General features: G+C 58.6%; 54 protein-coding genes and 1 pseudogene (1 of these 55 running past the window's edge). 37 read left to right on the top strand and 18 right to left on the bottom strand.

Annotation, left to right across the window (positions count from 1 at the left end):
- From ppdK to EOB49_RS14830, 3 genes are all read left to right on the top strand, one after another.
- On the top strand, positions 1–1045 hold the end of the coding sequence (ppdK, locus tag EOB49_RS14840) for a pyruvate, phosphate dikinase (RefSeq protein WP_127381388.1). Its footprint begins 1634 nt before the window's first position; the window shows 1045 of its 2679 coding nt (coding positions 1635–2679); its start codon lies beyond the left edge, outside the window; its stop codon occupies positions 1043–1045.
- Positions 1046–1163: 118 nt separating this feature from the next.
- Complete coding sequence (locus EOB49_RS14835) at positions 1164–2267, top strand: glycosyltransferase family 9 protein (RefSeq protein ID WP_127381387.1); 1104 nt, start codon at positions 1164–1166, stop codon at positions 2265–2267.
- Between the two features lie 169 nt (positions 2268–2436).
- On the top strand, positions 2437–3177 hold the full coding sequence (locus tag EOB49_RS14830) for a polysaccharide deacetylase family protein (protein WP_127381386.1): 741 nt from the start codon (positions 2437–2439) through the stop codon (positions 3175–3177).
- Positions 3178–3216: 39 nt separating this feature from the next.
- On the opposite strand, the gene EOB49_RS14825 is transcribed toward EOB49_RS14830, so the two are convergent.
- Together EOB49_RS14825 and EOB49_RS14820 are read right to left on the bottom strand one after the other, a co-directional pair.
- Complete coding sequence (locus EOB49_RS14825; protein ID WP_127270456.1) at positions 3217–3606, bottom strand: DUF427 domain-containing protein; 390 nt, start codon at positions 3604–3606, stop codon at positions 3217–3219.
- Between the two features lie 140 nt (positions 3607–3746).
- Complete coding sequence (locus EOB49_RS14820) at positions 3747–4103, bottom strand: hypothetical protein (RefSeq protein ID WP_127381385.1); 357 nt, start codon at positions 4101–4103, stop codon at positions 3747–3749.
- A 183-nt stretch (positions 4104–4286) separates the two neighbouring features.
- On the opposite strand from EOB49_RS14820, the gene EOB49_RS14815 reads away from it, so the two are divergent.
- Together EOB49_RS14815 and EOB49_RS14810 are read left to right on the top strand one after the other, a co-directional pair.
- On the top strand, positions 4287–5915 hold the full coding sequence (locus EOB49_RS14815; protein WP_127381384.1) for a fatty-acid--CoA ligase: 1629 nt from the start codon (positions 4287–4289) through the stop codon (positions 5913–5915).
- Between the two features lie 80 nt (positions 5916–5995).
- Positions 5996–6781, top strand: a complete 786-nt coding sequence (locus EOB49_RS14810; RefSeq protein ID WP_127320898.1) for a DUF1499 domain-containing protein — start codon at positions 5996–5998, stop codon at positions 6779–6781.
- Positions 6782–6852: 71 nt separating this feature from the next.
- On the opposite strand, the gene EOB49_RS14805 is transcribed toward EOB49_RS14810, so the two are convergent.
- Positions 6853–7851: a LacI family DNA-binding transcriptional regulator gene (locus EOB49_RS14805; protein ID WP_127327121.1), complete on the bottom strand. Its 999-nt coding sequence runs from the start codon at positions 7849–7851 to the stop codon at positions 6853–6855.
- Between the two features lie 199 nt (positions 7852–8050).
- On the opposite strand from EOB49_RS14805, the gene EOB49_RS14800 reads away from it, so the two are divergent.
- From EOB49_RS14800 to EOB49_RS14780, 5 genes are read left to right on the top strand one after another with little or no spacing between them, the layout of a single operon-like run.
- Positions 8051–9091: an ABC transporter substrate-binding protein gene (locus tag EOB49_RS14800; protein WP_127327122.1), complete on the top strand. Its 1041-nt coding sequence runs from the start codon at positions 8051–8053 to the stop codon at positions 9089–9091.
- A 36-nt stretch (positions 9092–9127) separates the two neighbouring features.
- Positions 9128–10165, top strand: a complete 1038-nt coding sequence (locus EOB49_RS14795; RefSeq protein ID WP_127381383.1) for an ABC transporter ATP-binding protein — start codon at positions 9128–9130, stop codon at positions 10163–10165.
- Positions 10162–11043 (top strand): ABC transporter permease, encoded by an 882-nt coding sequence (locus tag EOB49_RS14790; RefSeq protein ID WP_127327124.1) that lies wholly within the window; start codon positions 10162–10164, stop codon positions 11041–11043. Before EOB49_RS14795 ends, EOB49_RS14790 begins: the two co-directional genes overlap by 4 nt.
- Complete coding sequence (locus tag EOB49_RS14785) at positions 11036–11827, top strand: ABC transporter permease (protein WP_127381382.1); 792 nt, start codon at positions 11036–11038, stop codon at positions 11825–11827. The genes EOB49_RS14790 and EOB49_RS14785 overlap by 8 nt, the downstream gene beginning before the upstream one ends.
- A gap of 14 nt (positions 11828–11841) precedes the next feature.
- On the top strand, positions 11842–12759 hold the full coding sequence (locus tag EOB49_RS14780; RefSeq protein WP_127381394.1) for a 5'-methylthioadenosine phosphorylase: 918 nt from the start codon (positions 11842–11844) through the stop codon (positions 12757–12759).
- A 33-nt stretch (positions 12760–12792) separates the two neighbouring features.
- Here EOB49_RS14780 and EOB49_RS14775 read toward each other — a convergent pair whose 3' ends face one another.
- A complete protein-coding gene (locus EOB49_RS14775; RefSeq protein ID WP_127327126.1) occupies positions 12793–13701 on the bottom strand; it encodes an MBL fold metallo-hydrolase in 909 nt (302 codons plus the stop codon).
- A gap of 117 nt (positions 13702–13818) precedes the next feature.
- Here EOB49_RS14775 and EOB49_RS14770 point away from each other — a divergent pair, with 117 nt between their 5' ends.
- The 15 genes from EOB49_RS14770 to EOB49_RS14700 all read left to right on the top strand — a co-directional run bounded on the left by EOB49_RS14770 (position 13819) and on the right by EOB49_RS14700 (position 28741).
- A complete protein-coding gene (locus tag EOB49_RS14770; protein WP_023808554.1) occupies positions 13819–14409 on the top strand; it encodes a biotin transporter BioY in 591 nt (196 codons plus the stop codon).
- 366 nt (positions 14410–14775) lie between these two features.
- The gene (locus EOB49_RS14765) at positions 14776–16053 is read left to right on the top strand and encodes a sugar transferase (protein WP_245472705.1); all 1278 of its coding nucleotides are present in this window, start codon (positions 14776–14778) and stop codon (positions 16051–16053) included.
- Between the two features lie 43 nt (positions 16054–16096).
- Positions 16097–17371 carry a nucleotide sugar dehydrogenase gene (locus EOB49_RS14760; RefSeq protein WP_127320895.1) on the top strand — a complete coding sequence of 425 codons (1275 nt, stop codon included), beginning with the start codon at positions 16097–16099 and terminating at the stop codon, positions 17369–17371.
- Positions 17371–18396, top strand: coding sequence for an NAD-dependent epimerase (locus tag EOB49_RS14755; protein WP_127381381.1), 1026 nt, complete (start codon positions 17371–17373; stop codon positions 18394–18396). The genes EOB49_RS14760 and EOB49_RS14755 overlap by 1 nt, the downstream gene beginning before the upstream one ends.
- 97 nt (positions 18397–18493) lie before the next feature.
- Complete coding sequence (locus tag EOB49_RS14750; protein WP_164781681.1) at positions 18494–19324, top strand: glycosyltransferase; 831 nt, start codon at positions 18494–18496, stop codon at positions 19322–19324.
- Complete coding sequence (locus EOB49_RS14745; protein ID WP_127381379.1) at positions 19321–20589, top strand: hypothetical protein; 1269 nt, start codon at positions 19321–19323, stop codon at positions 20587–20589. The genes EOB49_RS14750 and EOB49_RS14745 overlap by 4 nt, the downstream gene beginning before the upstream one ends.
- Positions 20582–21358: a class I SAM-dependent methyltransferase gene (locus EOB49_RS14740; RefSeq protein WP_164781680.1), complete on the top strand. Its 777-nt coding sequence runs from the start codon at positions 20582–20584 to the stop codon at positions 21356–21358. The genes EOB49_RS14745 and EOB49_RS14740 overlap by 8 nt, the downstream gene beginning before the upstream one ends.
- Positions 21359–21363: 5 nt before the next feature.
- Positions 21364–22173 carry a methyltransferase domain-containing protein gene (locus EOB49_RS14735; protein WP_127381377.1) on the top strand — a complete coding sequence of 270 codons (810 nt, stop codon included), beginning with the start codon at positions 21364–21366 and terminating at the stop codon, positions 22171–22173.
- Positions 22151–23308, top strand: coding sequence for a glycosyltransferase (locus EOB49_RS14730; protein WP_164781679.1), 1158 nt, complete (start codon positions 22151–22153; stop codon positions 23306–23308). Before EOB49_RS14735 ends, EOB49_RS14730 begins: the two co-directional genes overlap by 23 nt.
- Positions 23305–24447: a glycosyltransferase family 4 protein gene (locus EOB49_RS14725; protein WP_127381375.1), complete on the top strand. Its 1143-nt coding sequence runs from the start codon at positions 23305–23307 to the stop codon at positions 24445–24447. Before EOB49_RS14730 ends, EOB49_RS14725 begins: the two co-directional genes overlap by 4 nt.
- Before the next feature lie 57 nt (positions 24448–24504).
- Entirely contained in the window at positions 24505–24939 is a 435-nt protein-coding gene (locus tag EOB49_RS14720) for a hypothetical protein (RefSeq protein ID WP_127381374.1), read from the top strand.
- Between the two features lie 152 nt (positions 24940–25091).
- Positions 25092–26150, top strand: a complete 1059-nt coding sequence (locus EOB49_RS14715; RefSeq protein WP_127381373.1) for a DUF977 family protein — start codon at positions 25092–25094, stop codon at positions 26148–26150.
- Positions 26151–26835: 685 nt separating this feature from the next.
- Positions 26836–27162, top strand: a complete 327-nt coding sequence (locus EOB49_RS14710) for a hypothetical protein (protein ID WP_245472703.1) — start codon at positions 26836–26838, stop codon at positions 27160–27162.
- Positions 27163–27490: 328 nt separating this feature from the next.
- On the top strand, positions 27491–27811 hold the full coding sequence (locus tag EOB49_RS14705) for a hypothetical protein (protein ID WP_127381371.1): 321 nt from the start codon (positions 27491–27493) through the stop codon (positions 27809–27811).
- Positions 27812–27931: 120 nt separating this feature from the next.
- Positions 27932–28741: a CpsB/CapC family capsule biosynthesis tyrosine phosphatase gene (locus tag EOB49_RS14700; RefSeq protein ID WP_127381370.1), complete on the top strand. Its 810-nt coding sequence runs from the start codon at positions 27932–27934 to the stop codon at positions 28739–28741.
- 25 nt (positions 28742–28766) lie between these two features.
- Here the strand turns inward: EOB49_RS14700 and EOB49_RS37615 are convergent, their stop codons facing one another.
- Positions 28767–28925 carry a hypothetical protein gene (locus EOB49_RS37615; protein ID WP_164752261.1) on the bottom strand — a complete coding sequence of 53 codons (159 nt, stop codon included), beginning with the start codon at positions 28923–28925 and terminating at the stop codon, positions 28767–28769.
- Between EOB49_RS37615 and EOB49_RS14695 the strand changes: the two genes are divergently transcribed.
- The 9 genes from EOB49_RS14695 (at position 28918) to EOB49_RS14655 (ending at position 42373) form a co-directional block, all read left to right on the top strand.
- Positions 28918–29523 (top strand): polysaccharide biosynthesis/export family protein, encoded by a 606-nt coding sequence (locus EOB49_RS14695; RefSeq protein ID WP_224696614.1) that lies wholly within the window; start codon positions 28918–28920, stop codon positions 29521–29523. The genes EOB49_RS37615 and EOB49_RS14695 overlap by 8 nt on opposite strands.
- 29 nt (positions 29524–29552) lie before the next feature.
- Positions 29553–31931 carry a polysaccharide biosynthesis tyrosine autokinase gene (locus EOB49_RS14690; protein WP_127381369.1) on the top strand — a complete coding sequence of 793 codons (2379 nt, stop codon included), beginning with the start codon at positions 29553–29555 and terminating at the stop codon, positions 31929–31931.
- The gene (locus tag EOB49_RS14685; protein ID WP_127381368.1) at positions 31819–33078 is read left to right on the top strand and encodes a hypothetical protein; all 1260 of its coding nucleotides are present in this window, start codon (positions 31819–31821) and stop codon (positions 33076–33078) included. Before EOB49_RS14690 ends, EOB49_RS14685 begins: the two co-directional genes overlap by 113 nt.
- Complete coding sequence (locus EOB49_RS14680; RefSeq protein ID WP_127381367.1) at positions 33075–34406, top strand: O-antigen ligase family protein; 1332 nt, start codon at positions 33075–33077, stop codon at positions 34404–34406. The genes EOB49_RS14685 and EOB49_RS14680 overlap by 4 nt, the downstream gene beginning before the upstream one ends.
- A gap of 144 nt (positions 34407–34550) precedes the next feature.
- Positions 34551–35432: a glucose-1-phosphate thymidylyltransferase RfbA gene (gene rfbA / locus EOB49_RS14675; RefSeq protein WP_127381366.1), complete on the top strand. Its 882-nt coding sequence runs from the start codon at positions 34551–34553 to the stop codon at positions 35430–35432.
- Positions 35433–35987, top strand: coding sequence for a dTDP-4-dehydrorhamnose 3,5-epimerase (gene rfbC, locus EOB49_RS14670; RefSeq protein ID WP_127381365.1), 555 nt, complete (start codon positions 35433–35435; stop codon positions 35985–35987).
- Between the two features lie 22 nt (positions 35988–36009).
- The gene (rfbB, locus tag EOB49_RS14665) at positions 36010–37080 is read left to right on the top strand and encodes a dTDP-glucose 4,6-dehydratase (protein ID WP_127322062.1); all 1071 of its coding nucleotides are present in this window, start codon (positions 36010–36012) and stop codon (positions 37078–37080) included.
- Positions 37077–37979, top strand: coding sequence for a dTDP-4-dehydrorhamnose reductase (gene rfbD, locus EOB49_RS14660; protein ID WP_127268902.1), 903 nt, complete (start codon positions 37077–37079; stop codon positions 37977–37979). The genes rfbB and rfbD overlap by 4 nt, the downstream gene beginning before the upstream one ends.
- Complete coding sequence (locus EOB49_RS14655; protein ID WP_127381364.1) at positions 37976–42373, top strand: glycosyltransferase; 4398 nt, start codon at positions 37976–37978, stop codon at positions 42371–42373. The genes rfbD and EOB49_RS14655 overlap by 4 nt, the downstream gene beginning before the upstream one ends.
- A 100-nt stretch (positions 42374–42473) precedes the next feature.
- Here the strand turns inward: EOB49_RS14655 and EOB49_RS14650 are convergent, their stop codons facing one another.
- The 11 genes from EOB49_RS14650 to EOB49_RS14600 form a co-directional block, all read right to left on the bottom strand.
- Positions 42474–44309 carry a hypothetical protein gene (locus EOB49_RS14650; protein WP_127381363.1) on the bottom strand — a complete coding sequence of 612 codons (1836 nt, stop codon included), beginning with the start codon at positions 44307–44309 and terminating at the stop codon, positions 42474–42476.
- Between the two features lie 49 nt (positions 44310–44358).
- Positions 44359–45057, bottom strand: a complete 699-nt coding sequence (locus EOB49_RS14645) for a methyltransferase domain-containing protein (RefSeq protein WP_127381362.1) — start codon at positions 45055–45057, stop codon at positions 44359–44361.
- Between the two features lie 32 nt (positions 45058–45089).
- On the bottom strand, positions 45090–45491 hold the full coding sequence (locus tag EOB49_RS14640; RefSeq protein ID WP_164781678.1) for a GtrA family protein: 402 nt from the start codon (positions 45489–45491) through the stop codon (positions 45090–45092).
- A gap of 29 nt (positions 45492–45520) precedes the next feature.
- Positions 45521–46453: a glycosyltransferase gene (locus EOB49_RS14635; RefSeq protein ID WP_127381360.1), complete on the bottom strand. Its 933-nt coding sequence runs from the start codon at positions 46451–46453 to the stop codon at positions 45521–45523.
- A 66-nt stretch (positions 46454–46519) separates the two neighbouring features.
- Positions 46520–46816 carry a hypothetical protein gene (locus EOB49_RS14630; protein ID WP_127381359.1) on the bottom strand — a complete coding sequence of 99 codons (297 nt, stop codon included), beginning with the start codon at positions 46814–46816 and terminating at the stop codon, positions 46520–46522.
- A gap of 12 nt (positions 46817–46828) precedes the next feature.
- Positions 46829–47989 (bottom strand): hypothetical protein, encoded by a 1161-nt coding sequence (locus tag EOB49_RS14625; protein WP_127381358.1) that lies wholly within the window; start codon positions 47987–47989, stop codon positions 46829–46831.
- Positions 47990–48283: 294 nt separating this feature from the next.
- On the bottom strand, positions 48284–49156 hold the full coding sequence (locus EOB49_RS14620; protein WP_164781677.1) for a lysylphosphatidylglycerol synthase domain-containing protein: 873 nt from the start codon (positions 49154–49156) through the stop codon (positions 48284–48286).
- 64 nt (positions 49157–49220) lie between these two features.
- A complete protein-coding gene (locus EOB49_RS14615; RefSeq protein WP_127381356.1) occupies positions 49221–49844 on the bottom strand; it encodes a methyltransferase domain-containing protein in 624 nt (207 codons plus the stop codon).
- Positions 49845–50903 (bottom strand): glycosyltransferase family 2 protein, encoded by a 1059-nt coding sequence (locus EOB49_RS14610; protein WP_164781676.1) that lies wholly within the window; start codon positions 50901–50903, stop codon positions 49845–49847. It lies immediately after the preceding gene.
- A gap of 56 nt (positions 50904–50959) precedes the next feature.
- Complete coding sequence (locus EOB49_RS14605; RefSeq protein WP_245472701.1) at positions 50960–51532, bottom strand: ATP-binding cassette domain-containing protein; 573 nt, start codon at positions 51530–51532, stop codon at positions 50960–50962.
- Between the two features lie 134 nt (positions 51533–51666).
- The gene (locus EOB49_RS14600; RefSeq protein WP_245469315.1) at positions 51667–52554 is read right to left on the bottom strand and encodes an ABC transporter permease; all 888 of its coding nucleotides are present in this window, start codon (positions 52552–52554) and stop codon (positions 51667–51669) included.
- A gap of 321 nt (positions 52555–52875) precedes the next feature.
- Here EOB49_RS14600 and EOB49_RS14595 point away from each other — a divergent pair, with 321 nt between their 5' ends.
- The 3 genes from EOB49_RS14595 (at position 52876) to EOB49_RS14585 (ending at position 56498) form a co-directional block, all read left to right on the top strand.
- Positions 52876–54864, top strand: coding sequence for a nucleoside-diphosphate sugar epimerase/dehydratase (locus EOB49_RS14595; protein WP_164781675.1), 1989 nt, complete (start codon positions 52876–52878; stop codon positions 54862–54864).
- Between the two features lie 33 nt (positions 54865–54897).
- On the top strand, positions 54898–55833 hold the full coding sequence (locus EOB49_RS14590) for a glycosyltransferase family 2 protein (protein WP_127381354.1): 936 nt from the start codon (positions 54898–54900) through the stop codon (positions 55831–55833).
- Positions 55834–55955: 122 nt separating this feature from the next.
- Positions 55956–56498: a sugar transferase gene (locus EOB49_RS14585; protein ID WP_127381353.1), complete on the top strand. Its 543-nt coding sequence runs from the start codon at positions 55956–55958 to the stop codon at positions 56496–56498.
- A gap of 51 nt (positions 56499–56549) precedes the next feature.
- Here EOB49_RS14585 and EOB49_RS14580 read toward each other — a convergent pair whose 3' ends face one another.
- Positions 56550–57485 (bottom strand): NAD-dependent epimerase/dehydratase family protein, encoded by a 936-nt coding sequence (locus EOB49_RS14580; protein ID WP_127381352.1) that lies wholly within the window; start codon positions 57483–57485, stop codon positions 56550–56552.
- A pseudogene (locus tag EOB49_RS14575) lies at positions 57482–57671 on the bottom strand (O-antigen ligase family protein); the annotation flags it as partial. The gene EOB49_RS14580 and the pseudogene EOB49_RS14575, both read right to left, overlap by 4 nt.

The following is a 57671-nucleotide window of genomic DNA, read 5'->3' as shown; positions in this document are numbered from 1 at the left end:
CCGCATGAAAGTGCGCACCAATGCCGAAACGCCGCTCGACGCGCGCATGGCGCGCTCCTTCGGCGCCGAAGGCATCGGCCTTTGTCGCACCGAGCACATGTTCTTCGATGGAGACCGCATCGTCGCCATGCGCGAGATGATCCTGGCAGACACCGAAAAGGACCGGCGCGCTGCACTTGCCAAGCTTCTGCCCATGCAGCGCTCGGACTTCCTGGAACTGTTCGAGATCATGGCCGGCCTGCCGGTGACGATCCGCCTGCTCGATCCGCCGTTGCACGAATTCCTGCCGAAGACCGAGGAGGAGGTGGCCGAGGTCGCCGCCGCCATGAAGGTGTCGCCGGACAAGCTCAGGCAGCGCACCGAGGCACTGCACGAGTTCAATCCGATGCTCGGCCATCGCGGCTGCCGCCTGGCTGTCTCCTATCCCGAGATCGCCGAGATGCAGGCGCGCGCCATTTTCGAGGCGGCGGTGGAGGCCGGCAGGAAGGCCGGCGCCCTGGTGGTCCCCGAGATCATGGTGCCGTTGGTCGGCCTGGTGAAGGAGCTCGATTACGTCAAGGCGCGCATCGATGCGGTTGCCAAGAGCGTCATGGAGGAAACCGGCGTCAAGATCGATTACCTCACGGGAACCATGATCGAGCTCCCCCGCGCCGCGATCCGTGCCCATGTCATTGCAGAGTCGGCCGAATTCTTCTCCTTCGGCACCAACGACCTCACCCAGACGACCTTCGGCATCTCGCGCGACGATGCGGCCTCGTTCCTGGAAACCTACCGCCAGAAGGGCATTATCGATCAGGACCCGTTCGTCTCGCTCGACATCGACGGCGTCGGCGAACTGGTGCGCATGGCCGCGCAAAAGGGCAGGGCGACGCGGCCAGACATCAAGCTCGGCATCTGCGGCGAACATGGCGGCGATCCGGCCTCGATCCGCTTTTGCGAAGAGGTCGGCCTCGACTACGTGTCCTGTTCGCCCTATCGCGTGCCGATCGCCAGGCTGGCGGCCGCGCAGGCGGCGGTGCTGGTTGCGAAGGCAGGCCGCCGATAGGATCCATCCAGCTTACCGTTTTGTAAGGCAATTCACGCGAACGTGCTGGCGGCGTCGCGTAATCTCGACATTGTTCCTGCCCAATTTGCGGCCATCCGCAAATTGCTCCCGGAAACAGATGCTGCAGTTTTCTCCCGCGCCGTTCCACTCGATCCTGGTCATCCAAACCAAGTTCATAGGCGATCTCGTCCTCGCCTCGGCGCTCGCCAAGAACCTGCGGCTCGAATTCCCCGGCGCCAGCATCGTCTTTCTGTGCGAGGCTCGCTTCGAAAGCTTCGTCATGGCCCATGGTATTGCTTCCGAGGTGGTCGCATTCAGGCGCGACCGCATGCGCGGAACGCCCTTGGAGCGCGGGAAGGAGCTTTACGCGATGGTGCGGGCGTTGCGCCGCTTCCGATTCGACTTGACGATCGACCTGAGCGATTCGAAGACGTCGCGCATCGTCACCGGGCTCGTCAACGCCAAGACCCGTGTCGGTTACAATCCTTCCGAAAGACCTTTGCGTATGCTGGAGCGGCAGCCCGCCAACGTCTTTGCCAAGCCCTACGGCTTTGATGGCCAGCATTTCCTATACCGCTACCTCTCGCCGCTCGAAGCGCTCGGCATCGAGCTTCGCACGGTGATTCCGAACCTTCAGCCGCTGCCATTGGAGACGGCGAAAGCATTGGCGCTGCTGGGTAAGCACCATCTGCGGCCAAACGCCTTCATCGCCGTGCATGCGGGGGCAAGCTTCGAGGGGCGACGTTGGCAGCCGGAGCGGTTTGCAGCAGTGATCGTCGAGATCGCCGGCGAGACTGGTCTGGACGTCGTCCTGGTGGGTGGCCCGGACGAGCGCGAGATCGCCGAACGCATCGTCGCCAGGACCGCGCCGTCGGTCGTCAGTCTCGTCGGTGACCTGTCGCTTGAAAGCCTGCTGGCGGTGCTGAAACAGGCCCGGCTGTTTCTCGGCAATGAGAGCGGCCCGATGCACATGGCCGCGGCCACTGGGACCCCGGTTGTCGGGCTGTTCGGTCTGACGGAGCCGTCGCGCTGGGGTCCCGTCGGCGTGCCGAGCATCTCGCTCCAGCCGCCGATGCCTTGCGCCTGCATGGCCGAGGACCTTTGCCGCGCGCCGGATCCCAGCAAGGCATGCTGCGTCTGGGGCCTGGAGGTCAAGCCTGTGGTCGATGCGGTGCGCGAGGTTCTTTCGCGCACCGAAATGAAACTGGGACACGCCATCTGAGATCATGCGCCGCATGCACGACCGCTCTCGACGCGGTGGAATGACCTGTCGCCCACAGGAACGGTCACATTGTCGCGGAGCGCTTTTCTGCTATGCGCCATCCCGATTTCCGCCTTCATGCGGGTCGTTGGGATGCCTGCTTGAAATGACGGGTCCGGGAATCGGTTTGATGCGCCTGCTGCAAAAAAATCTCTGCATGATCGCCCTGTCGTGGGCGATGGCATCCGCCAGCCATGCCGCGCCCCTCGTCGAGCCGACGCTGCACATCAAGTCGCAGGCGAGCGGAGCCGGCCGTGTGGCGCTTACGCTCGACGCGTGCGGTGGACAGACCGACAACCGGATCCTTTCGGCGCTGGTGGACAACAAGATCCCCGCCACCATTTTCGTGACCGGCATCTGGCTGAAGCGAAACGCCGCCGCCGTCGAGATCATGCGGGCGCATCCCGATCTGTTCGAACTGGAAAATCATGGCGGCCACCATGTCCCGGCGGTCGACACGCCGCGGAAAATCTACGGCATTCGCAGCGCCGGCAGCCCGGATGCGGTGCTGGCCGAGGTCGAATCGGGAGCCGCCGCTCTTACCGGGACCGGCGAGCCGGCGCCGAAATGGTTTCGTGGCGCAACCGCCGAATACAGCCCGTCGGCAATCGCCATGATCCGCAAGCTTGGCTTCAAGGTCGCGGGATTCTCGATAAATGGCGACGGCGGCTCTTTGCTTGGCGCCAAGGAGACCGCCCGGCGCATCGCGGCGGCCAAGGATGGCGACGTCATCATCTCGCACATCAACCAGCCGACCCATGCGGCCGGCGAAGGCGTGGTGCAGGGGCTGCTGGCGCTCAAGGCCAAGGGCTTGACCTTTGTGCGGCTCGACGATGCCGAGGGCATCGGCAATAACGGCACGACGGAGTGACTGGCCAGCCGAGCGGATCTCGATGCCTTCGGCGTTGGCTCAGTCCGGTTTGGCTTCGATCGTGACCTTGCTTGCGTAGAATGCGCCGTGGTTGCGGATTTCAGCCATTTCGTCGAAAGGCCGCTCGTACGCCCACATGGCGTTCTGGCCGGTCTCGCCGGCAGGCAGCACGCTCCAATAGCTTGCATCGCCCTTGTAGGGGCAATGGGTCGAGTGGTCGGTGCGGCCGAGCTTGCCGAAATCGATGTCGGCGAACGGAATGTAGAAGGCCGCCGGATAGGGGGCCTCGGTCAGCACCTTGGCCTTCGTTGTTGAAGCGATGACCACGTCTCCGACACGCACGGTAACGGTGCCGGCATAGGGCTCGACAGTGATGATTTTGTCCGGGTTGCGTTGGAAACCGGGTGCGGGGTTGGCGATCTGATCCATGCGGGGGCTCTCCTTGCGTCGACTTAAGGTGTGTCGCGCAAGCGCATTGCGCAAGCCGCTATCGCCATCCAACACGCAAAACTGCCTAGCCAACGCCGATGGATCGCCCCTTGAATCGTCGAGATACTTGTCGTCAGCGGTCAGGCAGCGGCCTTGAACACGTCCATGAGACCGGCATAGGCGGCAGCGATCCCGGCGACCGGGTTGCTGCTTCTCAAGACGGTCTCGACCTTCAGGGAACCGCCGCCGGTAGGCAAGGTGAGCAGCAGGAACTGGCGGTTTCCGCCATCGCCGACTGACGCGGCCGCGACGTGCTGGTCCTCGCCCTGATTCTGGACGCACATCTTAAACAGCAGCGTGCCGCCGACCGCTTCCAGCGCGCCGCCGACAACTTCAACAAATTCATCTTCGGAAACAGTCTTTGTGTCCGGCACCACATCGGCCAGACTTTCGGCATGCGTACTCTCGAGAGCCTTGTCGTCGAGCTGCGCGTCCATGCGAACCTCTTTCAGTCGCCAATCGCACCCCTTTGCCCGTTAACGAAACTTAACGCCGACGATGGCCGGATTGTGGCGGTTTTCCACCAATGCGGCGCTCAGGGGTGCTGGCGGCTGGACAATCCGCCGGTTCGCTCCACAATAGCTCGAAAAGCACAACGCAAAAGCGTGAGGGAGGATCGAATGCTGGGACTGATGCAGGAATGGCCACTGCTTTGCCATAAGCTCATCGACAATGCCGAGCGGCAGCATGGCGTGCGCGAGATCGTGACGCGCTCGATCGAGGGGCCGATCGTGCGCACCACTTACGCGGACATCCATCAACGTGCCCTGAAGGTCGCCCAGCGGCTCGAGCGCGACGGCTATGGGCTGGGCGACCGCATCGCGACGCTGGCCTGGAACACCGCACGCCATATCGAGGCCTGGTACGGCATCATGGGCATCGGCGCCATCTACCACACGCTCAATCCGCGGCTGTTTCCCGAGCAGATCGTCTGGATCATGAACCATGCCGAGGACAAGGCAGTCTTCGTCGACCTGACCTTCGTGCCGCTGCTCGAGAAAATCGCCGGCGCCGTAGGATCGCTGAAACAGGTGATCGTGCTGACCGACAGGGCGCATATGCCGCCGACGACATTGCCCAACGCGGTCGCCTATGAAGATTGGCTTGACAAGGCGGATGGCGACTTCGCCTGGAAGACCTTCGACGAAAGCACCGCCGCCGGTATGTGTTACACGTCCGGGACCACGGGCGATCCCAAGGGCGTCGTCTACAGCCATCGTTCGAACGTGCTGCACGCCATGATCGCTGCCATGCCCGACGCCATGGGGCTGTCGTCGCGCGATACGATCCTGCCTGTCGTGCCGATGTTTCACGCCAATGCCTGGGGCCTTGGCCAGAGCGGGCCGATGATCGGTGCCAAGCTGGTCATGCCCGGCTGCAAGATGGATGGCGCGTCGATCTATGAGCTGCTCGACACCGAGAAGGTGACCTTCAGCGCCGCCGTGCCGACCGTCTGGATGATGCTGCTGCAGCATCTGGAGGAGACCGGCAAGAAGCTTCCCTATCTCAACAAGGTTGTCATCGGCGGCTCGTCGTGCCCGCGCGCGATCATGACGAAGTTTCAGCAGAACTACGATGTCCAGGTTATCCACGCCTGGGGCATGACCGAAATGTCGCCGCTCGGCACGCTGTGTACCCTGAAGCCGGACCATGCTGGTCTTGAGGGCGAAGCCCGGCTCGACGTCCAGCAGAAACAGGGCTACCCGCCCTTCGGCGTCGAAATGAAGGTGACCGACGACGACAACAACGAGCAGCCCTGGGACGGCAAGACTTTTGGCCGCCTGAAAGTGCGTGGGCCGGCCGTTGCCCGTGCCTATTATGGCGACGCCGGCGTGGAGCAGTTCGATGAGGATGGCTGGTTCGACACTGGCGACGTCGCCCACATCGACGCCGGCGGCTACATGCAGATCACCGACCGCGCCAAGGACGTCATCAAATCCGGCGGCGAATGGATTTCGACCATCGACCTCGAGAACCTGGCTGTCGGCCATCCCGATGTCGCCGAGGCGGCAGCCATCGGCGTTCAGCATTCGAAATGGGGCGAACGGCCGCTGCTGGTCGTCGTCCGCAAACCGGGCAAGGAGCCGACCAAGGCTGACATTCTCGGGTTCATGGATGGCAAGGTGGCCAAATGGTGGATGCCGGACGATGTCGCTTTCGTCGGCGAAATTCCGCACACCGCAACCGGCAAGATCCAGAAGATCACCTTGCGCCAGCAATTCAAGGACTATCGCTTGCCGACCGATTGACGCGATGTCGCATGTTTCGGCTTCATGCCATCGCAAAAAGGCACTAAGTCTCCGTTCGGGTTGGGGCAGCACGGAAAACGATGGCTAGCATTCCTGAACGGCAAACGTCGAAGGCGGCCGGCTGGTCGCGGCGCACGGCCGCTTTTTCGTTGGTGCTGCTGCTGACGGTCTTTGTGGGCCATCGCTTCGATCTCGTCGAAACACCTGTCTTTCTGTGGGTGCTCGGCATTGTCGCGCTGCTGGCGGCGATGGCGCTGTTGTTTGCCGGGTTTGCCTTTTCGCGGCTGTGGAATTTCGGCGACCGCGGCGGCCGCGACCTGACGGTCGGCGCGCTGCTGGCACTGCTGGTGCTCGCACCCTACGGCGTCGCCGCCTACTGGGCGACGATCTATCCGCCGCTCAGGGATATCTCGACGGATTTCGACGAACCGCCGGCGCTCGACGTGAGCGACCGGACGAAGGATATGAACGTGCTTGCGCCGTCGACGCCTGGCGAACAGCGGCTGCAGGCCGATAGCTATCCGCTGGTCAGCGCACGCAGCTACGACCTGCCGTTCGAGACTGTCGTCAATGCCGTCGAAACCGTACTCGACCGGCGCGACTGGGAGCTGTCGGAGCCCTATCCCGATCTCGCCGGGCAAAGCGAGGTGACCATCACCGCCGTCGCCAAGGGCTTCGTGATCGGCCTTCCCGCCGATGTGGCGATCCGCGTGACGGACGATGGCGACACGGTCATCGTCGATATGCGGTCGGCATCCCGCTACGGCCGCTACGACCTTGGCGACAATGCCGCGCGCATCACCGAATTCCTGGCGGAGCTCGACCAGGAAGTCGCCGGTCAGGTCGGCGCCGCGCCAGCCGAGTGACTTTCAGAACCGGGTTGTAGTCAGGCGGATCCGTATGTCGCAGCGGAATGCAAGTTGGGTCTGCGGATAGACTATTCAGCGGGCTCGTATCTCCCCTGCAACAAGATCGTCGAGACCGGGCCAAGCGGATCGATGATCCGGCTCTCCAGGACCTCGATGAGTTTGCGTCCAACCCCGGCCATATCCACGAAATGAACGCCGATCTTTGCCGGCAGGAAGCGTGCAAGCCGCGTGCTGTCACGAGCGACGATGTGGACGTCGCTCCCTGGCACAAGACCTCTTCTGCCAAGAGCATGTAACGCCCCGAGAAGGCCCAGTTCGTTGGCGCATGCCAAGCCGGTCGGCCGATCTGACGACGCCAGTAGGCGATCGAACCAGCCTGCGCTCGATTCCATCGTGAACATGCCGTGACCGATCAGCGATTGGTCGATCGGAATACCGGCCTCGGCCAGCGCCCTTTGATACCCGGCAAGACGCATGGCACTCGCCTGATCTTCCGGAACGAGAAGTTGCAATGCAATGCGTCGACAGCCCTTATCCATCAGCCGTCGGGTCGCCTCGTAGGCAATCTGTTCGTTGTCGATATCAACGTAAGGATATGCGACGTTCAGGTCCGTTCTTCCGAATGTGACGAATGGCATGCCTGCATCCAGCAGCAGCTTGACTCGCGGATCGCCCGACACCATGCGCGTGATGATCAGTCCGTCTGTGCTGCGCGCTTGAAGCTGCCGCTGCACACTCTCGACAGGATCGTCATCGGGAGTGGTGGAATAGATGGAGAGACTATAACCCGCTTGCCGCGCCGCCAGCGTCATGCCCTCGATCAAGGGAAGCTTCAATAGATCGGACAGATGGTCTTGTGTCTCCATCGGGTATACTGCCGTTAACGTCAGCGTTCGGCCGGTTTTGAGCGCGTAGCCATGATGGTTTGGCAGATAACCGGCCCGTTTCGCCGCGTCTTTTACGCGTGCAATGGTCAAGGGATGGACTTCTGGTCCGTCCTTCAGAGCGCGGGAAACCGTCGTCACCGAAAGGGAAAGTTCCACCGCGAGCTGTTTTAGATTGGCCATTGTCGCCCGCCTTCATTGCTAAATCGCCGGCTGAATTTCCTGCTGAAGCGCCGTGACGTTACCGGATTCGATATCCCGGTCAATCCTAACTCCTTGGGGAAGCAGCTTGACTCGGTTTAGATTGAGTGCAATCGTAACGTTACGATTAAAGAGAAACGGCGCTTTTGAGCGACATTTCATAATTTCGGGAGGAGAACCTATGTCTTGGCTACGCATTTCCTTAGCAGCATTTGCAATCTCGGCTGCTTTGCCCGCCCATGCTCAAACAGTCACCATTACGACAGCGGGTGGCGACTATGGTAACGCCATGAAGGAAGCTATGTGGGGTCCTGCTGCAAAAGAGCTTGGATACGATGTCCGCGAGGAGACCCTAAGCGACGGCCTAGCCGCCTTGAAGATGCAGGTCACCTCGGGGGCTATCACGACCGACGTCATTCACCTTGGCTCACCGGAAGGCGCACAGGCTGCCGCACAATCGCTGCTGGAGCCTCTCGACTACAAGATTATCGACCCAAAGTCGGTGCCAGATGGCGCAAAGTCCGACTACTGCTATCCGTTCGACTCCTATGGCACCGTCATGTCATGGAATACCAAGACATACGGCGAGAACCCGCCGAAGACGTGGGCGGAATTCTGGGATGTTGCCAAGTTTCCTGGTCGTCGCGCGCTGCGCGCCAATGCTCAAGACTCGATCGAGATCGCACTGCTCTCCGACGGCGTGGCGCCGGCGGACATTTATCCCGTGCTCGGCACGCCGGAGGGTCTGGATCGCGCCATCAAGCGGCTCGAAGCAATCAAACCAAATGTCTCGGTGTGGTGGACCTCGGGCGCTCAGTCGGCGCAGTTGCTGAAAGACGGTGAGGCGGATTTGATCGTTACCTGGAACGGTCGGGCGGAGACAGTGAAAAAAGATGGCGGCGCGGCCGACTACACGTTCAAGGGTTCCGTCATTGGCACTGACTGTCTTGGAGTGCCGAAGGGGGCGCCGAACAAGGAAGCGGCCATGAAGCTGATAGCTGCGATGACACAGCCTGCGCGCGTGGCCAAGCTGACCGATTTCATCGCTTACGGCCCGGTCAACCCTGCTGGCTATGAGGGTGGCCTTATTCCCGCGGACCGTCTGAAGACCCTTGCGACCGCGCCTGAAAATGCCGGCACTTCGGTGTTCTCGAACGCGGATTGGTGGGTCAAGAACGGCGAGGCTGCCCAGAGGGCCTTCGATGAAATGATGAGCCGCTAAGCTTCGAATACATCGGCTCTAGGGCTGGAGCACATGATGAAGTCGCTCGCGATCACCATCGACAGCGTTCGCAAAACCTATGGGACCTACGTCGCGCTGGACGATGTTTCGCTCGACATCAAGGCTGGCGAATTCCTCACGCTGCTAGGCCCATCGGGGTCGGGCAAGACGACCTTGCTCATGGCCTTGGCCGGATTTGTCCGGCCAGATTCCGGCAAACTCTTGTTGGGGGATCGGGACATCACCCGCCTGGCGCCCAACAAGCGCGACATCGGCATCGTGTTCCAGAACTATGCCCTGTTTCCCCACATGAACGTCCTCGCGAATGTCGAGTACCCGCTGGTACTGCGCAAGACGCCGAGATCTGAGGTCCGAAAGCGGGCGTTTGAGGCGTTGGCCCGCGTCAAGCTGGAAGGTCTGTCGGAGCGCAACATTGCCGCGCTATCGGGCGGACAGCGCCAGCGGGTAGCACTGGCGCGGGCGATCGTCTTCGAACCACGCGTGATGCTGATGGACGAGCCGTTGTCGGCGCTCGACAAGAGTCTGCGCGAAACCATGCAGTATGAAATCAGACGTCTGCACGATGATTTGGGGATCACAACCATCTATGTGACGCATGACCAGCGCGAAGCGCTGATTATGTCTGACAGGGTCGCGGTCATGGATTCCGGCCGTATCCAGCAGATTGATACGCCACAGCGGATTTATCATCATCCATCGACCCGCTTCGTCGCGGAATTCCTAGGCGAGGCCAACATTATAGCCCCAGGCCTCGTGCGCAGAATCGACGGCGCCGATACATCGCCCGAAGCCCTGATGATCCGCGCGGAAAGCTTCCATCTTGATGCAAAGCTCGTCGGACGAGATGGCGTCGCGCTCGAAGGAACACTGCGCGCCAAGGTGTTTCGCGGCGAGAACTGGCTTCTGACGCTTGTGCTGGACGGCGGGCAAGAAGTTCTTGTCTGCATTCCGGCAGCCCTGGCCAGCGGCTGCGCCGAGCTTGCCACCGGCCAGTCGATGACCGCCTTTGCACCAGCCGCAAAAGTTCACGCGATGCCAGGGGCTAGGGCGTGACCGTCATGGCGAATCCCGCGCTTGCGGCAGACGCGCGACGCGAGCGGCGGTTCTTCCTCTCGCTTTCACTGCCTGCGCTGTTCATCGTCGGTATGGCGGCGATACTGCCTATCCTATGGATCATCCGGCAATCCTTCCTGACCACGGGGGGCGAGTACACCGTCGGCAACTACGAGAAGGTGCTTTCGAGCGGGCTGACATGGTCGGCACTGGTCACAACCCTTGAATTGTCCCTGGGCACGCTGGCGATCTGCATTCTTCTCGGTACTCCCCTGGCGCTCGCCCTGGCCAGCGCCAGACCTAGGGTGGCCAATTTGCTGATGGCCTTCGTCATGCTGCCATTGTGGACCTCCATTCTGGTGCGCACCTATGGCTGGCTGGTGCTGTTGCGGCGCGATGGCCTGATCAACGCAACTTTGACGGGTTCAGGCCTGACAGCTGAGCCATTGCCGCTGGTCTACAATTTCACGGGAACGCTGATCGGCATGGTTCACTACATGCTGCCGCTCTTTCTGCTGCCGGTTTATGCCGCGATGCGCGATATCGACGCCAACCTCATTCGTGCGGCGGCGAGCATGGGCGCCACTCTCGGGCAAACGATCCGCACGGTCATTCTGCCGCTTTCGGCCGGCGGCATCTTCTCGGGGTCGATCATCGTCTTCATCTATACGCTCGGCTTCTTCATCACGCCGGCGGTGCTGGGCGGCGGCAAGGTAAATCCTCTCTCCACCCGGATCGAGCGCACGCTATCGACCTTTCAGGATTGGGGGTCGGCGAGCGTCCTGGGCATTCTGCTCCTCGTTGTCATGGCGCTGATCGGTGTGATGTTCCTGTCGGCACGGCGACTGCTGACGCGCGACGGTGCGTCCCATGCTTGAGGCCTATCCGGACAACAGGCTGTCCCGCATCTGTCTGTGGGGCTTTTCCGCACTCGTGATGGTGTTCTTGATGCTGCCAACGCTCGTGGTCGTGCCGCTGTCCTTTTCGGCGTCCGACCTTCTCGAGTTCCCGCCGCGCGCATATTCATTGCGCTGGTACGATCATTTTTTCGGTTCGGCGACGTGGATGGCCGCGCTCAGGACGAGCCTGATTCTTGGAACATTGACAGCTATGCTCGCGGTACCCTTGGGGCTGCTGGCCTGCATTTCGATAAATCGGCTCGGCGGAAAGGCCGCTGTTACCATTCAGGGCATTCTGCTCACCCCGTCCATCGTGCCAGGAATCCTGCTTGCGATCGGTCTCTTCTTTGTGCTGGCGGCGCAACATCTGGTCGGAACGCTATTCGGCGTGCTGGTCGGGCATGTGGTGTTGGCCATTCCTGTCGTGTGCATTGTGCTGTTGCCCGCTCTGGCCCGCTTTGACTGGAACCAGGTTCAGGCGGCGCGCAGCCTCGGCGCGAACTGGGCGAGAGCCATCGGCGGCATAATTGTCCCGCAGCTTCAGATCAGTCTGCTGTCGGCCATATTGATGGCCTTCCTGACATCACTCGACGAATCCGTCATTTCGATCTTCGTCTCGAGTGGTCAAAATAGCACGCTGCCGAAGCTCATGTTCATATCTCTGCGCGATCAGATCGATCCGACCATCGCGGCGATCTCAACGGTGTGGACCGCCATGGTCGTGGTCGTCGTCTTGATCGTGACTTTACACCAAAAATCATGACTGAAATTGGAAACATGCTCACAAATCAGATAGCCAGTGATCCGGCGGATCACGCAGCGGACATACCTCAGGTAGGACTGGCCATCATCACCGGGTCGGCAAACTGGGGGCTGGCCTTCCCGGAAGATATCGAATTCGATGGTGTGCGCACCTTGCGGCGTGACATTAGTTTTGAAACGCCTTTCGGCCGCAGCGACAACTGGAAGCTGATCGAGTTCGATGCCTCGATTACTGCGGAAGGCAGAACGAAACGTGCGTTGTGCATGTATTCGCACGGCAATCCGCGCGACCATATCGACCATTCCTGCCATCGCCGGGCGTTCTGGGTGTTGATGAACGCGGGTGTAAAGCAAGTCCTGGCCTGCTCGACCGTTGGAGCCGTCAACAAAGCGATCCAACCCGGCGACATGGTGGTGACTGCCGATATCATCGAACTGACGCAGACGCCTTTTTCACTGCTTCCAGACCGCCAGAGCTTTGACTGCTCGGGCAAGCAGATCGTATGTCCAAGATGTGCGGCGGTTCTGGTTGAGACGGCCCGCCGTCATTGGCCAGCCGAATGCCGGGTTCATGGCATCGAGCAGCAGTTGGTGGCTGCCCATTGTTACGGGCCTCGACTGACAACCCCAGCCGAGGCTTTGGCTTATCGAAGCATGGGCGCGGATGTGCTCAACCATTCCATCGCCCCCGAGGCGACCCTGTCGCGCGAAATAGGCGCTTGTTTCGTGCCGCTTGCGTTCGTGACCGCGGGTTTCAACGACTATATGGACCGCAGTCGCCAGGAATTGCTGCAGGAGCATGTGTTGCCGAGCCTCTCCATGACCGCCTCGCGGGTTGCGCTGGAGACCGCGGCACTACTTCCAACTGATCCTGAATGCTCTTGCCAGGGCTTGAAGTCGCCCCAACCGGCAGAGCGCTCCAGCCGCTTCTAGAGTATAAAGGGCGCAGATGAGCTCGCGCCGATCTTAGCTTGCCGGCACAAAAATACCGGTGATGGCCGGGTCGCCGTCTGTCGTGACCAGGCCGCGCGCCGTCAGATCCTCGAGATGGGCAAGCACCGACAATCCGGCGGCGCCATGCAGCCGCGGGTCGGTGTCCCTGTAGATCGCCTTGACCATGTCCACGATCGTCCGGTCCCCCTCTTTGACCCGCTCCAGAATGGCGCGCTCGCGCATCTTGCGATGCGTCTTCAACCCGCGCATGAAAGCGCGCGGTGCTGTCACCGGCCCGCCATGTCCTGGCAACAGCAAGCGGTCCCCGCGTTCGATCAAGCGGTCCAGCGAGGCCATGTAGTCGGCCATCGCCCCGTCCGGCGGGGCGACGATGGAGGTTGCCCAGGCCATGACATGATCGGCCGAAAACAGGATGCCGGTTCCCTGCAGCGCGAACGCCGCATGATTGGCGGTGTGGCCCGGGGTCAGAACCGTCCTGATCGACCAGCCGTCGCCGTCGACCACCTCGCCGTCGGGCAGGGCGACATCAGGGATGAAAGCCGTGTCGGCACTGGCATCGAGCGCATTGGTCTCGCCGATATGCAGGGCTCTTGCCGGCCGGTGCGGCCCCTCTGCCAGCACGAGGGCGCCGGTGCGCTCTTTCAGCCGGGCCGCCAGCGGGGAGTGGTCGCGATGCGTGTGGCTGACGAAGATATGGCTGACCGGCCGGCCGGCGATCACCTCGATCAGGGTCCGCAGATGCGCCTCGTCCTCCGGCCCCGGATCGATCACCGCCAGCGTATCGCGGCCAACAACGTAGCTGTTGGTGCCGTGAAAGGTGAAGGGGCTTGGATTGCGGGCCGTGATGCGCTGGACATCGGGCGCGACATTCACCCCCTGGCCATAGAAGGGGTCGAAGCCGGTATCGAATTTCAGTGCCATGCATCGGTGCCTTGTTTCGGGAAACGGCAAAACCGATTGCCGCACAACACGCAAGCCAATATAGGAGGATGTGAGGCCGCGAACATCGGAGTGCGGCAATCGGATTGGGGAAATACCATGGCAATTGCAACTACGATGCGTCCGCTTGTTTCTCTGGCTCTGCCGCAAAACGGCGCGGCGCGGCTGGCAACGCAGCTTTTCCTGGCCATCGCCGGAACGCTTGTGCTGACACTGTCGGCCAAGACCAAGGTAATGCTCGGGCCGGTCGACATTTCGATGCAGACGCTGGCCGTGCTGCTGATCGCCGCCGCCTTCGGCATGCGTCTCGGCGTCGCCACCCTGCTGCTCTACATGGCCGAGGGCGCCATGGGCTTCCCCGTCTTCCAGAGCACGCCTGAAAAGGGTCTCGGCATTGCCTACATGCTCGGCTCGACCGGCGGCTATCTCGCCGGCTTCGTGGTCATGGCGGCAATTGTCGGCTGGGCGGCGGATCGCGGCTGGGACCGCCATCCAATCAAGCTTTTCAACGCCATGCTGGTTGGCGAAGTCGTCATGATGGCAATGGGCTTTGCCTGGCTGGCGCTGCTCATCGGTCCGGAAAAGTCGTGGCAGTTCGGCGTCGTGCCGTTCATCGTCGGCGACCTGATCAAGGTGGCGCTCGCGGCAAGCCTGGTGCCGGCCGTCTGGACGCTGCTGAAGCGCGGATGAAGCGCGCGATCGAAGAAACGGCCAGGGGCAATCAAGCCACTGGCCGGAGCGGCGTCACTGGCGGATTTCCGGTCTGATGTCCGCCAACCTCGATAGATTGTCGGTTATATCGCCCTAGACGCTGCGACATCTTCAGTAATGATCATTAAGTCGCTTTATTAGCCCAGGCTTTTCAATTTCCCGAACTGTTGATCTGAGAAATAGATGCTTGCTGGCGCGACCGCGCTGTCGTAGCTCTTGGTCTTCGACTGTATCGAATCGCCGGGGGGGCGAGACGTCCGATTCGTTGTTGTGAACGATCAGGTCAGATGCACTATCGCGCTGGTCTGTCGCCGATACGGCAGCTTCGGGGAAGGGGGGAAGACGTTGAATGTCGCAGCGTCGACTATTGTCGGAAGCCGGCACTTCCTGTTCAGGATTCGGTTTCAACTGCTTGGCGGACTGACATTCGCGATTTTTGCGCCGGCGATCATCCGGATTGTCTTCAATCCTGAATTCATCTATTCGGCCAATCTTCAGGTAACAGTAGCCGCTGCGGTCATCGCGCACCTTGTGGGCTTCTTGTCTTATCGCCGCATCGGAAATTTCCCGGGCGTGGCCGCGGCAAGTTACATCTTGCCGACATTTGCCCTGTCCTACGGGGCTGTTTTCCTGACCATCTTCTTTTTTCGGTTCGAGTACAGCCGGTTTCAGGCTGCCGCCAGTTTCACGCAGTCCACGTTCTGGTACTTCGGCCTGAGCCTGTTGACCCGGCGTCTCGATCCGTACCGGCTCGTGGTGATTCCCGGCGGAGATGTCGAGCGCCTCAAGACGTTACCGGGTGTGCATTGGTTTTGGATCAAGTCGACCAGTACGATAATCGAAAGAGCCAGCGGCGTGGTCGTTGATCTGCGTGCCGATCTTGGCGCGGAATGGGAACGATACATCGCGGATCGGGCCCTTTCGGGAACGCCCGTATACCACGTCAAGCAGGTCAGAGAGTCGCTGACCGGTCGGGTCGAGATCGAGCACCTGTCGGAAAACACGCTTGGTTCGCTCAATCCGAACCAGGCCTATCTAAAGATCAAGCAGGCGGTCGACTGGGTCTCGGCACTTGTCTTGATCATCGTTCTTTCCCCCGTTCTGGCGTTAATAGCGCTGCTGATCCGGCTGGATTCCGATGGTCCTGCGCTGTTTCGCCAGCAACGCATGGGCTACCGGGGCAAGATCTGCACGGTCTACAAGTTTCGCTCGATGCGCCAGCACTCTGGCGCCGGCAGCGACAAGGAAAGGGCGATCACCAGGCACGACGATGACCGCATCACCAGAGTCGGGCGTTTCCTGCGAAAATCCAGGATCGACGAACTGCCGCAGGTCATCAACATCCTGCGTGGCGAAATGAGTTGGATCGGACCGCGGCCGGAAGCTGTCGTGCTGTCGCAGTGGTACGAGGCTGAGCTGCCATTCTACCGCTACAGGCATATCGTCAGGCCGGGCATAAGTGGGTGGGCACAAGTAAATCAGGGGCATGTGGCTGCCGTCGATGACGTTATGGAAAAATTGCACTATGATTTCTATTACATAAAGAACTTTTCGCCTTGGCTGGACGTTTTAATAACTCTCAAGACGCTGAAAACGATGCTTACCGGCTTTGGTGCGAGATAACCAATGCGAAGCATGGCTCTGGAATAGCAAGCGCAGGAAGCAGATGGATCTCGCCTCCAGGAAAATAGCGATCATCGGGCTTGGCTATGTCGGCCTGCCGCTGGCGGTCGCCTTCGGCGCCGGCAGGGATGTCGTCGGTTTCGACATCGACCAGTCGAGGGTGGACGCGCTGAGGCGTGGCGACGACCATACGCTGGAAGCCAGCAGCGATGAGATCAGTGCTGCGTCGCGGCTGACATTCACCACCGACAAGGCCGATCTGCGCGATTGCGGGATTTTCATCGTCACGGTTCCGACGCCGATCGACAGGGCCAACCGTCCGGATCTGAAACCGTTGATCATGGCATCGACTTTGGTCGGCGAGGTCATCTCGCCAGGCGCGGTGGTGATCTTCGAATCGACGGTCTACCCCGGCTGCACGGAAGAGGTGTGCGCGCCGCTGATCGAGAAGCATTCGGGCCTGCGCTACAATGAGGGGTTCTTCCTCGGCTACAGTCCCGAGCGCATCAATCCGGGCGACCGCGAGCATCGGTTGCAAACGATCGTCAAGGTCACCAGCGGCTCGACGCCGGAAGCGGCCGAAGGTATCGATGCGCTCTATGCCTCGATCGTGCCGGCAGGCACACACCGTACCTCGAGCATTGCGGTAGCCGAAGCGGCCAAGGTCATCGAGAACACTCAGCGCGACCTCAACATCGCGCTGATGAACGAGCTGTCGCTTATCTTCGGCAAGCTCGGCATCGACACGTCCGAAGTGCTGGAAGCCGCCGGCACCAAATGGAATTTCCTGCGCTTCACGCCTGGTCTCGTCGGCGGCCACTGCATCGGCGTCGATCCCTACTATCTCACCCACAAGGCCCAGGAACTCGGCTATCATCCGGAGGTGATTCTTGCTGGCCGCCGTATCAATGACGGCATGGGTCGGCACGCGGCGGATCAGACGGCCCGCCTGATGATGCGCAAGGGAATACCTGTCGTTGGCAGCCGGATTCTGGTGATGGGCGCGGCCTTCAAGGAAAATTGTCCGGACCTGAGGAATTCCAAGGTCGCCGATATCGTTGCCCAACTGAAGGAATACAACGCCGGCATCGACATATGGGACCCCTGGGTCGACGCGCAGGAATGCGCGCGTGCCTTCGGCGTAGCCAGCATGAAGGACATTCCCGACATGCGTTATGACGGCGTTATCGTGGCCGTCGGCCACAGGCAGTTCCGCGCGTTAGGCGTCGACGGCCTGATGGCGCTTTGCAAGACCCCGGGCGTCATCTACGACATCAAGGGTCTGTTCCCCAGGCATGTCACGGATGGGCGTTTCTGATGAAGGTTCTGGTCACCGGCGCGGCCGGCTTCATAGGATATCACGTAGCGAAGCGGCTGCTGGAGCGCGGTGACGAGGTCGTCGGCATCGACAACGTCAACGACTATTACGATCCGGAGATCAAGGAGGCGAGGCTGCGGCTTCTGGACGAGGCGAGCCGCAAGACCAATGCCGGCTATCATTTCATCCGCGGCAATCTCGCCGACAAGAGCGTGGTCGACGCCTGCTTTGCCGACCATGCATTCGACCGGGTGATCCATCTCGCCGCCCAGGCCGGGGTTCGCTACAGCCTGGAAAACCCGCATGCCTATGTCGAAAGCAACATCATCGCCTACACCAACATGCTGGAGGCCTGCCGCAACAGCGCCGTCGCGCACCTGACCTATGCCAGTACATCCAGTGTCTACGGTGCCAACACCGACATGCCGTTTTCCGAGCATCGTCCGGCCGACCATCCGCTGCAGTTCTACGCCGCGACCAAGCGCGCCAACGAGCTGATGGCGCACAGCTACAGCCATCTGTTCCGATTGCCGACGACCGGTCTTCGCTTCTTCACGGTGTATGGTCCCTGGGGGCGCCCGGACATGGCGCTGTTCCTGTTCACCAAAAACATCCTTGCCGGTGAGCCGATCAAGCTGTTCAACAACGGCAACCACACGCGCGACTTCACCTATGTCGATGACATCGCCGAAGGCGTGATCCGCGCCAGCGACAGCCCGGCCACGGGCAATGCCGCCTGGGACTCCAGCCGTCCCGATCCGGCCACAAGCAGCGCCCCCTGGCGCCTCTTCAACATCGGCAACAACAACCCGGTGAAGCTGACTGCCTATGTCGAGGCGCTGGAAAACGCGCTGGGCCGCAAAGCCATCGTCGAACTCTTGCCGCTGCAGCCCGGCGACGTGCCCGATACCTTCGCCGACACCTCGGCACTGGAGCAGGCGGTCGGCTACCGCCCGACGACGACTGTGACCGAAGGGGTGGGGCGGTTCGTCGAGTGGTACAAGGCGTATTTCGGGCGGGGATAGGGTTCGGCGTTTCCCGGCTGATCCGCGCTGTTCCATGATCACGTAACCAGGAGCAGATGGAATCGATACGGCTCGCAAACAGGCAGTCTGCAATCCATTGCAGTCCCAGGCGCTACTGAGCGTCTGCATCCCCACGTTCAATCGGCGGGATCGCGTTGCGGCGCTGGTTCAGCAACTGTTGCGTACGGACTATCCGTTGCAGATATGCGTCCATGTCGACGGTTCGACCGACGGAACGAACGAAGCGCTTGCGGAAATCGCGTCTCGCGATGCCAGTTTGGTGGTCACCACCGGCCCGAATGACGGCAGAGGCCGTGCGATGTTTTCGGCGATTGCTTCCGCCACTGGCGACTATTGCATGGTCTTCGATGATGACGACGATCTCTTCACCGATCGCTTGCCGGAAGTCTGTGAGCATCTCTCGCAGAGAGGTGTCGATGAGAAGATTGCGGGTTTTGTGTTCTCGATGGCTCTTGGCCACCCAGAGACCGCAGCAGAGCCGTTTCCGTCGGAACGGACAAACCTGATAAAGATGCGGGCCGACGAACGGGTGGTCGGCGACAAGAAGGAGGTCATCAAAACTCCTTTGCTTAAACAGGTTGCCGTGCCCCCAGCGGGGCGGTTCCGCCGCGTTCCAACATCTCTTCTCTGGTCCAGATTGGCGATCGAATACGACGTTATCTGTGTCAATGTCGAGATTGGACGAAAACGATATTTGCCGGAGGGGATGACGGCAAGGATTCGGCTTCTTCAGCGACAAAATGCATACCCGATGTTGTTGCTGAACTTGAACTACATCAAGGCGTTCTGGCTAGGACGATATCGGTCGGTTCGGTTCCTGGGCAAGGCGGTTCTTGCCTGTTTGAGCTTTGGTGTCTTGAGTTTCCCGTTCTTGCTCAAGAGGTCATTCGTGCGGGTGACTTCATGAAAGAAGCCAGCTTGTGGAAGTTGGTGGAAGCCATCGTAATACGAATTGTTCCTGGTCTTCTGAACATAGCGACGTTGCTGTACATCGGCAGCCATCTGGAGACTGGACAGTACGGTATTTTCAGCACGACGATTGCGACAGTTTCATTTATTTCGACACTTGTTTTTGGAGTCGCGACCTATTCGATAATGCCGGTTTCCGCAAAAATGCATGCCGCGGGAATGGGTAGAGAGTACGTATCGTCCATTTTGACCGTGCTGGCAGTTGTGGCGTTGTTTGTCGTCCTGGCTGGACTGGCAATGACGTGGCTGGGATTTGGCAATGCCGTTGCCGCGACCATCATCGTTTCTTTCGGCTTGCACACCGCACTTCAAGAGATTTTGAGGTCACAACTGCGTTTGTGGGCGTACGGTTGGTCGGCGATTGGCCAGGCCGTCGCATACCAGGCAGGAGCCATAATCCTGCTTGTCGGCGATCCGAAAGTAGGCTCGGCTCTTGCAGCCTTTTCGCTCAGCTATTTCGTCGGAGCGCTGATTTCATTTGCCTTCCTGGGACCTATGAATCTGAGACGGCCTGGCTTTTCCTATCTTGCCGGGTCTCTGGTTACAGGCTGGGGATTTGTGTTGAGCAATCTGGCCGAGAGCGGCGTGTTTGTCGGCATTCGATACATTGTTTTGTTGCTTGGCTCCGAGACCCATCTCGGTGTCTTCTCGTTTTGCGTCGATCTTTCACAACGGTCCGTCGGCTTCTTCATGAATGCGGCCAGCTTTGTATTTGTGCCAAGGGCGTTTCTCAGTGCCGCAAATGGAAACGTCAGGGAGTTTCGGCGCGGACTGTTCGAGGGAGCGGCCATCGCACTCATTTTTGCGACCGTGGCCGCGGTCGGAATAGTTGGCCTGTTTTTCTCGGGCCATGCATCCGGATGGCTGGGGAAGTCTTTTGATCCTGTGGTGTTCGGGATCGTTTCTTGTGCTGTTCTGGTCAACAGGACGAAAAAAGTGATCATCGATCCGTTTGCGCTTCGGTCGAGCAAAGCGATGACGTTGACCTATTCCTACGCGATAGGGGCGTTGGCTTGCTGTTGTCTGGCGGCATTGGGCCTTTGGTGGCGGGTGCCTCTTGGCAGTGAAATGGCATTTTTGTTCGGATATGTCGTTGCCGCTGGCTGTTCCTTTTTCGCATTGAGGAATGTGATTGCAGATCAAGGGCCTGGTGCGAAACAGCGCACCGTTTTGGTGGTCGGTCCGGATGCCAGAAATGAATGAGAAGAAAGCATTCTACGACGAGAAAAACAGGCGCATCGTCCATGTCGGCACGGTGGCTGATGACGACTATTGGGATTCTCACTGGGCCGAAGGGATTGTCTTGAGGCCGGATCGCTTTGTCGTTGAAACCACCAAGCGATACCTGACCGGATCGGCCAAGATCCTGGACGCTGGATGTGGCTTGGCCAATACGGTCCATGGCCTCGACCAGGCAGGCTTTTCCGCCTACGGGATCGACTTCGCGCAGAAGACCGTGGGGATGGTGAATCGTGCCGCGCCCCATTTGCAAGTGACCGTGGGGGATGTTCGAGCAACGGGCTTCGCGGACGAATTCTTCGATGGGGTGTGGTCTCTGGGGGTGATCGAGCACTTCTTCGACGGTTACGATGAGATCGCATTGGAGATGAAGCGCATCATCCGGTCAGGAGGAGTTGCCTTCGTGACAGTGCCGAGCATTTCTCCTCTCCGACGGCTGAAGATCAGAATGGGCCTCTATCCCAGGTTTCCAGGTGAACAGGCCGGATTTTACCAGTTCGTTCTTGAGCCGTCTTCGATTGTTTCCAGTTTCGAACAGCACGGCTTCAAGCTTCTGGGATCACAGCCGAGGGGAGGCTTCAAGGGGCTGAAGGACGAGACATTTTTCTCCAAGCCGATGCAGGCCTGGTACGACAGCAAGAATGGAATCCTGAGAGGTTTGCGTGCTGCTGCGGACCGGTTGCTCGGCCCATTTTCGCATCATACGCGGCTCTACGTCTTCCACAGGATATAGCGCGGATGTCAAATCCGAGTGGGCCCAGATCGCCAAACGAAACCGGTGGTGAAGCAGTGTCGATATTGCGAAAGTTTGTTCGCACGAATGTGGCCATTTCCGAGTTCCTGGACAGTGCTCTGCCGCGGCGCCTTCGCATTGACGGCAACCGGACCTTTGCGACGGAGATAGCACCTCCCTTACTTACCTCAAACGCTCGGGTTTACGATCTTGGCGGGGGTGCCAGGCCGTTCGTCAGTCTTTCGGAGAAGCGGCGCCTGGGGCTTTTTGTCGTTGGGCTCGACCTCGACGCGGAAGAGTTGTCGAAAGCGCCACGCGGAATATACGACGAGGAGATTGAAGCGGACCTTACCTCGTTTAGGGGGAGGGGCGATGCCGACGTCGTCATTTGCCAAGCAACGCTCGAGCACGTCCGTGATGGCGAGGGCGCCCTGCGCGGCATTGCCAGTTGCGTGAAACCGGGAGGCATGGTTGCCATTTTCTCGCCCTCGCGCAACGCCGTTTTTGCCAGATTGAATCGGGTCCTGCCGGAGGGGATGAAGCGACGGCTGCTTTTTGCGATCTATCCTGAAAAGGGCATGGGTCATGACGGGTTTCCGGCCTTCTACGACAAGTGCTTGCCCAGTGACGTCGAAACAATCGCAAAACGGAACGACCTGGAACTTATCGAGCGCCGTCTGTTCTGGAAAAGCTCCTACTTCTATTTTTTCGTGCCGGCCTTTCTTGCCTGGCGCATCTGGTTAGGCGTTTCGGCTCTGTTCCTCCGCAAGGATGCCGCTGAAACCTACGCCTATGTCTTTCGGCGAAAACAGTGAGTTCCCGCGGCCCATGAAAAGGAAGCTCGCGCTGATCGCCATTCCGCTCGACAGAAGAGGCGGTGCCGAAACCATCCTGAAACTTGTTGCGCGCGCACTCGCGAGGCGACCCGACTGGGACGTCGAAATCGGCTTCTTGGGTAGCCAGGCGGCGGGCGAGGCCGCTGGATCACACCAGGACGGAATTCGGTGCAGCTACGGCTTTGGCGGCGGCAAGGCCATGAGCGAGTTTTTGCTCGCCCCGCGGCTGATCCGGCGTCGGTACGATTTGGTGTTCTCGAGCCACGCACGGGTAAACTCGTTTCTGGCTGCCGCCCGAAGCGTTGGACTTCTCCGCAGCCATAGGCTGGTCGCCCGCGAGTCCACGGTACTTCTGGATCGCTTCAAGGGTCCTCGCGCGCTCGCTTACAAGGCGCTCTACGCTGCCTATGGCAGCCAGGACATGATAGTCGCGCAAACGAGCTATATGAATGAACGCCTGCGTGACGTATTGCCCCGGCGAGCAATCGCCAAGCTGTGTACTTTGCCCAACCCGGTCGACGAAGATCTCATCGTCAAAATGTCCATGGAAGCATTGTCCGGGCACGACGCCGAGATACTTTCCCGCCGTCCGCAAATAGTCTGGTGCGGCCGGCTGATTGATGTGAAGCGTCCGATGATCGCGGTTGATGTGCTGGCCGAAGTCAGACGAAGGACCGGCGAGGATTATGAGCTGACCATGGTTGGCTCTGGCCCCATGGAAGCGGAGTTGAGAGCCCGCGCCGGCAAGCTTGATCTGACCTCGCGAGTAAATCTGCTCGGCCAGAGAGACAACCCGTTTCCGCTGTTTCGCGCAGCGCGTGCCGGCATGCTCACGTCGGCGACGGAGGGATTTCCCAACGTCCTTCTGGAAATGATGGCTTGCCGGATTCCCGGCATCGTCACCACCCCCTGTGCGGGAGATCTGGACATGCTGTCGGGCCTGGAGATTTCAGCCGGCTTTGGCGCGTCGGAAATTGCGGAAGCACTGCTGAAGGTCATTCAAGGCGGTGATCGGTCGGCCTTGTACGGAAAGACCTTGTCGGAAAGATCGCCGAATCGGTTTGCGGATATGCTGTTGAGAGCGCCGTTGTCATATCCGGGTGGGCAGCGATGACGGCCGTTGCTCGCAACAAGATAGTCGTCTCGATAAACACATCCTGGAATGTCGTCAATTTTCGCAAGGGACTGATCGAGGCGCTGCGGAGCCGCGGCTATGACGTGGTCGTCGTCGCGCCGAGAGACGAGTATTCTCCGCTGATTGCGGCCATGGGCTGCCGCTATGTCGAACTCGACATGGACAATTCCGGCACGTCACCGTTGCGGGATTTGGTCCTTCTGTGGCGCTACTGGCGTCTCTTGCGGCGCGAGAGACCGCTGGTGTTTGTCGGCTTCACGATCAAGCCCAATGTGTTCGGCTCCATCGCGGCCAATCTGAACGGCATTCCCGTCATCAACAACATCTCGGGATTGGGGACAGCGTTCGTCCGCGGTGGTCTGCTGCTCAGGATTGCCAAGGCCTTGTACCGGGTGGCATTGGCCCGTTCCAAAATGGTTTTCTTCCAGAATGACGATGACCGGATGCTGTTCGTCGACGAACGCCTGGTTCGCAAGGATCGAACCGCGCTTTTGCCTGGCTCCGGCATCGACCTCGTGCGTTTTGCCCCTTCGCCCGAAGCGCGCACCGGGTCTGGCGCCATCATCTTTCTTCTCGTGGCCCGGCTTCTCTGGGACAAGGGTGTCGGCGAGTTCATCACGGCGGCCCGTCGGGTTTGCCGTGAGGTGCCCGGAGTGCGTTTCCAGCTACTCGGCTTTCTTGATGTCGAAAACCGGACTGCGGTCAGCCGCGAACACGTGGAAAAATGGGTTGGCGAGGGATTGGTCGAATATCTCGGCTCCACCGACGATGTGCGGCCTTTCATGCGTGCCGCCGATTGTATCGTGTTGCCCTCCTACAGGGAGGGAACGCCGCGCTCGCTGCTCGAGGCGGCTGCGATGGGCAAGCCGCTGATCGCAACCGACGTGCCAGGATGCAGGGAAGTGGTGGACCACGCGGTCAATGGCTTCCTATGCAAGGTGAGGGACCCTGATGACCTTGCGAGCAAGATGGTCGAGTTTGCGCGGCTGGACGACTCGTCCAGGGACAGGATGGGAGCCCAGAGCAGAAACAAGGTCGAGCGGCAGTTTTCGGAAACGATCGTCATCGAGAAGTACATGCAGCAGATAGAAAGACTGAGCGCCCTTGCGACGAAATGAGCGGACCGGCCGCTCAGGGTCGGAGGGAGGATGGTTTTGTCAGTCAGGAGCATAGCGTTGCTTGCCGTCGTGGCAGTTTTGTTTGGTGTTGGCTTTCTGGGCATCATCGTGATGCAGAGGGGCGGCCCGTCCCCCGCGAAGCCGGTAGCCGAGCTCAAGCCGTTTGGCGGCAAGCTCGCCATTCCATCGGTCGATGATCTGCGTGTCGGCGGTCGCAAGATCCTGCTGTGCGGGGCGGCGTTTTCCAGGCCTCAGGCCATGCGCCTCCTGGTGACGGAAGCGGCGCGCCGAGACTACCAGGGGCTCGTCCTGGCCTGCAAACCTGTCGGTTCCGGAACACCTTGCGACGGCAAGATCGCTTCCAGGGTTGGCGATACCCTTGTTGTGCAGTGCCTGACGGCTGAGGGCGAAGATTTGGCCACCATACTTACGCGGGGCGGAATTCTCTGCGGCCAGCCGGTTCAGGCCGGCGCAACGTACAAACCTTGCTGAGCAGGTCGCCAGTACAGACCGGAGACTCTTACGGCGAAGTGAGTGGGTCTGGTTCTTAAGCTGGCCGGCTGCCCGCATTTGGGTATTTATGGGCCCTTTATTGGGTATGCCGGTTCTTGAATTTTCGGGTATTTTTGGGTATATTTGTGGGTATGACCCTGAAGATAGACTCTCTGCAAATTACCACCGAGATCCTTGCTCTGGTCTCGGAGATCGACGAATTCAAAGGAGCTTGGCGAGCGCTGGGCGCGCTCGCTCCGGAACGCCTATCGGCTCTGCGCCGCGTTGCGACCATCGAGAGCATCGGCTCTTCTACCCGTATCGAAGGAAGCAGGCTTACTGACGGCGAAGTGGAGCGGCTGCTCGCCAACCTCGACATCAAATTCTTTGAGTCCCGAGACGAGCAGGAAGTCGCCGGATATGCGCAGGTCATGGAAATGATCTTCGCGCATTTCGATGCGATAGATCTGACCGAAAACCACCTGACACAACTACACCGTGACCTGCTGGCGTTCAGCAACAAGGATGAACGCCACCGCGGTGCATATAAGACACTCCCCAATAATGTCAGTGCGTTCGATGCCGACGGAAAAGAGATCGGCGTCATCTTCGAAACGGCGACGCCTTTCGATACGCCGAAGCGGATGAAAGAGCTTGTCGAGTGGACACGCGACACACTCAACGAGCAAAGCCTGCACCCTCTGCTCGTCGTCGCAATCTTCACGGTGGTGTTTCTGGAGATACACCCATTCCAGGACGGGAATGGAAGGCTGTCACGCGTTCTGACGACGCTCCTGCTGATGCGCAGCGGATATGCGTATGTGCCTTACTCTTCCCTCGAAAGCGTGATTGAGAACAGCAAGGAAGGCTACTATCTGGCGCTACGCCAGACTCAGAAGACGATCCGCAGCCCGAACCCCAATTGGCAACCATGGGCTGTGTATTTCCTGCGCGCTCTGCAGCAGCAAAAGCGGAGATTGGAGAAAAAAATCGAGCGGGAACGTCTTGTGCTCGGCACGTTGCCGGAACTCTCTCTGCAAATCGTTGAGGCCATCAATGAGCGTGGGCGCATAACCATCAGCGAGATCGTCAACCTGACAGGTGCAAACCGAAACACCGTCAAAAAACACTTGGCAATTCTGGTCGAAGCGAACCATCTGGCCCAACATGGAACCGGCAAGGGAACGTGGTACGGCCAAAATAGGCGGTAAAGGCGCCAAGTCTGAGGCACGTCGACTTGGTGAGTTGGATCGCGGTTGAGGCATGGAGCAGATCTCTATGGCGGGAGAGCAGGAATGGGTAGCGGAGCCGGCCGCCTACCCCGTTGGCCGCGATTGGTATCGAGCCGATCTCGAATTACATGCTGTCAGCACGACCAATGGTCGAATCGCGCGGCTGCCATCAAGGAATATCTACCGAAAAATGTATCGATAATTCAATATATTAGGTTGGTTGGCGAAAGGTTTGGCGCGCTCAGCTTGGTCAAAGCTCATCGAGCCAGTCACCGCGGAAAGGAGACCTCAAATTTTTGCCCGATAGTAAGAAACCTGTGACAGGTAGTCGAAAACTATTAATGCGATCTGGCTAAAGTACTGTGCTTGGACAGACACGCGTCAGCTTAAATCGCCTCGCGCGCGCGAAACAGGTTGGAATTGTGGCCAAAAACTGGTACGCGCTGATGCAATGCCTGCGACTGGGTGCGTCTGAAGTGGTGCAGCAAGAAGGGATCGAAGACTGATGAGCCTTGTGGTTAAAACTGCGCTTGCCGTATTTGTCGTGTCAATCGGGTTTGGTTCAGCTTCATCGTTTGCCCAGGATGCTTCGTGCAGCTGCGCGACACCCTATCAAGGTTCGGCAAACCCGATCGGATCCATCCGTTCCGCCACCGGTGATGTGATGGTGTCGCAGACGGCGGGCTATGGCGCTGCCAAGGTTGGAAGCGCGCTCGATTTCGGCAGCCGTGTGGTGGTTGGCGCCAACGGCGCGGCCTCCGTTCTGGTCGGCGGCTGCAATCTGGAGGTTTCGGTCAATTCGAGCCTCGACGTTTCCCGCCTTGGCAACAACATTTGCCTCAAGCTTGTCGGCTCTGAGCAGACGGCTGCTATTCAGCCCTCCGGCGGCGGCGCCGGGTTCGGTCCGCCGGAGGCGATTTTCGCCGGGGCGCTTTTGACGTCTGGCGTGCTCGCGGCGACGCAGGATGACGACAACGGCGTCAGCCGCTGACGAAGATATGGCGGCATCGGCCGCTGTAGAGAAAGGTCTGGATAGGCGGGCTGGCTGGTTTATTGGGTTTGTTAACCATATTGTTCTATTGCTTGGGGCGGGGCGGGCTGTAATTTGTACCAACAGGGCGAGTTACAGGTTTTGGTGGGGTAAAATGATGAGTTGCCATCGGTTCGGGGTTGCTTTTGCTTTTGTTGCATTCGTCGCAGGGGGCGCCCTGTTCGCCGCGCCCGAGGCTGTGGCTCAGCAAACCTGTTCCTGTCTTGCGCCCGTGCCGGCGTCCGCAGACGCGATAGGTCGTCTTACGCAGGTCCGGGGTGATGTCCAGATGTCCCAGGCCGGCGGCTATGCAGGGGTGGATGCCGAGGCGCCGGTGTATGCGGGCGCGCGCATCATGACCGGGGCGCAGGCGTCTGCTTCGCTGGCTATCGGAGCCAATTGCGCGCTCGATATTCCAGCCAATGCCACCGTCAAGGTCGACCCTATCGAAGGCGGCATGTGCGTTTCGCTTGAGACACCGTCTGCGACGATCGTACCCGCCAACTCAGAACCTGGCATGCTGCCGGTTCTCTTGGGCGGCGCCGCCGTCGGTGGTGCCGCCGCCCTTATTATCGGCCTGCAGGATGACGACGACGCGGTCAGCCGATAGGCGGGATACGACCCCCGCTGTTTTGCGTAAATTTGTCAAATGCGTCATTCGCCTTCATGCGGGTGACGCGTTTCTATTTTGTCGAGGCGAAGCTTTGCCTCCTCTCAACCAGAAACGCCAATGATCGACCTGCATTCACATATCCTGCCCGGTCTCGATGACGGTTCTCCTGACTTGGCCATGTCGCTGGAGATGGCACGGCTGGCAGTGGCCGACGGTACAACGCATATGGCATGTACGCCGCATGTAATGCCTGGGGTTTATGAGAACGCCACGCCAAAGATTGCCGGGGCTGTTCAGGCGTTAGAACTGGAGCTTCATCGCGCTGCCATACCGCTTACCCTATATGTTGGCGCTGATGTTCATCTCGCACCTGATCTCCCCGATCGATTGAGGCTTGGTACGGTGCCGACTCTGAACGGATCCCGCTATTTCCTGTTCGAACCGCCACATCACATTTTGCCTCCGCGGCTCGAAGACTTCGCCGCCCGTCTCATAGGGGCCGGCTTCGTGCCGATCCTCACTCATCCAGAGCGGTTGACCTGGATCAAGGCGAATTACGACGTCATCGAGAGGTTGAATACGCTAGGCTGCCTTATTCAGCTCACGGCTGATTCTGTGACGGGGGCCTTTGGACGTACGGCGCTCTACTACTCGGAGAAGCTGCTGGATGAGGGCAGGGTGGATATTGTCGCCTCCGACACCCACGGCGCCAGCCGGCGGCGGCCAGGGCTTTCGCAGGCGGTTGTCGCCATCGCGAACCGGTGTGGGGAAGATGAGGCTTACAACATGGCAGTGAAACGCCCGGACGCGATATTGCAAAATCGGCCGCTCGTGCCCATCGGAAAGCAAAGCCCGAGAAAATCGGGGGGCAGCAGTGCGGGGCGGTTTGGCGGATTGGGCCGGTTGTTTAAGAGCGGGGCTCTTTGATGGGCATTTTCGATCTCGCAAGAAGTCATGCGGGCACCGTGCCCGCTTTGCTCGCATCGCTAGCAATATCTGCCTGCGCAAGCACTTCGTCGACATCGACGTCCTCCACCAGTTCTGTCGATGCGCTGCAGCCGACGGCGTCTTCATCGGCGCTCTCTGGCGGTGGTACGCTGCAGGTGGTCAAGGATCTCCCGCCGCCGCAGAATACCCAGAACGGCAGCGAGCAGCCTCTGTCTGCCAACGATGTGCTCGAGGTCAGTGTGTTTCAGGTCGATAATTTGAACAGAACAGTTCAGGTCGACGCGGGCGGGCAGATTTCGCTTCCGCTGATTGGAACCATGACTGCAGCCGGCAAGACCGTTCGTCAGCTCGAGAAGGAAATCGAGACTGCCTACGGTGAAAAGTATTTGCAGTCGCCTGACGTGACGATTTTCGTCAAGGAGTCGATTGGCCAGCGCATCACGGTCGATGGTGAAGTCAACAAGGCCGGCATTTATCCGGTGTCCAGCAGCGCTTCCTTGCTCGACGCGATCGCCCTTGCCGGAGGGTTCAATCCGGTCGGTGATGCCGGCAAGGTCTTCGTCTATCGCAATGTCGGCCAAAACAAGCTGGTCGCAAATTACAATGTCGAGGAAATCCGCGCCGGCAAGAACCGCAACCCGCGCATCTATGGCGGCGACGTGGTCGTCGTTTTTGCTTCGAAGTCGAAAATTGCGATGAACAATTTGAAGGATGCGCTGGGCCTCGCCTCCAGCGCTGCCCGCATTGCGGTCATTCCGTAGACACGGACAACCCCAGGATCACCTCGCGCATGCTCGATCGCAACAGGCAGCCCCAACTTGCCGGACCCGGACATGGCCAGGCCCTGTCCGCGGACTCCTATTACGACGTGCCGCAAAACTACGGTCCCTATGGTCGCGACTATGCGGGCCAGGATGAGGGGTTCAACCCGCTCAAGCTGCTTTTATACATCGTCCAGTATCGCTGGCTGATCGTCACGATGGCGGCGGCCGGGCTCGTTGCCGGCGTCATCGTGACGATGATGCAGACACCAAAATACCTGGCGACGACGCAGCTCGAAGTTCTGGTGCCTTCGGCGAAAGTGTTTCAGGACATTGAGGTCGTTTCCGAAAACAGCGACGTCCGGGCCTTCCTGACCGCTCGGGAGAAGCTGAAGAGCCGGGCATTGGCTCAGCGCGTGGTGTTCCAGCTTGGGCTTAGCGAAAAACCGGATTTTCTGTTTCCGACGCCGAGCTTTTCCCCGAGCAATATTGTCTACCGTGCGTTCGGGATGTCCAAGTCACCCTCCATTGAGGAGAAAACGCCTGAAGAGCGCGAGGCAATTGCGATCAAGCGCATCCAGGAAGATCTGACGGTCAATCTGGTCACCAATACGAGCCTGCTATCGATCACCTTCGTCGATCAAAAGCCGAAATATGCAAGCGACGTTGCCAATCAGGTCGCGCAGAGCTTTATCGATCAACGTCTCGATCAGACCAGCGAGACCTCTGATCTGGCACGGCAGTTCATCCAGGAACAGGTTTTGCAGGTGAAGCAAAAGCTGCAGACCTCCGAAGAGGAACTGGTCACCTATGCAAAAGATGCCGGCATCACGGTTACCGGCGATGACAAATCGCTGATCGGCTCCAACATCGAAGCCCTGAACACCGCCCTGGCCACTGCAATCCAGGAGCGTCTTGATGCGGGGCGGGTGGTCGATCAGATAGAAAAAGGCCGCGGGTCGAGCCTCGGTCCGGTTCTGGAAAGCGAAGGTCTGCAGAAGCTTAGCGAAAAGCTGGCGGATCTGACCAGTCAGTATCAGCAGAAATTGGGCATCCTGAAGCCCGGTTTTCCGGAAATGCAGCAATTGCAATCGCAGATCAAGGAACTCCAGCGACTCTACAACAACGGCGTGCTGGCGATAACCGATTCGTTGCGGCTGAAATATCAGGAAGCACAGAACAAGGAAACCGACCTCAAGTCCAAGCTCGCGGAGATGGAGAGGCAGCAGGTCGTCTTCAACGACAAGAATATCAAATACACGATCCTGAAGCGCGAGGTCGACTCCAACCGGTCGCAGTATGACAGCCTTATCGCCAAGCTGAATGAAGTCGGCGTCAGCTCGGAGCTCAAGACGCAAAGCGCTGCGATAGTCGATTTCGCTTCGCTGCCCACAGCCCCCTATTCTCCACGTCTGAGCATCAACCTTGCAGTCGCTCTCGCGCTTTTCATGGCCCTGGCTGCATCGATCATCTACATCATCGAGTTGCTGAACAATACTTTCACCAACCCGGAGCAGATCGAGAAAGAGCTGGGGCTGGCGATGCTCGGCATCCTGCCGCTTGTCGGTGACCGCGAACTCATAGCCAGCATCGCCGATCAAAAATCCGGGCTCTCCGAGGCCTATCGTTCGCTGCGAACATCGCTGCAGTTCTCCGGTGCGGAGGGCGCGCCGCGATCGCTGCTGGTGACCAGTTCGGAACCGTCGGAAGGCAAGTCGACCACGTCGTTCAAGCTTGGCCAGGATTTCGCGGCACTCGGCGCAAGGGTTCTGCTTGTCGACGGCGATCTCCGCAAACCCAACCTGCACCGGCTGTTCGGCCTCGACAATGCGATCGGGTTGAGCAACCTGCTGACTAATACCGTTCGCAAGGACGATCTGCCGGGCATTTTCAGACCGACGAAATACCCTAATGTCACCGTGCTGACGTCCGGAACGATTCCGCCGAATCCGGCCGACCTGCTCTCGTCGCCGAAGATGGCGTTGATCTTGACCAATCTCGGCAAACGCTTCGATCTGGTCATCATCGACGCCCCGCCGGTCGTCGGTCTTTCCGATGCACCAATCCTCAGCCGGCTTGCCGAAGGCACATTGATGGTCGTTTCGACCAATCAGGTCACACGCAAGTCAGCCAAAACGGCACTCAAGCGTCTGCGCTCAGCCGGTGCGAACGTGATCGGATCGGCGATGTCGAAATTCACGGTCAACAAGTTCGATTACAATTACGCCTATAAATACATGAACTATCAGTACTACGACTATGGCGCGAGTACCCCGAAAATTGAGGGCAAAGTCGATGACGGAGCAGGCGAGCCCGCTCACGCGAAATCTCCGGCGTTCAGGCGTTTGGTTCGTCGCCTCCGTTCTGGTGTTGGCGGTTTCGTCGATAGGGCTAAGTCGGCTTCTTGAGTCGGAAACGCCGGCCGTCTCGCTTGCGCTCGATCCGTTGAACATAGATGCCTTGATAGGCGAAATTGCCGGTCGGCTGAGCGGAACAGGCGACGGTGTTGATCTCGACGTCTTGGCAGCAAAGGCGAGGGGCGCGCTTCGTTTCAACGTCGCGGACGCCCGGCTCTACAGCCTGATAGGCGAGATTGAGTATCGACAAGGCGAGAAAGACGAGGCTTTTGAACTCTTCGACCAGGCTCGAAAGCTGTCCAAGACTGAAATCCATTCGCTTCAGAGATCGATCGATCGCTCGATCGAGATGGGCGACCTGTCAAAGGCCGTCGCCGAGATCGACACGTTGCTACGCCGGTGGCCGGACACATTTCCAGTCATTGCGGCGGGCTTGCCGGCTATTCTTGCAAACCCGGACGGATATCAGGCTGTACTGGCAGCCTTAAGGATCGAGGCACCGTGGAGGTCCAATCTTTTCTCCGCCCTTGGTAAGGATCCGCGGGGCCTGCGCGTCGCAAACCAACTGTTGCTGGACCTTGCCGGATCGAGCTCACAACCGACGTCGAAGGAATTGTCTGCCGTAATCAACGGGTACATCCGGCAGAAGGAATACGAGGCGGCCTATCGGCTGTTCCTGTTCAGTCTGACCGATCAGGAGCGGACACTGGCCGGATACATCTTCAACGGCGGCTTTGAACAGATCCTCAGCGACAAGCCATTCGACTGGCAGGTTCGCGACCGCTCCGGTCTGGAAATCACCTTTGCCGGGGCGCGCGATGTCGGCGAAAGCGATAACGGAGCGACAGTCCGGTTTCTGAATACGCCGGTGAAGAACGCCGCGCTCCAGCAATATGTCGAACTGCCTCCCGGCTCCTACAGGATTTCCCTGATCGCCTCCGCGAGAAACCTGAAGCTGCCCAAGCAGTTGTTCTGGTCCATCAGATGCGCGGATCCGGCGGGAGAAATAGCTCGGTTCAACATTCCGGAGGGCACATTCAATCGGCGGCAGTTGAGCCTGGATTTCGCGATCGGACTAGGCGCGTGTCCCATGCAAGTGTTGCGGCTGGAAACAGCTGCCATCGCTGAGAGCTGGCGATTTCGATACGTTGGCACGTTGGTCATGCACAAATTGAGCATCGAAAGAGTTTCATCTTGAGAGAGCGGTCAGCCCGGTCCACGGAATGGGAAAAATATCTGCTTGGGTCGGTTCTTTTCCTGTCAGTGCTGATTGGCGGCGGCACCGCGAGCGGTCTCTACACCGATGCGCTGATCGAGGTGGCGGCGATTGTCGCGGCCGCGGCCATCTTTTCAAGGCCGTCTGAGCACGGCATCCCTCGCTCGGCCCTGTGGTTGCTTGCTCTGGGCCTTGCCGTGTTCTGTTTCCAAATCGTGCCGTTGCCCGCCGCCCTGTTGAGCGGATTGCGGCCTGAGGTTTTACTTGCAAATCCATGGCTGAGCGGTGAAACCGGGCTGCGTTTCGTCAGTGTCGGCGTGGGACGCACGATCGAGTGTCTGTTGTACTTCGTGGCGATGGCTGCATTCTTTCTGAGCGTCACCCGCTTGCGCCCAGATCAGGTCTACGGCCTCCTGCCCTTCTTTTTGATGGGTGTCATCTGTAACGGATTGGCTGCGGCGATCCAGTATTCGCTCTCCGATACGGTTGCCATACAGGGTTTGCTGCCGTTCACGATCAATGCGGGACTGTTTGCCAACCAGAACCATTTTTCAGCTTTGCTCTTCGTCTCCATCCCCTTCGTCGTCTACTACGGCCTGTTTCGCGGGCACCTTCTGTCCGGGTCGCTCGGTTTGATAACGCTGCTGCTGCTGCTTCTGGCCGCCGGTTCGCGCGCCGGTATTCTGATAGGGCTGGCGATCACCATAATATCAGTCGTCTTTCTGTGCGCGCGCTCGAGGCTGGGCGGGTATGGAATACCCGCTGTCTTCATCGGACTTTCGCTCTACACGATCGGGGCGTGGACGAAGATCGATGCGGAAGTGGTTGACCCGGCCTTTGGACGGGCCGAATTTGCCCGCACGACGATCGCGGGAATTGAAGAGAACTGGGCGACGGGCGTCGGCTTTGGGAGTTTTCCGAAAGTCTACCAGATTTACGAAAAGGGAGAGATGATCTTCAAGCCCTACGTCAATCACGCCCACAATGATTATCTGGAATTGGCACTTGAAGGTGGCGCGCCTGTTGTCTTTCTGGTCGCGGCCTACTCCGTATTACTTTTTGCGTTTTCCCTTGCGGCACGGCGAGATCCGCTGCAGAAAATGGCGTTTCTCTCAGTATCGTTTCTGCTCGTTCATTCCCTGGTCGATTATCCCATGCGAACGGCGGTGCTTGCGATGACTTTCGCCTATATGAATGGCATCATCTTTCACAAGGGATTCGCTGGGCGGTTAAGCCAGAGAGGCGAGTCGACCGAGGCCCATGATGACAATCTGCTTGTTCCCGTCAGGCCGGCTCTGGCAAGACGATAGCAATGCGTCGCCTGGAATTGGCGATGGATTGGCGCCGGATCGTGACCCAGACGTTTGCCGAACGCCGAGATTGACAAGCCATTGCATGGAACCTAAGCACGGTCGGCTGGGGCCGGGGGGTTCAGGCATGTCAAGGAGAGCTTCTTGAAAGGAATTATCCTTGCTGGAGGCAGTGGAACGCGTCTTTATCCACTAACATTAGCAGTCTCTAAGCAAATTCTGCCGATATACGACAAGCCGATGATCTATTATCCGCTGAGCGTTCTGATGCTCGCGGGTATCCGGGAAATTCTGATCATTTCGACGCCGCGTGACCTGCCGGTTTTTCGCGATCTGCTTGGCGATGGATCGGAGTTCGGCCTCGACCTGTCCTATGCCGGGCAACCGCAGCCCAACGGGCTGGCGGAGGCCTTCATCATCGGCCGCAATTTCATCGGCAAGGACAACGTGTCGATGATCCTCGGCGACAACATCTATTTCGGCGACGGGCTGTCGCAGCTTTGCCGCGACGCTGCCTCGCGCGAAAAGGGCGCTTCGGTGTTCGCCTATCATGTCGAGGATCCCCAGCGTTATGGCGTGGTTTCCTTCGACAAGGCCACGGGAACGGCGCTGACGATCGAGGAAAAGCCGAAGGTGCCGAAATCCAACTGGGCGGTCACCGGCCTTTACTTCTATGACAACGACGTCGTCGACATCGCCCCTGCCATCCGTCCCTCGGCGCGTGGCGAACTCGAGATCACGGCGGTCAACAACGTCTACCTCGAGCGCGGCCAGTTGCATGTGCATCGGTTGGGGCGCGGCTATGCCTGGCTCGACACCGGCACGCATGACAGCCTGCATGAGGCCTCGTCATTCGTGCGCACCATCGAGCACCGCCAGGGCATCAAGGTCGCTTGTCCCGAAGAGATCGCCTTTGAACAGGGTTGGCTGACAGTGGACCAGGTTCTGCGTCGCGCCGATCGCCTGGGCAAGAATGAATATGCCGCCTATCTGCGCCGGCGTGTCGTCGACCTGTCGGAGGGCTAGGTGTTGGAGGTCAGGCCCCTTGGCATCGATGGCGTGCTGGAAATCGTGCCGAAGCGACATGGCGACGCGCGCGGCTTCTTCGTGGAAACCTACAATGCCGAGTGCTTTTCGCAGGCCGGCATAGACCTGGCTTTCGTGCAGGACAATCATTCCTATTCCGCCGCGGCGGGCGTCTTGCGAGGGCTTCACTATCAGCTTGCGCCGCGCGCCCAGGACAAGCTGCTGCGCGTCATCCGGGGCAGCATTCTCGATGTCGCGGTCGACATTCGCCGCGGTTCGAAAACCTTCGGAAAATGGGTCGCTCTCGAAGTGTCGGCCGAAAAGGGCAACCAGATTCTGGTGCCGAAAGGCTTCGCGCACGGCTTCGTGACGCTCGTGCCTGACACCGAGGTCCTGTACAAGGTGACCGACACCTATTCGCAGGCGCATGATCGGTCGGTCCGTTTCGACGATCCCGCCATCGGCATCGAATGGCCGTCATTGGCCGGCGGGTTCCAGCTCTCGGACAAGGACCTCAAGGCGCCGCTGCTGGCCGCCGCCGAGGTGTTCGCCTGATGGGTTACGTGAGGACAGCGGCATGAATTTTCTGGTGACGGGCGGTGCTGGCTTTATCGGTTCGGCGGTGTGCCGGCATCTATGCGCCAACCCGGCCTATCGGGTGACCAATCTCGACAAGCTTACCTATGCGGGAAATCTGGCCTCGCTGCGGCCGATCGAGAACGCACACAATTATCGCTTCGCGCAGGCCGACATCTGCGACGAAAGGGCCGTGCTCGACATCCTCCGGCGCGACGATATCGACATCGTCATGAACCTTGCCGCCGAGAGCCATGTCGACCGCTCGATCGATGGGCCGGGCACCTTTATCGAGACCAACATCGTCGGCACCTACAAGATGCTCAATGCCGCGCTGGAGTACTGGCGCGGCCTGCCCGAAGACCGGAAGAGCCATTTCCGCTTCCATCATGTCTCGACCGACGAGGTGTTCGGCGATCTTCCCTTCGACGGCGGCATGTTCGTCGAGGAAACGCCCTACGCGCCATCCTCGCCCTATTCCGCCTCGAAGGCGGCCTCGGATCATCTGGTGCGGGCCTGGCACGAAACCTATGGCCTGCCGGTCGTGCTTTCCAATTGCTCGAACAATTACGGACCCTATCACTTTCCCGAAAAGCTGATCCCGCTGGTCATCCTCAATGCGCTCGATGAAAAGCCGCTGCCGGTCTATGGCGCCGGCGCCAATGTGCGCGACTGGCTGTTCGTCGAGGATCACGCACGCGCGCTGGAACTTGTCGCGACCAGGGGACTGCCGGGCGAAAGCTACAATGTCGGCGGCAATTCCGAGCGGACCAACCTTGGCGTCGTCGAGACGATCTGCGATCTGCTCGACGGCAGGCGGCCGCGGGCAGGGGGCAAGAGCTATCGCGACCTGATTTCCTTCGTCACCGACCGCCCCGGTCACGATCGCCGCTATGCCATCGACGCCTCGAAGATAGGCCGGGACCTGGGCTGGGCGCCCAATGAGAATTTCGACAGCGGCCTCGCCAAGACGGTCGACTGGTTTCTCGACAACAAATGGTGGTGGGGACCGATCCGCGAGCAGCGCTATGCCGGTGAACGGCTGGGCGAAGCACGCAAGGGGGCGGCGTGAGGCTGGTTGTCACCGGACGCGACGGACAGGTCGCGGCGAGCCTTCTGGAGGCCGGCCAGGCGGCCGCCGGCGTTGAGGTCATCGCCATTGGCCGTCCGCAACTCGACCTCGCAAGACCCGACACGGTGATCGAAGCCATCGCGGCCGCGAAGCCTGATATCGTCGTGTCGGCTGCCGCCTACACGGCGGTGGATCAGGCCGAGGACGAGCCCGATCTGGCATTCGCGGTGAACGCCGCCGGCGCCGGCAAGGTGGCGCAAGCAGCAAGCCGCCTGGGCGTTCCCGTCATCCATCTTTCGACCGACTATGTCTTCGACGGCACCAAGGACGCCGCCTATGTCGAGACCGACGCCACCGCACCGCGCAGCGTCTATGGCGCCTCCAAGCTTGCCGGCGAGCAGGCGGTTGCATCAGCCAATCCGCACCATCTGATCCTGCGCACGGCATGGGTCTACAGCCCGTTCGGCAAGAATTTCGTCAAAACCATGCTGCGGCTGGCCGCCGACCGCGACGAGATCGCGGTGGTGGCCGATCAGTGGGGAAATCCGACATCGGCACTTGATATCGCCGACGCGATCCTGCATGCGGCGGCACGGCTGCACGAGGGCGCCGCCGCATCCGGCATCTATCATCTGGCCGGAACCGGCGAGGCCAACTGGAGCGGCTTTGCCCGCCATATCCTCGACACAAGCCGCGTGTTGGGTGGTCCCTGGGCGCGGGTACGGGACATCGCTACGATGGACTACCCAACCAAGGCGCGCCGCCCCGCCAATTCCCGGCTATCGAGCGCGAAATTCGCCGCGGCGTTCGGCTGGAATGCACCGGACTGGCGGCAATCGACGGAAGCGGTGGTGCGCCGGCTGCTAGCCGGTGAGCCGAAACAGGCATTGACGGCATGAACAAGCACCCTTCAGCGGAAAACACGCGCGATGCCGCGCCCGTCGACGAGCCGAAGGCACGCAAGGCAAAGCCGAAAGCAGCCAAACGCACCTGCATCATGGTGCTCGGCATGCATCGCTCGGGCACCAGCGCGCTGACGAGGGCGATCAATCTGCTTGGCGCGGAACTGCCTAAGAACATGCTGGGCGCCAATCTATCCAATCCAACGGGTCACTGGGAGCCGGAGCGTCTCATTGCGCTCCACGACCAGATGCTGGCTGAAGCTGGAAGCAGCTGGGATGATTGGCGATCCTTCGATCCCAACGATCTCGGCGCGCAGCGTCTGCGCTTCTACAAAGCAGAGATCGCGCGGCTGATCGACGAGGAATACGGCAGCGCGCCCTTTTTTGTGCTCAAGGAGCCGCGTATCTCACGTTTCGTACCGCTTTATGCGGAGATCTTGAGGCGCATGCGCATCGATGTTCGGTATGTGCTGATAGACCGCAATCCGTTGGCTGTGATCGCTTCCCTGGCGAACCGAAACGGTTTCACGATGGGCTTCAGTTCGCTTCTTTGGCTTCGCCACGAATTGGAAGCCGAGCGCGCAACTAGGGGTCGGTCACGCATCTTGTTGTCTTACGAGAGTCTGCTTGATGACTGGCGACAGGGTATCGACGGGATCACTGCTACTCTCAGCCTAGACTGGCCGGTACCCGACGTGAAATGGCAGTCCCTGCTGTCTGAGCATTTCGCTACCGACAATCAGCACTTTACCGCCAGCACTGAGGTGCTCGACGCAGACTTGCGCATCATTGACTGGGTCAAAGACGCTTATACCGCACTGATAGCGCTCAGGTCCGATGATACTGATGCAGTTGCAATAGAAATTCTTGATCGGATCAGAGCAGAGTTCGAATCTGTTTCACGAACTTTTGGCGACGCTTTTTTCCCTGAAATTGATTGCCGTCTCCGCGTGTTTCATCGGCAGAAGTCGGAACAGCAGCAATTAGCCAAACAGCGCGATGCTCGGCCCGCAAAGCAGGAACCATTCGTTTCACTTCGTGACCTGTACGACGCGCATCGCGGCAAAGTGTCGGATAAATGGTCGATCTATCTCAGCACCTATGACCATATTTTTTCAGAGTATCGAGACAGGCCGGTTCGAATCCTGGAAATCGGAGTTCAGAACGGCGGCTCCCTGGAGATATGGCAGAAATATTTTCCCAATGCGGAACTTGTTCTTGGCTGCGATATAAATTCAGACTGCGGAAATCTTGTTTTCGACGACAAGAGGATCGAGATATCCATAGGTGATGCCAACACTGATGAAGTCGAGCGCGATATCGTTTCGCGGTCGAAAAAATTCGATATTATCATTGATGACGGATCGCACCTGTCTTCGGATATAATACGCTCGTTCGCGCGATATTTCCCCCACCTTTCCGAAGGGGGCATGTACATCGCCGAAGATCTGCATTGCAGTTATTGGCAGGAGTTCGAGGGCGGTCTGTACGATCCGCTTTCCTCGATGTCGTTTTTCAAGCGCCTGCTTGATGTCGTCAACCATGAGCATTGGGGGCTGGATCGCCGTCGGGTCGATGCCTTGGCGACTTTCGCCGACAGGCACCAAGTCGCATTCAACGAAGCTTCTCTCGCATCGGTTCATTCCGTCGAGTTCTTGAACTCGCTTTGCATTGTAACGAAGCTGCCAATTCCCGAAAACGTCCTGGGTGCGCGCAGCGTGCACGGGCAGGTCGCGCTCGCCGACCAGGGCATGGTTGCTCTCGACGAGACGAGGAGCAAGGCGACTGACCAAACCGGAAACCCATGGTCGCTGAAGACGACGACCATGGAAGCGGAAATCGAAATCAACAGGGCGTTGGTGGTAAGCCAGGAAGCACGCATCGAGGCCTATTCCGGTGAGATTGCTGCGCTGACGGTCGAGCGCGAGCATCTCCGCGCGGCCACGCAAGCGCTGGAGTCGGCCCACACCAGTCTCGCGGCAAAGGACGAGCATATCGCAGCGCTCGAACATAAGCTGCAGGAACGCGACCGGCAGATGGCCCTGTTGAATCACGAAATCGAATTGGTTCACAGCAGCCGGACCTGGCGATACCGATCGGTGTGGAAGAGGCTTGTGTCACCCCTAACTGACGCAATTCTTTATGCCGGACGGACCATTACGCTCAACGCACTTCATCACCTGGAAGGCGTGCCCTTGGGCAAGGGGGCGACGGAGTGGACAATAACAGGCGATGATCCGCAGTTCGAACTCCTCTGGCCCGGTTCCCAGCCATTGCTCCCCGGACACTACAGGCTCAGCGTACACGTCCCGGCTGAAACGGACGCGTTGACTAACGCGCACCTCTATATCGACAGCGGCAAGGGCTACAACGAATTTGAGCGGATCGATCTGCGGTTTCGTTCGAATGGCAAGAGTCCGGCCGTGGCCGTGTTTTCGCTTGATGCCGGTGCTCAAAAACTGCGTGTCGATCCGGGTGAAGGCTGTGTCAAGATTGCTATTGGCCGTGTGCGGCTGCGTCGGCTCGGCCGGATTGAATATTATGCGTCCCTCATTGGGAGAGTCGTCGCCCGCCAGGTGAAAAACCCTGGCGCGCTCGTGCGGTCTGCGGCTCGTGGCGTAACAATCTTGAGGCAAGGCGGCCTTCGGGGATTTGCGGCCATGCTCCGGTCGAAGGAAGTGCTAGGTCCACCGGGCAGCGTTACCTATGAGAGGTGGATCGCGCTCAACGATACGCCAACGGAACACGACGTTGCGGATTTGAGGCAACGATTGACCCAGTTGGAGAACAAGCCGCTTATTTCAGTGCTGATGCCGGTCTACAACACCCCGGAGAAGCTCTTGCGGGAAGCGATCGACAGCGTCCGCGCCCAGGTCTATGAGAACTGGGAGTTGTGCATAGCGGACGATTGCTCGACGAAACCGTATATGCGGCGCGTTTTGAACGAATATGCGAAACGCGATCCGCGCATCAAAATCGTTCTTCGCGACAAGAACGGCCATATCTCGCATGCATCCAATTCTGCGTTGGAACTGGTCACCGGTGAGTGGGTCGCATTGCTCGACCACGACGATCTTCTCCGTCCGCATGCGCTGGCCGAAATCGTGCTGGAAGTCGATCGTCATCCTGATGCAGAACTGATCTACAGCGACGAAGACAAGATCGATGCGGAAGGCAGGCGCTATGACCCCTGTTTCAAGCCGGATTTCTCGCGGGAGCTTTTCCGCTCACAGAACTATCTGAATCACCTCACCGTGCACCGGGCGGAAAATATCCGCGCCGTCGGCGGCTGGCGCCCCGGCTTCGAGGGCAGCCAGGACTATGACCTCAATCTGCGCGTCTTCGAGCGCATTGCTCCTGAGAGAATTCGGCACATTCCGAAAGTGCTCTACCACTGGCGCGCGGTGGAAGGCTCGACGGCGCTCGATGGTTCGCAAAAGAGCTACGCCTATGTGGCCGGGTTGCGTGCGCTGGAAGAACATGTCGAACGCATGAATATTCCGGCGAAAGCTGAGGAAGGTCCCGGCACAGCCAGTTACCGCCTTCACTTTTTCGTCCCCGAACCGCAGCCGTTTGTGAGCCTCATCGTTCCAACGCGCGACAAGGTCGAGCTCCTTCGCAATTGTGTGGAGTCCATCCGCGAAAAGACCACCTACCGGAATTACGAGATTCTGGTGGTCGACAACGGCTCGGTGGAGGAGGAAACGCTTGCTTATTTCAGCGAGCTGAAGAATGCGAAGAATGTTCGTGTGCTCCGTTACGACAAGCCGTTCAACTATTCCGCGATCAACAATTTCGCCGTAAGGGAAGCGAAGGGGTCGATCATCGGCTTCGTCAACAACGACATCGAGGTGATCTCGCCGGGCTGGCTGACGGAAATGGTCTCCTGGGCCGCTCAGCCGGATGTGGGTTGCGTCGGCGCCAAGCTCTATTATGCTAATGACACGATTCAGCATGGCGGGGTGATTGTTGGATTGGGCGGTATTGCAAATCATTCGCATAAGTATTTCCCCCGCCATCATCCGGGGTATTTTAGCAGGCTAAAGGTCCTGCAGAACCTCTCCGCTGTCACCGCAGCCTGTCTCCTGATCCGCAAAAGCGTGTTTGAAGAAGTAGGGGGCCTCAATGAGATCGACCTGACGGTCGCCTTCAATGATGTGGATCTTTGTCTGAAAGTGGGGGCAGCCGGCTATTCAAACGTCTGGACGCCCTATGCCGAGCTTTATCATCTCGAAAGCGTCTCACGCGGCATTGATGCTGCTCCGGAAAAAATGGCACGCTTCCATGGTGAGGTTGCCTATATGCAAGGACGATGGAAAGAAATCATCGAGCGTGATCCTTTCTATTCGCCGAATTTGACAAAAACGCGCGAAGATTTCTCGCTAGGCTGATGTCGGAAAGAATAACTATGGCTCTGCTGGCTGAATTTCGCCCGCTCACGGCCATCGGTTGTACGCTCTTAACCCTCGGCTCTTGATCAGTCGCGCTAGACTAGCCTGGTATTTTGGTTGTAAACGCCTTGATCGGAACCCAAGCTTGATCGGGCGAAGGCGAGCGAGGTTCCGGCACGTCAGTTGGAATGATGTGTGCGTACCGGTTGAATGCATTATTAAACGCTGCTTCAGGCATTGAGGGAAACACTCGCCGGAAGAACGAAAGCTGCGGTGCAGTGAGCGTGTGATTGATTGCCGGCACACCCGCGCCAGAGAATAGGGCGCCATACATACCAGGCATGACGGCCCATCCGTTAGGGTTGGTTTTTGCCTGCTCGCGAAGCGCGGTCAGAAAAGGCGTTTCCGGAATGTCGAAAATCGGAAAGGCCTGCTGAAAAGGATTGAACAAACCGAACGTAATCGCGCCAGAGACAAATGCAGAGCCAAATAATATCCGCCCATTGTTTCTTGTCTGCTGACCGAGGTACCAGACATACCCGGCGCTCAAAACAAATGGAACGATTGCAATCCATTCGAAGTATCCACGCATCAAGGCGCTAGGGTTTTTTTCATATGAATACCCCGGAATCCAAGTAAACCCTACCTTTGACAGAAACCAAGTCGATACCATAATTGCTAGAAAAAACGCAATTCTCTCTTTCGAAATTACAAACGTGCATCTAGATGCGGCAACAATTATAGATATGGTAAAAAGCAATCCAAATCCCCAGACCATACGCCCAGGTTGAACTTTGTTCCAGAGCAGGATCCTCCCAATACTGGAAGGTATCGGCAGTGTCATCCACGCCAGCATCAAAATCAAACCTAGCCCGACCACCCCAAAAGAGACGAAGTTGTTTCTCAAGGTTTCAGCCAATGACCGATAGCTGACAAAAACGAGCACGGTCAGAGGCAGGAGCGTCGAAACAACTGCAACCTCGCATTCGTTGGTCGCGAGAAGCGGCGAGAAGCGCACCGTCGTAAAAAAAGGAAAGAGATAGGCAAGCAACCTCATTTCGTCAACGCCACCGCCCGATATCTCCCTTTGGCCAGGATAGACAGTCGCCTGCATAATCTGAATGAGATCGCTGAAATACAAAACAAAACTGATACCAAGGCAAGCAATCGCCGAAACTGCGACAGCAATATTCGCAGGAGTGATCATATCGCGTCGGAAGGCCAGGAGCAGTATTCCCAGTGCAAACGCCGCAGGGATCATGAAGGGGGGGTAGACGAAACCGAACACCCAGACAGCGCAGGTCCAGAAAAGAAGCGGTAATTTCAGCCACGGACGAATCGGAAGCAGAAATGCTATTAGCGGCCAGGGAGCGATCGCAAATGTTGCACCGTGTGATGTCCACCACACCTGCACCAAATGGGAGCAGAAAAGACAGCCGGCACCGAACACTGCGATCCACAGATCGGCACCAAATTGCCGCAAAAGGATGGTGTAACCAGCTAAAAACGCCGTCCAAAGCACGGCAAAATATAGAGAATAAGCATAGGCCGGCGGCAAGACCCAAAAGCCCCAAAGCTGCGGCTTGAAGACAAGAGACCAATCCAGAATAGGCAAAGCCCAGAACCCTTTCAGAGACTCATGATAAGGGGAAATCTGGTTGAAGGTCGAAAAGCCGCCGCGGACGGCAGTTTGAAATAGCGGCGTTAGGACGATCCATTCGTCCGATCGAATGGGGCGCGCTGACAGAAGCAAGGGCCTTGCATGCGAGCCAAGATATTGCAGGCCCATCGCATAGTGCGACGGCGTGAGCGCCAATCCGACATAGACAACAGCAACTGCAAGAAGCGAAATCAGGAGTACCCGCGCGGTTTGCGCCTCAGTCCAACTGAACCCAAGCAAGCTCCATCTCTGTAACTCCACAGTGGTCCCAGTCATCAAATCTCTTCCCGCCGGAATGGGTTCCATATACCGCAAGTATCTTCAGCTATCGTACGATAACGGCACAATTGGAGCTAAAAAGACCTAGAGGAATACCGGTGTTAACTATTGCAGCCGGACTTCTCCCTGATTTGGGCCAGTCTTTCATAATAGATCGGCCATCCAAAAAGTCCATATTTTCTGGGTGCGTCCAGTACGAATATCTGGTTCCATTCAGCAGTGTCCGAAAGAGCCGGGGCGTGTAGTGCAGAAACGGAAGACCTGTGTGATGCTCAACAGGAAACCAACGATTAGGAAAGGCAATAAAAACTTTTTTTGCCACCCTTAGATGTTCGGAGATAAACTCGGTCCTCTGTGCAGGCCCTCCAACATGCTCTATTACCGCGTTGGAACACGCGATGTCAAAGCTTTGATCATCGAAGGGCAACCGTTCTCCAGCGCGTATTTGTTTGAAATGGACTTTTGGGTAGTTGGAGACGACCTGCTTCCCGTCGCCCAGGCCGACGCACGTGATATTGTGTTGCCACGGATAGTGTTTCTCGAGGAAATTGGCCCCGTCATTCTCGTCGTCGGAGACGCCAATATCCAGGATGCTGGAAGTGCTGCCTGGTGATAGCTCTTCCATGAACAAATTCATCATCGCCATACGGGCGCGTTTTAGAAGGCGCATCGAAAATGAATTATTCACGCCATCTCTGTAGTAAATAGAGTCAATATTCCCTCCATTATCGTTCGTCTTATTCACGACATCCTCTCCATTATTTATCGCGTGCACCGTTACGCCTTCCTGTTGCCGGGAAAGACAAACATGTTGTAGAGAAGAAAATTGACCACCAGGCCAACGGCTGCGCCCGCACAATAGGCAGGAACGTGCCGTAGACTCGCGTCGTGGGGAGCAATTGCGGACATTACGGCAAGGTTGGCTCCCGCTCCGACAGAGCTCGCAACCAGGTAACGCAAAAACTCGGCAAACGCGGTATAGACGCGCCATGCCGAGAAAGTAGCAACTCGATTGATCGCCCATGTTGTGGCGATTGCGACAATGGAGGCAATGATCCGCGCGCGCCAGTATTGAGTGGAAAAAATCAGTGTCAACCCGAAGAATACGGTAGCATCGACTATGAACCCAAGAGCCCCCACGCCGAGGAAATCGGGAAGCTTTCTGATGCGCTGCCTCATGTGTTTTGCCTCGACGCGCCTACTGTGAATCATGGCGCCGGATATCGGAGGTAGGCCAAGCGCTTCGCCTCGCGCCGGCCGCGCGTAACGGTGTCAAGAATGAAGCCGCTGGATAACGAGAGCAGCGCGGACACCATGATGCCCGTCGCAAGAACCGCTGTCGGCAAACGGGGTACGAGGCCGGTTTCCATAAACTCGATGATGACAGACGCGCCAATGAGCAGAGAGAGCATCGCCAAGATACCCGCCACAATAGAGAAGAAGGCAAGCGGCCGCTCCTCCTTTACGAGGAAACCGATCAAGCGCAGTATTCGTAAGCCATCACTGTAGGTCCGCAACTTGCTCGCAGAACCAGTTGGTCGTTCGCGGTACGGGGCTGTGATCTCTGATTGGGGTAAGCGGAGATCGAGCGCATGCACCACAAGTTCGGTTTCAATCTCAAACCCGGTCGATAGGGCGGGAAACGATTTAGCATAGCGCCGCGAAAACGCCTTGTATCCAGATAGCATGTCGGTGGTTGCTGCGCCGAAAATTCGTCGAACGAGGCCGGTTAGGAGCTTGTTCCCCCATTCATGGCCGCTTCTATATGCGTCGGAATTCTCAGCCACACGCGCGACATTTACCATGTCGTAGGGGCCGGAACAGAGCTCATCAATTAGGCGTTGGGCTACAGACGCGTCATAAGTGCCGTCCCCATCGACTAAAATATAGATGTCCGCCTCAATATCGCTGAACATTCGCCTAACCACGTTTCCTTTTCCCTGGTTTTTTTCTTTGCGTACAATCGCTCCTGAGCGAACAGACGCGTTATAGGTGTCATCACTCGAATTATTGTCATAAACGTACACATCGGCTGCGGGTAGGTGTGATTTGAAGTCATGAATTACGTCAGCAATAGTCAGCTCCTCGTTGTAGCAAGGAACAAGTACTGCTATTTTGTGTTCACGGTTCTTGTTAGTCATGGCGCTTGTCATTTTTCGCAACAGCCCGAGGGAGAAGGTCGAAGACTTCCTTCACGCAAAAGCATTTCAGATAGGATCGCGATTGGCTTCGACCGCGAGTATCGATTCCGCCCCTGCTTGATACATCAAGTAAGCATGTCCCGCTTCCATCGGTCCGAGTTCCAGGATGCGCTTGCCGGAAAAATCCCTCAACGGTTTTCGAAAGCCAGTCGATACGTGAGTCTTCAAAGGGGGCGGCGCGCTCCCGGGGGCTGTTGTGGCATCGGCCGTCGCTGGAGATTTGGACGACCATTCGCTTTTGAAAATATCAACTGCATCGTGGGCGCTTGGCGCAGTTGCAACATATTTGTCAAGAATGTCCATTGGTCCTCGATGCTAGTTTGACGTATCTTTACTGGGGGCTGGTAGAGTTCTCGCGTCGATGAATGCCGGCATCGTATATAGTCGCCCGTCGTGGGTGACAAAGGCGAAGAGTATCAATACCGCCAGACTTGCTGCTGCCGATTTCGGCAATGGGATCCACGACACTCCGCCGATGGCTGCAGCGATGAACAGGGTCAGAAGCGGCAAGTAGTAGCGGAATTGCATCCCTCCGGTATATCCAGTCTCTAGATGCGCGCCGTACATAGTTGCTATGTGGAGTACTGCAAAAATTATAAGAGCCAGAAGCAGCGATATCGCGGTCAATTTGAATTGCTTGAACAGAACTCCACCGGAAACAACAGTAAAGCTAAACAGATAAGTCAAAGGCCAAAAGCTGAGTCCTGATGTCGTATATTTATAGACGACATGTGAGTAAATTCCAGAAGACTGGACAGTCATATCGATCCAAAATTTATCAAGATACTGCAACAATGTCATCCGGTCTTGAACGAACATTGCAGGGGCTGCACGGAGAGCCATCTCGAAAAAGTCAACTGGCGTTGGAAACGGCTCGCCGTACACCGCCAGGATTGTCAGATAATACCCGAGCCCAACGACCAACGCCATCAGCACGGAGGGCATCTTGAACACATCGACGACAGCTTGGATGCCTCGCCCCCGTAGCAGGACGAAGGCGCCAGGTAACAAGATCGCACCGGCTTGGACAAGCGCAGTCACCTTGACCAAGGCGACAATCAGGGCTGCTGAAACAGCCAGCCCGAAGAAGCGAGGATCTCTTGTGACGTAGAACTTAGCGCTAAGACAGGCGACAACGACCACCAGAAAAGTCGCCAGATTGTCGTTGTTTATACCAGTGAAAAGGTACATGAGGTAGGGGATGGTCATAGCGCATATCGTTGCAACTAACGCTGCAAGGGGGCTCGATGCGATAACCCTAGAAAATAAAAATAAGGCCGATATAGTTGCTAAGCCGATGATATAATTTTCTATTTGAAGTGAGATTTGTATTTCGACGCCGATTATTGAGAGTATAGCGGAAAATTTTCCCAGAAGAGTATAATAAAGTGCTGGATGCTCAAGATATGACGCGCTAGCTCCGTTTGAGTAGTTTGGTATCAGGCGCCCATTGAATACATCCATGATGTACATCATGTGGTACGGCTCGTCGGGGTGCTCGACCGCCGTGACGAACGATGACCACCATAGGTAATAGGATGTGAAAACAAACCACAACACTATCCATGGCGTAGCCGCTTCAAGTTTGTCTCGGTACGCCGTCACGTTTCGTTACTCCAAGGGCGCCATTTAGCACTGTCGAAAAAAGGATGCGCACGTGCGACACCCAGCACAAGAATGACAAGAAGCGCAACCGAAATGATGTATCGCAGCAATGGATCTGTCATGGCAAATAATTGCCTTGCACGGGCGCTTCCCCCATTCGCGTGTTCATGCGCTCTTCCCCTTTTGCAATATCAATTCCACAAGGGCGACCAGGCAGTCTCCGAGAACGGTGACGAGCCGGTTGCCGAGAGCAACCGCGGTGGCTGCCGGAGGCGGCAGGCCCGCGGCGGTAAGCCCCATGATCAGAACGGCTTCACGCACCCCAAGCCCACCCGGCGCTCCCGGAACGGCAAAGCCAATGAGCCAGGCAGCCGCTCCTATGCCGACCAGCTCGGCCACATGCCCCGCATCGTCCAGGGTTCTGGAAAGCGCAACGATCAGCAATCCATTGCCGATGAAAAACAGTGCATAGAGAAGAAAGGCTTCGGTAGAGACGATTAGCGCTCTTCTCCCGATGCCGGCGATCCTGAAGCGAAACAAAAGCGCTGTCCCGACGGCAAGCGCCAAAAGCCCGGCGGCGATTATTCCCGCAAGCAATCTAGGGTTATCGAGACCATAGTGCGCATAGGCATCCTGGAAAACCCGCCATGCCAGCAAGGCGGCCAACGTTCCTGCGGCAAGGACGATGATGGACAATTCCCCTATCTGGGCAAAGGCAAGCGCCTTGTTCGATGCTCCGGCATTGCGGGCGAGGGCAAACCGGCCAACCATATGCATCACGTTGCTCGGCAGGTATTTGTAGATCTGCGTCTTCCCAAAAATACCAAGCGCACGACCCAGCCCAAGCGACGGCCCGTCAACGGCAACCAGGAAGCGATACCAGGCGATGCCGACCAGTTGCAGGATGACGGCATAGGCGAGGGCGCAGCCCGGTATGGCGATCAGAAAAAGTGGTGAGATGAGTTGTCGTTGCAGGTCGCCGAAGGAGCGATGGATCGCCAATCCGACGAAGACAAGCGCGGCAAGGCTGACAATCATACCCCCGGCGCGAATTATTGAATTCAGCTTTCTGCTTTTGGCTGATGGTGCCGTCTGCATTGTCTCAGTCACAACGGCAAAGGGCCATGGTCCAAGGGAGCGGCTTGAGGACCTCCACGACCTCCAGCGATTTGCCCAACAGGTTGATGAACGATGCGGACGACCAGTGCTGGATATGGCCTGGCGTATTTCCAAGGCTTGAGATGTATTTACCTCTGGCCATGTTAAGTGCCCGCCAGACAGGCTCGCGTGGCACGCTGACTAGAAGGTAAGGTTTGGCAAGCGATTTGAGTATCGCAAGGGCTTGTTCGGTATCTGGGATGTGCTCGAGAACTTCGCAACAGATCACCAGTTCGGCCGAAGCGACTTCGGGTGTCAGGTCGAAAAGCGAGCGTGTTTCAAATATTGGCTCCAGCCCACGCTTCGTGCATTGCTCATTAGCCTCCGAAACACTGACGGATTCCAGGTCGCTGCCGCGAACATTCCACCCCCGATCATGAAGGCGAATGGACAAATTTCCCTCGCCGCAGCCGACCTCGTAAGCGTTGCGGACGCCTGTCTTCGCCGTCAACATATCGAAACTGCTCAGAAAGCCATCCATGAGATATCGTGCGATCGGATTCCGGGTATTGTATTTGTCGTAGTAATTGCCCGGAACGTTATCGTAGGCTGCTCGCGCTTCGTTCATCTACACTATTCCGCTTATTTTACCTGCCTGAACCTTGGAACCTTCGCGATCTATCGAAAGCGAGCGGATCAATGCATTTTCCCGATGTTCCTGTTGCAGTTGCCTGATCCTGATTTCTTCGAGGATCTGCCTGTTAACCGCGATCAGTTCGGAAAGGATACCGCTCATGGCGAGGATGCCAGCCAGGGCAAGCAAGGCGCTGGAGAGAACCAGCGACTGAATGTTGCCGCTGCCTTCGCCCCTCAGGTAGTGGAAAAGGAACCGGGCGATCATGATCAAACCCGGCGTGGCGATTATGGCCGCACACACCGAAAAGAAGCGCAGCGGGCTATAGACGACAAAGATCCTCACGACCGTTATCAGGGAGCGCCGCACATAGCTTGGTATGCTCTTGACCAGCCGCGAGGGCCGGAGATCGCCGTTCACGCGGATCGGCACGGAGGTGATCGGAATGTTCCTGCGGCCCGCCTGGATGATCGTTTCCAGCGTATAGGTGTAGCGGTTGAAGACGTTGAGCTGTATCGCCGCGTCGCGGTGGATGGCACGGAAACCGCTCGGCGCGTCGGGAACCGTCGTGCCGCTGGCAACCTTGACGGCCAGGCTTCCAAGCTTTTGCAGAAATTTCTTGACGGGTGAAAAATGCTCTATCTCGCTGATCGGCCTTGCGCCGACGACGATCAGGGCCTTTTTCTCCAATATCGGGCGGACGAGATCGGGAATGCAGGAGGCATCGTATTGGTTGTCGGCATCTGTGTTGACAATAACATCGGCGCCGAGCTTCAACGCCGTCTCAATGCCGGTCATGAAGGCTTTGGCAAGCCCCTGATTGTGGGGCAGCGAGACCACGTGATCCACCCCGTTTTCCCGGGCAACGTCCACTGTGCGATCAGTGGAGCCATCGTCGATCACGAGCCACTCTACCTGGTCGAAACCCTCGACCTGACGTGGGAGATCAGCAAGCGTGACGGCGAGTGTCCCCTCCTCATTCAAGCATGGGATCTGGATGATAAGCTTTGACAATCCACCCTCTTCTTTTTTTCTTAAGACCGGCGCTGCCATCCACGGCATGGACCTGAAGAACTTGGATATGAAGCCAATTGATCGCGAGGCGGCTTTTAAACCAGGGACTCGATCCGCCCAGCTCGAAGCGTCATTTTCTTCGTGCAAACGCGCTCGATGAGCGCTTCGTCGTGGCTGGCCAATACGATGATGCCGGCCTTTTCCGCCAGTTGGTTCATCCGTTGTTTGGCTTTTTCCTGGAACGATGCGTCGCCGGCGCCAATCCATTCATCCATCAGCAGAATTTCGGGCTCGAGCGTGGTCGCCGCCGCAAATGCCAAGCGCGCCGCCATGCCCTGGCTGTACGCCTTGAACGGCAGGTCGATGAAGTCGCCCAGTTCGCTGAAATCGATTATTTCTTCCATCTTCTCTTCGATCTCGGCCGCCGTCCAGCCACTGATCAATCCTCTCAGCACGATGTTCCTGCGCCCGGTGGCCTCGGGGCGAAACCCTATGTTGATGTTGAAAAGGGCATCGACCTTGCCCGCGATCGATATCGTGCCACCCGACGGCTGATAGATTCCATATAGAACCTTGAGCAGCGTCGTCTTGCCGGCGCCATTCGGGCCGACAAGGCCCAACCGGTCGCCTGCCTTGAGTTCGAAGCTGACATCGTCGAGCGCCTGCACGACCTGCTTGGTGCCCGACTTGGCTATGTTGCCGCCAAGAGCGCTGCGACGCCGGCCAGGCGCCGAAAGTGTCAATTTTTCGAACAGACGATAAACGAGGCTGACATTGTTCAGTTGGATGGATGTCATGGAACTCAGATCAGGAAAACGATGCGTTTGCGATAACGGCCCAGCAACAGCAGCGCAAGAGCCCATAGGCCGAGACTGATGTAACCAGCCACGGCCAATGCATGCGTCGGAAATATGCCGGCCGTGATCGGCTCACGCACGCCCTCCAGGAAATAGGTGAAGGGATTCCAATGATAGGCATACTTTTGGACGCCTTCCTGGCCGCTATAGACCCAGAAGACCGGCGTGAAGAACATGCCGACCCGCATCAGATTCCCGACGATGAACTCACTATCGGGAAAGAAAGCGCCCAAGAACGCAAAAACCGTTACGAATGCAGGCGTTGCCAGGATGATGAGCAGCAGACCCAGCAGCGATAGCAGCCAATTCGTGCTGATTCCGTAACCGCCCAGCAGCAGAACAAGAACGCAACCCGCCAACGAATAAGCAGCCCTGATGATGCATTGCATCGTCAATCGCATCACATAGACGAACAACGGCAGCGTCGTGCCTTGAATGAAGCTCGCTTCTCGCTGGAAGAGCGACACGCTCATGGTGATGGTTTCGGTGAGATAGAACCAGACCAGCATGCCGATGGCTACATAGGCTATATAGCTTGGGTTGCTGGCGTCTGTGGTCACGAAAACAAAGACAAAAGTGCCGACGAAAGCGAAATAATTGACCAGCATCCAAAGCGGGCCGAGCGTCGTGCGTCTGTGCTGATCGCCGATGTCCTCGTGGGCAAGCGCGATCCAGACCCGGTGTAATCTCATGGCCTTTGAGATGTCGTCAAAAGCGCCGTTTAGTGCCGCAATCATAGCTGGGAGTATCGCAATCCGTTGTTCTGGCGCATTATTCTTCGCTGGCCATAGCGAACCACCAAGCCCGTCTCTAATAGCCATTTCGATGGGCATATGGCAACGCATTGCGTCGTAACGAGGTGGGGAGCAGAGTCAACTGCGGCAAAACTGAGCGCATGCTGATGCTGCGTGGCTTATCTATTAGCGTTTGATAATGTTAGCTTTACGGCAATCGCCCGAGCATGATCCATGTTCTCCACTGGAAGCCTCTTGTCCGAAAAAAAACCTCTAGCTATGCCCCCGCCCCCGAAGTATGCGATACAGGACGGCGGGGGCCGGGGATAGCACTTGAGCAAGGTGATTGGTCGCGAAGTAACTTCGTGTTCGCACCTCGCTGGTGTCGATGCCCTTGAGCCTGGAGTCTAGTGCCGTCCAATGAATTCCCACCTCGAAGCTGTGTTCGGGCTCAGGCCACAGATGCGGCGCGCCTTCATCATGGTCCAGGACGTGGTCATGGTCCTGGTCGCCGTGGCGCTCAGCCTGGTGCTTTCGCGGTCGAATCTTTCGTTCGACGCGCTCTCCGAGGAGGGTCTGGCGACATGGGCGGGCATCGTCGTCATCAGTCATTTGCTGTTCCGCTACAGTGGCCTCTACACCACCGTCTGGCGCTTCGCCTCGACGCCGGACTTTTTCAACATCCTGAAGAGCTGCGCGATCTTGACGTTCACTCTTTATGTGGCGTCGCTGCTGCTGCGGTTTTACCGGCCGGTGGCGGGGCTCAACGAGCGTCAGTTCATCGTCTTCTTCCTTGTCTCCTTCACCATCATATCGGCACCCCGGCTGTTCTACCGCTTCCTGCGTGACGGCGCGAGCTGGGGGATTCTGAGCCGCAAGACCGACATCAGGCAGGCCAAGCGCGCTCTGTTCGTCGGCCGGCTCGGCGAGGCCGACCTGATCATTCGCTTCACGCGCACGGCGCAACCGGCGGACTATTCCATCGCGGGCATCATGGCGACCGAGCGCGGCGCCCCGTTGGGCACGCGGATTCAAGGTGTTCCCGTGGTGGCGACCATGCCGCGCCTGATCGATGTCCTGGAAGACTATGCGACCGGCACCAAAAGCCTGGACTTGCTGATTTTCGGCAGCGGCGCCGAGCACGAAATCGAGGACTATTCGGAACTCGTGCGCATTGCCCGGCACGGCGACATAAATGTGGTGCAGTTCTCAGGCCTTTCGGAGTTGGAACAGCACGGAAAGCTGGTTCTCGACACCGTCGAGATGGAAACGATCCTGCGCCGTCCGGCGGTCGCGTCCGACATCCAGCGCATCGGCGCCTTTGTCAGCGGCAAACGCGTTCTGGTAACCGGCGGTGCCGGTTCTATCGGCCAGACGCTGGTCAAGCGGTCGCTGGAACTGGGAGCCGAGGCGGTGCTGGTCGCCGACAACTCCGAGTTCGGCATTTTCCAGTTGAGCCAGTATGTTGACGAGAAGGACCACGACCGCCTCAAGGTCCGCATCGTCGATGTCGCGGACCGGCGCCAGATAATGCGTGTCGTCACGGAATTCCGGCCGGACATCATCTTTCACGCCGCGGCGCTCAAGCATGTTCCGCTGCTCGAGGAGAACTGGGATTCAGCCATCCAGACCAACATTTTCGGAACGCTCGTCTGTGCCGAGGTTGCCGCCAAGTGCGGGGTTGCGCAATTTGTCCTGATATCGAGCGACAAGGCGGTGGATCCCTCATCGGTGCTTGGCATGACGAAGCGGGCCGCCGAACAGATCATCAGTGCCTTGCACGGCATGCCGGCAGGCGAGACGGGCGGGCGCCTCACGGCCACCAAGTTCATTGCAGTGCGGTTCGGCAATGTCTTCGGCAGCAATGGTTCGGTGGCGACCATATTCCAGGCGCAGATCGAGGCTGGGGGGCCCGTCACCATCACCGACCGGCGCATGACGCGCTATTTCATGACCGTGGCCGAAGCCGTCGATCTCGTCATCATGTCGGCGACCGATGCCGCGTCGCGGCAGAGCGGAGACGATTATGCCGTCTATATGCTTGACATGGGCAAGCCGGTGCCGATCCTTGAAGTGGCCGAAACGATGATCCGCTTGTCCGGAAAGAGCCCATACAAGGACATCGCGATCCGGTTCACCGGCATCAGGCCGGGCGAAAAACTTCACGAAACGCTGCATGGCGAAGACGAGGAACTCGTCGAACTCGGCATCTCGAAGGTTTTCGGCCTCAGCACGGACGTCGTGGAATGGTCGGATGTCCAGGTCGCGCTCTCGGCCCTGCAGCAGTCGGCGAAAAACCAGGACAAGGCTGCCGCGCTCGCCGCATTGGCAGGTCTCGACCGCGCCAAGAAGGCCAGGGCAAGTGCGAGGCAAGACGCGATCCCGAAAACGGCGGGGCAGGCGAGCTAGGCCCGGTTCAGAATTCAGAAAGCGATCTTGCTCGTGAGCAAAGATGATCTGCGCATCGCGGTCCTGATGGGCACGAAAGACGGCGCTACCTTCATCGAGGAGCAGCTGCAATCCCTGTTTGCGCAGTCGCACCCTCTGGTCGACCTGTGGATTTCAGACGATGGCTCCACCGATGGCACGACCGCCATCATCGAGACATGGAAATCCCGCTGGCGGCCCAAGGGTCGGATGACGCTGGTGGAGGGGCCGCGGCAAGGCTTCGCCGCCAATTTCCGCTCCATGATCGTCGACCGACGCATCGAGGCGGACTGCTATGCCTTCTGCGACCAGGACGATATCTGGGAGCCCGACAGGCTGGAGAGCGCTATCAGCTGGATGCGGACCCAGGATGCGAAAACCCCGCTGATGTTTTGTTCGCGAACCGCGACCATGACGGAAACAGGAAGCCTTGTCGGCCATTCGCCGCTGTTTGCCCGGCCGCCAACCTTTCGCAATGCGCTTGTGCAAAGCATCGCCGGCGGCAACACAATCCTGCTCAACGCGGCGGCACGCGACCTGCTGGCCAGGGCCTCCACGAGGACCGGGTTCGTCAGCCATGACTGGTGGGCCTATCTCATCGTGACCGCCGCCGGCGGCATCGTCCGCTACGATCCGCGGCCGCTGGTGCGCTACCGGCAGCACGCGGCGAACCTGGTCGGCGCCAACGTGTCCTGGAAAGCAAGGTTCTCTCGGCTTGGCCGCCTGTTCAAGGGGGAATTCGCCGGCTGGACGGACCTCAACCTCGACGGTCTCGCCGTCAATCGCGACCTACTGACCGAGGACGCGACGGCGTGCCTCGACCTTTTCACCCGCGGGCGCAACGGTGGCCTTTCCCGCCGCTTGGCAGGCTTGCGCCAAAGCGGCGTCTATAGGCAGACCGTTTCCGGAACCCTGGGGCTCTATCTCGCTTTCATCCTGGGGCGCATCTGAACATTGGCACGGCTGCGTGGCACGCTTGGTCAGGAGATCGGCTCATGCTACGTCGATCGGATTGACGGCATTGGCCTGCGGCGTTGCCTCGGGACTTCGGCAGGGAGCACTATCGGCCGTTCATGAAGGCAGCCAAGCAAATCTTCGATGTTGCCGGTGCGGCTCTGCTGCTGGTGGCCACATCTCCTGTCTTGGCGCTCACCGTCCTTGCCGTTCGGGCATCGTCGCCGGGCCCGGCTATTTTTTCGCAGGTGCGGGTCGGCCGTGACGGTCGGCTTTTCCGCTGCCACAAGTTGCGCACCATGTATGTCGGGACGCCGTCGCTACCCTCGCATGAGGCGCCGGCGGATTCCGTGACATCGGTCGGGAAGGTCTTACGGAAGTTCAAGCTCGACGAGCTGCCGCAATTCTGGAACGTCCTGAAGGGCGAAATGAGCCTGGTCGGGCCGCGCCCCTGCCTGCCGACCCAAACGGAGTTGATCGAGTGTCGCAGGCGGCTGGGGGTTTTGGCAGCGCTGCCGGGCATAACCGGCCTGGACCAGATCAGGGGCATCGACATGTCGAACCCGGAGCTTTTGGCCGAAACGGATGCTGCCTACCTCCGCACTGCGTCGTTCTGGCTCGATCTTCGGATACTGTTTGGAACGCTCTACCGCAGACCATGATCCCAAAAAGTGGAAGCCGGTTTTTGGGAAAGATCATGTCAAGCAAGAAAGTCAGGATCTACCGAGCCGCGCCAGCTCGGCCAGCCGCTCGACCGTGCGGGCTTCAGGCGTCCACCCCTGCGATACCAGCAGGGCGGGGTCGCATATCTGTGTCGCGGTCAGGCTGTCCCAGAACGCCCGCCTGCCGAGCGCGGCCACGACCGGCCGTATCAGACCGGCCGGCACAGCCATCAGGCGCTCACGCCGCCCCAAACCTCTGCGAAAGGCGGCGATGATGGCCTCGACGGCGACCGGCGGCACATCTGCGCCGACATAGATCGGGCGAAGCGGTCCGGAATGGCTGAGCAGGTGCGACACTGCTCGCACCGCGGCCTCGGAAGACATCAGCGAGCGGATTCCGGTCAAGGCACCCGTCGGCAGCGGCAGCGGCGTATCGGCAAGGCGCATCAGCGTTGCCAGATTCCCCCTCATGCCGCTTCCATAAACCGGAGGCAGGCGCAACACGGCGGCGTCCGAGCGGCCGTGTAACGCGTAGGCGTCCAAAACCTTGATCTCGCCTTCGCGCTTCGAGCGTCCATAGGCGCATTGTGGGGCAGGAAGCGTGTCCTCGTCGATCGTTGCGCTGACATGCGCGCCGATCACCGCTCGGATCGAGGAGAGATGGATGAAACGTCCGCTTATCTGGGCGGCCGCTGCATGCGCCAGCCTTGCGCTCAGTTCCACATTGGCCGCCTGGTAATCGGCTTCGGTTGCATTTCCCTGATCATTGTTGAGGCCGGCGCAATGGACGACGTCAGTTATATGCCGGGTCAGTTCCAGGAAGGCGGCGGCCGGCGCATCGAAGCCGGGCATCGGCACAGTCTCGTTCTCCGAACCCAGCCTCTCGGGATGGCGGGAGGCGAGGCGAAGCTCGGCACCGGCTTCGCGAAGGTGGCGCACGACAAGACGCCCGATGAAACCTGTCGCGCCCGTGACCAGAACCTTCATGGCCTTGCCCGAAACAGCTCTTTGCTGACTACTCGCGCTTCCATTACTGGCGCAGGTGCCTGCTCTTCCAACAACGGAACCTGGCGGCCGGAGGCGAGATATGTTCCGCTCACCAGGAAGACCATCAGCATCGAGTCCAGAATGTCATGGCCGATCAGGATGCCTGTCATTCCGGCCGTCAGATAG

The sequence above is a fragment of the Mesorhizobium sp. M7A.F.Ca.MR.148.00.0.0 genome, assembly GCF_003997735.1.
GTDB lineage: Bacteria > Pseudomonadota > Alphaproteobacteria > Rhizobiales > Rhizobiaceae > Mesorhizobium.
This window is presented reverse-complemented; position numbering and strand designations above follow the sequence as displayed.

Bases quoted from the DNA above. Each gene is read 5' to 3' on its own strand.
- EOB49_RS14580 (WP_127381352.1), bottom strand. From the start codon at position 57,485: ATGAAGGTTCTGGTCACGGGCGCGACAGGTTTCATCGGGCGTCTTGTC.
- EOB49_RS14785 (WP_127381382.1), top strand. From the start codon at position 11,036: ATGCTTGAGGCCTATCCGGACAACAGGCTGTCCCGCATCTGTCTGTGG.
- EOB49_RS14640 (WP_164781678.1), bottom strand. From the start codon at position 45,491: ATGAGGCAGCGCATCAGAAAGCTTCCCGATTTCCTCGGCGTGGGGGCT.
- EOB49_RS14725 (WP_127381375.1), top strand. From the start codon at position 23,305: ATGACGGCCGTTGCTCGCAACAAGATAGTCGTCTCGATAAACACATCC.
- EOB49_RS14630 (WP_127381359.1), bottom strand. From the start codon at position 46,816: ATGGACATTCTTGACAAATATGTTGCAACTGCGCCAAGCGCCCACGAT.
- EOB49_RS14745 (WP_127381379.1), top strand. From the start codon at position 19,321: ATGAAAGAAGCCAGCTTGTGGAAGTTGGTGGAAGCCATCGTAATACGA.
- EOB49_RS14755 (WP_127381381.1), top strand. From the start codon at position 17,371: ATGAAGGTTCTGGTCACCGGCGCGGCCGGCTTCATAGGATATCACGTA.
- EOB49_RS14690 (WP_127381369.1), top strand. From the start codon at position 29,553: ATGCTCGATCGCAACAGGCAGCCCCAACTTGCCGGACCCGGACATGGC.
- EOB49_RS14760 (WP_127320895.1), top strand. From the start codon at position 16,097: ATGGATCTCGCCTCCAGGAAAATAGCGATCATCGGGCTTGGCTATGTC.
- EOB49_RS14800 (WP_127327122.1), top strand. From the start codon at position 8,051: ATGTCTTGGCTACGCATTTCCTTAGCAGCATTTGCAATCTCGGCTGCT.
- EOB49_RS14820 (WP_127381385.1), bottom strand. From the start codon at position 4,103: ATGGACGCGCAGCTCGACGACAAGGCTCTCGAGAGTACGCATGCCGAA.
- EOB49_RS14835 (WP_127381387.1), top strand. From the start codon at position 1,164: ATGCTGCAGTTTTCTCCCGCGCCGTTCCACTCGATCCTGGTCATCCAA.
- EOB49_RS14830 (WP_127381386.1), top strand. From the start codon at position 2,437: ATGCGCCTGCTGCAAAAAAATCTCTGCATGATCGCCCTGTCGTGGGCG.
- EOB49_RS14700 (WP_127381370.1), top strand. From the start codon at position 27,932: ATGATCGACCTGCATTCACATATCCTGCCCGGTCTCGATGACGGTTCT.
- EOB49_RS14600 (WP_245469315.1), bottom strand. From the start codon at position 52,554: ATGCCCATCGAAATGGCTATTAGAGACGGGCTTGGTGGTTCGCTATGG.
- EOB49_RS14715 (WP_127381373.1), top strand. From the start codon at position 25,092: ATGACCCTGAAGATAGACTCTCTGCAAATTACCACCGAGATCCTTGCT.
- EOB49_RS14735 (WP_127381377.1), top strand. From the start codon at position 21,364: ATGTCAAATCCGAGTGGGCCCAGATCGCCAAACGAAACCGGTGGTGAA.
- EOB49_RS14810 (WP_127320898.1), top strand. From the start codon at position 5,996: ATGGCTAGCATTCCTGAACGGCAAACGTCGAAGGCGGCCGGCTGGTCG.
- EOB49_RS14770 (WP_023808554.1), top strand. From the start codon at position 13,819: ATGGCAATTGCAACTACGATGCGTCCGCTTGTTTCTCTGGCTCTGCCG.
- EOB49_RS14740 (WP_164781680.1), top strand. From the start codon at position 20,582: ATGAATGAGAAGAAAGCATTCTACGACGAGAAAAACAGGCGCATCGTC.
- EOB49_RS14625 (WP_127381358.1), bottom strand. From the start codon at position 47,989: ATGATGTACATCATGGATGTATTCAATGGGCGCCTGATACCAAACTAC.
- EOB49_RS14595 (WP_164781675.1), top strand. From the start codon at position 52,876: ATGAATTCCCACCTCGAAGCTGTGTTCGGGCTCAGGCCACAGATGCGG.
- EOB49_RS14615 (WP_127381356.1), bottom strand. From the start codon at position 49,844: ATGAACGAAGCGCGAGCAGCCTACGATAACGTTCCGGGCAATTACTAC.
- EOB49_RS14730 (WP_164781679.1), top strand. From the start codon at position 22,151: ATGTCTTTCGGCGAAAACAGTGAGTTCCCGCGGCCCATGAAAAGGAAG.
- EOB49_RS14620 (WP_164781677.1), bottom strand. From the start codon at position 49,156: ATGATTGTCAGCCTTGCCGCGCTTGTCTTCGTCGGATTGGCGATCCAT.
- EOB49_RS14685 (WP_127381368.1), top strand. From the start codon at position 31,819: ATGACGGAGCAGGCGAGCCCGCTCACGCGAAATCTCCGGCGTTCAGGC.
- EOB49_RS14805 (WP_127327121.1), bottom strand. From the start codon at position 7,851: ATGGCCAATCTAAAACAGCTCGCGGTGGAACTTTCCCTTTCGGTGACG.
- EOB49_RS14705 (WP_127381371.1), top strand. From the start codon at position 27,491: ATGTCCCAGGCCGGCGGCTATGCAGGGGTGGATGCCGAGGCGCCGGTG.
- rfbB (WP_127322062.1), top strand. From the start codon at position 36,010: ATGAATTTTCTGGTGACGGGCGGTGCTGGCTTTATCGGTTCGGCGGTG.
- EOB49_RS14655 (WP_127381364.1), top strand. From the start codon at position 37,976: ATGAACAAGCACCCTTCAGCGGAAAACACGCGCGATGCCGCGCCCGTC.
- EOB49_RS14795 (WP_127381383.1), top strand. From the start codon at position 9,128: ATGAAGTCGCTCGCGATCACCATCGACAGCGTTCGCAAAACCTATGGG.
- EOB49_RS14635 (WP_127381360.1), bottom strand. From the start codon at position 46,453: ATGACTAACAAGAACCGTGAACACAAAATAGCAGTACTTGTTCCTTGC.
- EOB49_RS14650 (WP_127381363.1), bottom strand. From the start codon at position 44,309: ATGACTGGGACCACTGTGGAGTTACAGAGATGGAGCTTGCTTGGGTTC.
- EOB49_RS14780 (WP_127381394.1), top strand. From the start codon at position 11,842: ATGCTCACAAATCAGATAGCCAGTGATCCGGCGGATCACGCAGCGGAC.
- EOB49_RS14775 (WP_127327126.1), bottom strand. From the start codon at position 13,701: ATGGCACTGAAATTCGATACCGGCTTCGACCCCTTCTATGGCCAGGGG.
- EOB49_RS14815 (WP_127381384.1), top strand. From the start codon at position 4,287: ATGCTGGGACTGATGCAGGAATGGCCACTGCTTTGCCATAAGCTCATC.
- EOB49_RS14585 (WP_127381353.1), top strand. From the start codon at position 55,956: ATGAAGGCAGCCAAGCAAATCTTCGATGTTGCCGGTGCGGCTCTGCTG.
- EOB49_RS14825 (WP_127270456.1), bottom strand. From the start codon at position 3,606: ATGGATCAGATCGCCAACCCCGCACCCGGTTTCCAACGCAACCCGGAC.
- EOB49_RS14610 (WP_164781676.1), bottom strand. From the start codon at position 50,903: ATGGCAGCGCCGGTCTTAAGAAAAAAAGAAGAGGGTGGATTGTCAAAG.
- EOB49_RS14710 (WP_245472703.1), top strand. From the start codon at position 26,836: ATGGTGTCGCAGACGGCGGGCTATGGCGCTGCCAAGGTTGGAAGCGCG.